This is a genomic window from Pseudomonas frederiksbergensis (genome assembly GCF_003732275.1).
Taxonomy (GTDB): Bacteria; Pseudomonadota; Gammaproteobacteria; order Pseudomonadales; family Pseudomonadaceae; genus Aquipseudomonas; species Aquipseudomonas frederiksbergensis_H.
Genome location: NZ_MOBM01000012.1, coordinates 632091 through 689761 on the forward strand (window position 1 = coordinate 632091; position 57671 = coordinate 689761).

Consider the following 57671-nt stretch of genomic DNA (forward strand, 5'->3'; position numbering starts at 1 on the left):
CCTGCTGACACAGCGCAACCACCACCTCGTCCGGCCAGTGAATCAACTGCCCACCCAGGCCCATCACCAGCAACAACGCAGGGTCCGAGGCACGGCCAATGCTCTGGTACGCCAGGCTCACCTGATCCAGATCGACCCGTTCGGTCGGAACATTGACATCGCAACGAGACGCCGCAAGAGACGGAAAGCCGAATAACACAGCGGCCAGAAAGACCGCTGTGGATAAAAATCGTGCACGCATGAAAAACACCGAAACGCAGAACTCCAGTAGAGCGCGAGTCTGATGAAGTTTGTTCAAGCGCGCTGCCACAGTTACGTGACAGTTTGATGAAGAGTGCCGAGCGGTCATTTCCAAGACCGAGTTATCGTTCATCGCGAGCAGGCTCGCTCCCACATTTTTTGATGGATGTCGTACACAAAACCTGCGATCGACCTCAATCCAATGTGGGAGCGAGCCTGCTCGCGATGGCGTCCTTAAGCCAACTGACCACGCAACTGCCGCGCCGCCGCCACCATATTGACCAACGCCGCCTCAGTCTCCGCCCAGGCGCGAGTCTTCAACCCGCAATCCGGATTGACCCACAACCGCTCCGCCGGAATCCGCTTCACCGCTTTGCTCATCAACTTCACCATCTCGGCTGTGTCCGGCACCCGTGGTGAGTGGATGTCATAAACACCCGGGCCGATGTCGTTCGGGTAGTCAAACGCTTCGAAGGCCTCCAGCAATTCCATGTCCGAACGCGAGGTTTCGATGGTGATCACGTCGGCGTCCATCGCCGCGATGGACTGGATCACGTCGTTGAATTCGCTGTAGCACATGTGGGTGTGGATCTGGGTTTCGTCGCGCACGCCCGATGCACTCAGGCGAAAGGCTTCCACCGCCCAGTCGAGGTACTCCTGCCATTGCGCCCGGCGTAGCGGCAGCCCTTCGCGGAACGCGGCTTCGTCGATCTGCACGATTTTGATGCCGGCGTTTTCCAGGTCCACCACTTCATCGCGCAAGGCCAGGGCCAGTTGCTGCGCCTGAATTTTGCGCGAGACGTCTTCGCGCGGGAACGACCACATCAGCATGGTCACAGGGCCGGTGAGCATGCCTTTCATGACCTTGTCGGTCAGGCTCTGGGCATAGGTGATCCAGTCGACTGTCATCGGCTTCGGACGGCTCAGGTCGCCATAAATGATCGCCGGTTTGACGCAGCGCGAACCGTAGCTCTGGACCCAGCCGAACCGGGTGAACAAGTAACCGTCCAGTTGTTCGGCGAAGTACTCGACCATGTCGTTGCGCTCGGCTTCACCATGCACCAGCACGTCCAGGCCCAGGCGCTCCTGGATTTGCACGGCGTGGCGGATTTCGCTGTGCATGGCATCGGTGTAATCGTTGGCCGACAGCTTTCCTTGCTTGAAGGCCTGGCGCGCCAGACGGATCGAACCAGTCTGTGGGAACGAGCCGATGGTGGTGGTCGGGAACGCCGGCAGTTTCAGCCGTGCCTGTTGTTGTTCGATGCGTTTGGCAAACGGCGAGTGACGTTGGCTGTCCGCTGCGCCGATGGCGTTGATTCGGGCCTGAACATCCGTTTTGTGGATACGCGGAGATTGAGCGCGACTGGCTGCAATGGCGCGGCTTTCGGCCAGTGCGGCTTGCACCTTCGGCGCTTGCGGATCATTCAGGGCATCACGCAGCACGGCGATTTCACCGCACTTCTGCACGGCAAACGCCAGCCAGCTTTTCAGTTCCGGATCGAGTTTGTCTTCACGTTCCAGGTCCACCGGGCTGTGCAGCAACGAGCAGGAACTGCTGACCCACAAGTTATCGCCAAAACGCTCCAGGGCCGGTTGCAGTTGCGCGAGGACTTGCTCCAGTTCGCAACGCCAGACGTTGCGGCCGTTGACCAGGCCTACCGAGAGAATCTTGTAGGTCGGCAGGCGATCCAGCACTTGGCCGAGTTGATCCGGTGCGCGCACGGCGTCGATGTGCAAGCCTTGCACCGGCAGGCCGACAGCCAGGCCGAGGTTGTCTTCCAGGCCACTGAAGTAAGTCGCCACGAGCTTTTTCAGCGGCGAGTATTGAAGGATGTGATAGGCGCGTTCGAAGGCGCTTTTCCAGGCCTGTGGCAGGTCGAGGGTCAGGATCGGTTCGTCGATCTGCACCCACTCCACGCCTTGGGCAGCGAGGCGACCGAGGATTTCACCGTAGATCGGCAGCAGGCGCTCCAGCAGATCCAGCCTATCGAAGTCGCTGCCTTTCGCCTTGCCCAGCCATAGGTAAGTCAACGGGCCGATGATTACCGGTTTGACGTTGTGGCCCAGGGCTTTGGCTTCATCGACTTCGTCGAACAGCTGTTCCCAGCTCAGTTTGAATTGTTGGTCTGCGCTGAACTCCGGGACCAGGTAGTGGTAGTTGGTGTCGAACCACTTGGTCAGTTCCTGAGCATATTGCGCCTTGCCATGTTCACCGCCGCAGCAGGCCGCGCTAGCGCCACGGGCCATGGCGAACAGGGTGTCGAGTGTCGGCAGGCCGCGGGAATCTTTGGCACTGTCGAAGCGCTCGGGAATCACGCCAAAGGTCAGGGAGTGAGTCAGTACCTGGTCGTACCAGGCGAAGTCGCCTACGGGCAGCAGGTCGATGCCGGCGTCTTTCTGCAATTGCCAGTGGGTGGCGCGCAATTGGCGGCCCACACTTTTCAATGCGTTCTGGTCAAGATCGCCCTTCCAGTAGGATTCGAGGGCTTTTTTCAATTCGCGGTCGGCGCCGATGCGCGGAAAACCGAGTGTGTGGGCCAAGGCCATGGTAAGAGTTCTCTCTATAAAGGACGCTATAAAACATGGTGCTATTGTCGACAGCCCACCCAACATGAGACAAACTCAACCTTTTCGTGTTGATCACAAGTTTTCCTCATGGAGCCCCCGGTGCTTGAAATCCGTCACCTGAAAACCCTGCACGCCTTGCGCGAAGCCGACAGCCTGGTGGATGCGGCCGACCGCTTGCACCTGACCCAATCGGCGCTGTCCCATCAGTTCAAGGAGCTGGAAGAGCGCATGGGCATGCAGCTGTTCGTGCGCAAGACCAAACCGGTGCGTTTCACCAGTGCCGGCTTGCGCCTGCTGCAACTGGCCGACGCCACCCTGCCATTGCTGCGCGGCGCCGAGCGTGACATTGCACGGCTGGCCGGTGGCACTGCGGGGCGTTTGCACATGGCGATCGAGTGCCACAGTTGCTTTCAGTGGCTAATGCCGACCATCGACCAGTTCCGCGATGCCTGGCCGGAAGTCGAGCTGGACCTGGCCTCGGGGTTCTCCTTCGCCCCGCTGCCGGCGCTGGCCCGAGGCGACCTGGACCTGGTGGTGACCTCCGACCCATTGGAATTGGTCGGGATCACTTACGTGCCGTTGTTCACCTATGAGGCCATGCTCGCGGTGGCTAATCAGCACCGCTTGGCGAGCAAGCCGTACATCGTGCCCGAGGATCTGCTGACGGAAACCTTGATCACTTACCCGGTGGAGCGTGATCGGCTGGACATCTTCACCCGCTTCCTTGAGCCAGCCGACATCGAACCGGCCCAGGTCCGCACCTCGGAACTGACGGTGATGATGATGCAACTGGTGGCCAGCGGTCGCGGCGTCTGCGGCATGCCCCATTGGGCGCTGCATGAATACAGCTCACGGGGTTATGTGAAGGCCAAGCGACTGGGGGAGAAAGGTTTGTTCGCGACGCTGTATGCCGGGATTCGCGCCGACATGCTGGACGCACCGTACATGCGCGACTTTTTGCTGACGGCCAAGGACACGTCGTTCTCGACGCTGGATGGGGTTAGTGCAGTTCGCTGAAATCCTGTCGATTCTGATCAAAGTTGAAGGGTGATTGTTCAGGCCTCATCGCGGGCAAGCCCGCTCACACATTGGATCTGCGGGGATTCACAAAAAATGGGGTCACAGCAGATCTCCTATGTGTGGGAGCGAGCAGCGACAGGTCTGGGTGTTTCGGAATCGTGGCGAGGGAGCTTGCTCCCGTTCGGCTGCGAAGCAGTCGTAAACCAGGGGTATGCGGAGTGTCTGAAAACATGCGATTGCAGGTTTTTGGGGCTGCTACGCAACCCAGCGGGAGCAAGCTCCCTCGCCACAACAGCCCTTATGCCAAAGATTCAGCGGTGAGCTCACGCCACATATGGATCTTGTCGAAGTAGTCTTCGCCGACTCGCACCGCCAATGGTTCCAGGCCGAACTGCACGAAGCCGCAACGCTGATACAGCTTGAAGGCAGCTTCATTGCCGGCGGTGACGGTCAACTGGATCAGCCGCAGCCCCTGATGGGACTGCGCTTCAGCCAACGCAGCCTGAACCAGTTGATAACCGAGCCCGCGCTGCCGCACCGTGCTTGTCACGTACATGCCAAACAACGTCGCCTTGTGCCGGGCCTTCTCCCGGGCTTCGAACGCCAGGCCGACGATGCCCGCCAACTTGCCCTCCTCGAATGCACCAAGTACCCGGTCCAGCTTGCTGGTCAGGCGCGATTCCCACCAACTCAGGGGCATCACCGCGCGCTCGCGCACGCTGGAAGTGAATGCCTGGGGATACAAGTCATAGGCCTCAAGCATCAGCGCCCGATACTCCAGGGCATGGCTGGCATCAAGCCGTTGAATCCACATCTTCAGGCCGCTCGCCGCTGCTCAAGCATCAAGCGCACCGCCAACCCGGACAGCACGAAACCCATGAAGTAACGCTGCATCGCCAGCCAGTTCGGGTTGTTGACGAACCAGGACGCGATGCCTGCGGCGAACAGCGCGATCAGCAGGTTGACGCTGAAGCTCACGCTGATCTGGGTCAGCCCGAGGATGATGCTCTGGGTGAACACCGAACCGTGCTCAGGGGTAATGAACTGCGGAAACACCGACAGGTAGAACACCGCGATCTTCGGGTTCAGGGCGCTGGTGAGAAAGCCCATGGTGATCAACTTGCGCGACGAGTCCGCCGGCAACTGCTGCGCCTCGAACGGCGAGCGCGCACCGGGCTTGATCGCCTGCCAGGCCAGCCACAACAGGTACAGCGCACCGGCCCACTTCAGCACTTCGTAGGCAATCGGCACTGCCAGGAATACCGCGGTCAACCCCGCGGCGGCAGCGAACAGATGCACTAAAAACCCCGCGACCACGCCGAGCAACGAAGTCACTCCGGCCTTGCGGCCCTGGCAGATTGAACGAGAGATCAGGTAGATCATGTTCGGCCCGGGCGTGAGTACCATCAGCAGTGCCGCGGCGGCGAAAATCAGCAAGTCTTGAAGCGGGATCATGGGCATCCTCCGTCCTTGGACGATCAGGCAGTTTCGATCAGTGAGGCTCGATAAAACGGCAAGATCAGGTCCCGTGTCAATGGCGCCAGCGTAACATCGCCGTCGATGGCCGGATCGATCCAGCGCACTTCTTCGATCTCCGCCGCCGGGGAAACGTGCGAATCGATAGTCAGCTGAAAGAGTTCGGCCTGTACGACATAACCCGGCTCATTGGCGGCAGGCGCCGAGAATTGCCCCAGGTAGGCGGCTTGCGCCGGATCGATGACCAGGCCGAGTTCCTCCTCCAGTTCACGGGCGAGAGCATGGACCGGTTGCTCATGGGCCTCGATCTTGCCCCCCGGCTGCATGAACGCCTGGGTGCCGCGCTTGCGCACCAGCAAGGTGCGACCGTCGGGGCCGATCAGCAGGGCAGCGGCAATGCGAATGAGGCGGGGCGAAGCGGCGGATGAAAACGTCATGGATCAGGATTGGCCTTGGTTAAAAGCAGCAAGGATCACATGCGCACCGGTTCTTCGTCACGCCGAAAAAAGCATTTGCTGACCCCCTGTGGGAGCCCTGTGGCGAGGGGGCTTGCCCCCGTTGGGCTGCGAAGCGGCCCCAAAATCTCTGATGTACCAAAGACTTTGTGAGTGCTGCGCACTCAAACGGGGGCAAGCCCCCTCGCCACAGGGCCCTCGTCACAGGCTGAAAGCTCAACTCGTCTCCAGAAGCGCGCCCTCCACTTCCTCAGGTACTTTCACGAAAATGCTGTACTTGGCACCTTCCATCGCCTCGAAAGCGATCAACTTATCCACCAGCGGCCCATTCAGCACCTTGCCGGCATTGAGCAGCAGCATGCCGTTGTCGGCATTGAGATTGCGCGCCAGGATCATGCCTGCCACCAGATCCCGGGTGGTCAGCACCTTGACCGTCGGATCGGCCAGCGTCACGTCGCTCAGATAAGCCGCGCAGACCTGAATGAAATCCTCCACCAGTTCCGGGTCGTAGAGGCGACCGGCGTATTGGCGGATATACACCAGGGCTTCGTCACTGTTCATCTGTCGTTCGAGGATCAGCCCGCGCTGCAACTCGATGAAATCCACCGCCAGCTTCAGCAACCGCGAACCGAACGGAATCGCTTCGCCCTTGAGCCGATCGGGAAAACCGCTGCCGTCCCAACGCTCCTGGTGATGCAGGATCAGCCGAGCGGCATCCTTCATTGGGTCGAGCGTCATCAGTAGCGACTCACTCTGCTTCGGATAACCCCGATAGCGCTCACGGTCATTGTGATGCAGCAGGTCCGAGGGCGTGCTCATCATGCTGTCGGTCCAGCTCAACTTGCCGATGTTGTAGAGCGCCGCTGCCATGGTCAGGTCACGACTGGTGCCTTCGTCCAGGCCATGGAGTTTGCAGTACACCCGCACCAGCTCGATGATCTGCCGGTTGGTCTGTTTGGTGGGCGGCAGGCGCAGGTTGGCCAGCAACGAAAACACTTCGGTGCCAGTGACATAGCTGCGTTTGAGCTCTTCGTAGGCCAGATCCAGCATGTCGGCGGTCTGTTGCAGCTCGCTGGTGCGGGCCGCGACGTGCTTTTCCAGGGTGGCGTTGAGCAGCTTCAGCTTCTCGTTCTGATCCCATGTCTCCTGCACCAGACGCAAACGTTCACGCTCGGAATGCTGATAGGCAAGTGATTGTCGCAAGGTCAGCAGCATTTCCTCGTCGTGCCAGGGTTTGCTGATGTAACGGTGAATCTGCCCTTCATTGATGGCTTTGATAATGGCCGACGGATCGGCATAACCGGTCAGCATGATCCGGGTGGTGTCGGGATAGCGCTGGTGGACGTGAGCCAGCAGCGTGGCGCCGTCCATATTAGGCATGCGCGCATCAGTCATCACCAGATCGATCGGCTGCCGGGCCATGATCTCCAAGGCCTGGGCACCACTGGTAGCCAGCAGTACCTCGTAAGGCTGACCGCGCAGCAGGCGGCGCAGACTGTTGAGAATCGACTCCTCATCGTCGACCAGCAATAACTTGGGTTTATCGGTCACAGTCGTGGGGAGTTGCTCTTCCATGGCATTACCTCAAGTCAAACGGGTGTCTTTATCGCGCGCGTGGGGGCCAACATCCTGACGTTCCCCGAGCCTGACCTACAGGCTAGATGATTTTCAGCCCGACCCAGGAAATGATTCGTTTCAGTCAACCGGGCGAAGTGCCGGCCGGGCGACTATGCTCAGATCACTCGGATCCAGAACGATACTCGCGTTATCCAGCGATCAGGGAAGGGATACCCTCTATGAGCTCATTGCACCAACCTGCTGTCGGTACAGGCGCATGTCAGTGAATACGCTGCTTGCGCGCATTAATCGTCGGATTCTCATCGTCGATGACACCGCGTCGATCCATGAGGATTTCGCCAAGATTCTCAGCCCGCCATCGATCGAAGACGACAGTCTGATCAGCGCCGAAAACGCCCTGTTCGGTACCTCAGCGTCGGTATCGTTGCAAAGTTTCGTCATCGATTCCGCATTTCAGGGCCGCGAAGCGCTGGATAAGGTCGAGACTGCGCTGGCGAATGACTCGCCCTACGCGATGGCCTTCATCGATATGCGCATGCCGCCGGGCTGGGACGGCCTGGAAACCATCGAACGCTTGTGGCAGGTCGATCCCAAGCTGCAGGTGGCGCTCTGCACCGCGTATTCCGACTATTCCTGGGAAGACATCGCCGAGCGTCTGGAGCTGGGTGATCGCCTGCTTATCCTGAAAAAGCCTTTCGATGCCATCGAAATTCGCCAGATGGCCAGCGCATTGACCGCCAAATGGCAAATGACCGAAGACGCGGCGCTGAAAATGTCCTTGCTGGAGCTCGCGGTCGAAGAGCGCACCCGGGAGCTGTCCGACGCCAACATCATCGTGCAGAACAGCCCGACCATTCTGTATCGGCTGCGGGGCGAACCGTCGTTTCCGTTGATGTACATCTCCCACAACATCACCAAATACGGCCACGTTGCGGCGGCCCTGGTGGCTTCGTCCAACTGGGCGCAGGAGCTGATCCATCCCGACGATCAATCAAAAGTCGATACGGCCATGGCCAGGGTGCTGGATCGCCATGCGGCAGGTGCTTCCATCGAATTCCGGATGCGCACCGGCGACGGCGACTGGCGCTGGGTCGAAAACCGCTATATCCCGGTGCGCGACGATGAAGGCCGCTTGCTGGAAGTCGAAGGCATCATCATCGACGTCACCGAACGCAAACTGGCCGAGGAAAAAATCGCCCTGCTGGCCCGCACCGACGGGCTGACCGGGCTGGCCAACCGTGCGACGCTGATCGAGCGGCTGCATCAGGCATTCGCCGCCGCCCGGCGCGGGGCCACACCCTTCGCCATGTTTTACCTGGACCTGGATCACTTCAAACGCATCAACGACACCCTGGGCCACCCGGTGGGCGACCTATTGTTGCAGGAGGTCGCCAGGCGCATAAAAAACTGCGTGCGCGAAAACGACGTGGTTGCCCGCCTGGGTGGCGACGAGTTCGCGATACTGCAACTGGATGTCGGCGATCCGACCCAATCAGCGTCCCTGGCCGCCAAGGTCCGCGATGCACTGGTGCTGCCCTACTCCCTGGCCGGCAATGATGTACGGGTCTCGGTCAGCATCGGCATCAGCAGCTACGCGCCGGTCAGCCTCAGCGCCGACAGCCTGTTGACCCAGGCCGACATGGCGCTGTATCGCTCCAAGGAAAAGGGCCGCAACCAGTACCACTTCCATTCCGAGGAGATCAATCAGGAAGTGGTCGAGCGCATGACCATCGCCAACGACTTGAAAACGGCCATCGAACATGACGAACTCGAACTGCGTTACTGGCCGGAAGTAGACCTGAGCAGTGGCAAGATCCTCGGCATGGAAGCGCAGGTCAGCTGGAACCACCCTCAGCGCGGGTTGCTGGAAGCCCAGGCGTTTCTGCCCGCGGCGGAAAAAACCGGCACCATCGTCGCCCTCGGTCACTGGGTGCTGGAGCGCGCCTGTCGGCAAATGCGTCAGTGGCGCGACGAAGGCATGGCGCCACCGGTGGTGGCGATAAAACTGTCCCTGGCCCAGCTCAAGAGCGGTCCCGAGCTGATCTATGACGTGTTGCGCACCACCGCGCGTTGGGAACTGTGCCCGTGGGACCTGCGCTTCGACGTCACCGAAGCGACCCTGGCCCAGACCAAGTGGACGCACAACGATGTACTGCCGCGCCTGCGTGAGCTGGGGGTGAAAATCGCCATCGACGACTTCGGCACCGAATACTCCTCGTTCGATTACCTCAAGACTTACCAGGTCAATCACCTGAAACTCGCCCAGACCTTCATCGACATGGCCGCACGCGACCCGGCCAGTGCAACCACCTTGCGGGCCATCATCAACTTCGCCCGCGAAGTAGGGATCGGCATTATCGCCGAGGGCGTCGAAACCCAGGAGCAACGCAGTTCGCTGATGGCCACCGGCTCACCGATGAACGCCCAGGGTCACTACTTCAGCCAAGCGGTCAGCAGTCAACAGGCCGCCGAGTTACTGAAGGCCGGGAGCATCGTGCATGCCAACCACGGAACCGGAGCGACGCCCAACGACCCGCGGCGTGCCACGGAGGACAAGGAATGAAAACTTCGTTCGCCCAGGCTAACCGGCGCATTCTGATCATCGACGACACGCCTTCGATCCATCAGGACTTTCGCAAGATTCTCGGCCCGGATACCGACGACGAACAAACCATCGCCGGCACTGAAGCAGCGCTGTTCGGCAGCCAGCAATCTACTCGGTTGATATTCCAGCTCGACTCCGCCTATCAGGGCCAGGAAGCGCTCGAACTGGTCAAGCGCGCCCAAGCTCAAGGTCGCCCTTACGCCATGGCATTCACCGACATGCGCATGCCCCCGGGCTGGGACGGTCTGGAAACCATCGAACAGCTCTGGAAGGCTGATCCTCACCTGCAAATCGCGTTGTGTACGGCCTTTTCCGATTACACCTGGGAAGCCATGGCCGAACGACTGGAGTTCGGCGATCAGTTGCTGGTGCTGAAAAAACCTTTCGACAGCCTGGAAATCCGCCAGATGGCCAGCGCCCTGACCTGGAAGTGGCAGATGGCGCAGGACGCGGCCATGAAAGTGCAAACCCTGGAGCAAACCATCGAGGCCCGGGTCCATGAACTGCTCAAGGTATCGCACTTGTTGCAGTACGACGTATTGACCGAGTTGCCCAACAGCACCTTGTTGGGCGACCGGCTGAACCAGTCACTGGCCCTGTCCAGACGCCATGACAAACAACTGGCCGTGATGTTTCTGGGGCTCGATCGCTTCAAGCGCATCAACAATGCCTTGGGTCACCCGACCGGCGACGAGATGCTCAAACGTGTCGGGCACAATCTTGTGGCCTGCGTGCGCGCGTCCGACTCGGTGTTTCGCTACGGCTCCGATGAGTTTGTGGTGATCCTGGCTGACATCCACCACCCCCAACAAACCAAGGGCATCGCCGAAAAGCTCTTGAACGCCATACGCGCGCCTCAACACATCGCCGGCCACGACCTGAGCGTGACAGCCAGCCTGGGCATCAGCATCTATCCCGAGGACGGTTTCGATGCCATCGCACTGATCAAAAAAGCCGAAACCGCCATGCGCAACGTCAAGGAAAGCGGCCCGAACGATTTCAGCTTTTTCATCGATGAGATGAACCAGCGCGCCCGGGAACAGCAGAGTATCGAATCGGGTATTCGCCTGGCGCTGGATCGCAACGAATTTGTCCTGCACTACCAGCCCAAACTCGACCTGGGCAGCGGCAAGGTGGTCGGCGCCGAGGCATTGATCCGCTGGCAAAAGCCGGGGCAAGGCTGGATTTACCCGACAGATTTCATCGGTGTGGCCGAGGACAGCGGCTTGATCGTACCGTTGAGCAAATGGGTGCTGGCCCAGGCCTGTCGACAAGCCCGCGCCTGGCAGGCGAAAGGCCTGCCCAAGCTCTGCATGTCGGTGAACGTGTCGGCCATCGATTTCCGCCAGCGGGATTTTGTCGAAGGTATCGAACAGATACTCCAGCAAACCGGTATGGACCCCACCTTGCTGGAGCTGGAAATTACCGAAGGCGTATTGATGCAGAACGTCGACGCCACGATGCTCGCGCTGAATCGGCTCAAGGCATTGGGTGTACGGCTGGCCATCGATGACTTCGGCACCGGCTATTCCAGCCTGAGTTACCTGCAACGGTTTCCCATCGATGTGCTGAAAATCGACCAGTCATTCATTCGTGGCCTGAGCCGTGACAGCAATGACGCGGCCTTGGTCAGCGCCATCATCAGCTTGGGCAAGAGCCTCAAACTGACCGTCATTGCCGAAGGGGTGGAAACCCTCGAGCAGTTGAATTTTCTCAAGGCCCTCCAGTGCGAGGAAGGCCAGGGTTATTACTTCAGCAAAGCCGTGGAGCCGGATGCCTTCGAGCAATACCTGACGTCTGTGCAGTCCGCTCCGTCCAGCACCAAATGAATGATGTGCAACGACACCCAGGGCCCTGCGCCAAGGAGTAATAAGATGTCGCGCTCCTTCTACTACCTGCTTCTTGCGCCTCTACTCGGATGTTGCCTGATAGCCAACGGCGCACCTCTGGACGAGCCACTCAAACCCTTGCCCCCAGTGCCCCAGCAGAATCCCTTGCAAGTTGAACTTGGTCGTCGGTTGTTCAACGAGCCACGCCTGTCGGTCAACAACAGCCTGTCCTGCGCCAGTTGTCATCGCCTGGAAAGCGGGGGCGCCGATGTCCTGGCGTTTTCCATTGGCTTCAACGGCGCCCCCTTGACGATCAATACCCCCAGCGTATTCAACGCAAGTCTGAATTTCCGGCAGTTCTGGAACGGCCGCGCCGATACCCTGGAAACGCAGGCCCACGAAGTGGTGCAGAGCCCCAGCGAAATGGGCAGTCATTGGGAGCATGTCGTTCAGACACTGACCGCCGACCCGGCTTACAAAAGCGCTTTCGCCACGGCCTACCCGGACGGCGTGACCATGAGCAATGTACAAAATGCCCTGGCCACCTATGAGCGCACGCTGATCAGCGCCAACTCGCGTTTCGACCAATACCTGCTGGGCAATACCGAGATTCTGACGATCGAGGAGAAGTACGGTTACCAACGCTTCAAGGACTACGGCTGCATCGCCTGCCATCAAGGGATAAACATCGGCGGCAACATGTTCCAGAAGTTCGGGGTCATGGGCGATTACTTCCAGGTTCGAGGCAACCCCACCGAAGCCGATCTGGGCCGCTATCTGATCACCAAAGATGAAGAAGACCGCAACGTGTTCAAGGTTCCGAGCCTGCGCAACGTCGCCGTGACTGCGCCGTACTTTCACGACGGCTCGGCCAAGACCCTCGAAGACGCGGTAGACGTGATGTTCAAGTTCCAGCTTGGTCGCGTGCCCTCTGACCAGGACAAAACCTTGATCATCAAATTCCTCAAGACACTGACCGGTGAGTGGGGAGGCAAATCTTTATGAAAACGGGCCACCGTCGCAACCTCTTGTTGCTCAGTGGCGTGGCCTTGTTGCTGGCCTCGACGCTGCTGTTTCTGTACCTCAAATCAAGCTCCGACCAGACCGCGACGTACGCCGAGTCCCGGGACCTGATCGGCCGGATCAAACAGTTCAACGCGCAGTGGGAAACCGAGATTCTCAAGTCCCGAATTGCCATCAGCCACAATTACGATCCGCTGGTGGCACCGCTGACCGAGATAACACACCTGTGGGAGCGGTTCGAGACCATGGAGTCCAATCATGGCCGCAATGACTCGCCGACCTGGCGTGCCAGCCATGATGCTTACCACGTCGCCATTCAGGAAAAAACCCGGCTGGTGGAGCAGTTCAAATCCCATAATGCGGTGCTGCGCAACTCTCTGGCGTTCTTGCCCACTGCCGAAGACGACATCCAGGAACCGCTTACCCAACTGCTCGACGAAGACAAACTGCAACTCCAGAACATTGCCACCGACACCTACGACTTGCTGCTCAGCAGCCTGGAGTTCGCCCAGGTCACCTCCGACGACAAAGCAGCCGATATCCTGGTCGGGCTGAACAAACTGGGGGTGAACAAGGAGCGATTACCGGAGCAGTTTCATAGCCCGATCGATGTGTTGAGCAATCACATCGCGCTGATCCTGCGCGAACAACCCGTGGTCAATCGGCTGCTGGAAAACATCGAAGCCGTTCCTGTGGCCGCACGGCTGGACGACATCACCAGTCTGCTGAACCAGGATCAGCAGCAAACCGATGAAGCCAACCGGCGCTACCACTTCTACATGCTGGTGTTTTCGACGCTGCTGGTATTGGTGCTGGTGTACCTGGCAATCCGCTTGATGCGCAGCTTCGGGGAGACCAACCGGGTCAACAAGGAGCTGCAAACCGCCAACGAGGTCCTCGAACAACGGGTCGAAGAGCGCACCCGCGAACTCAAGGATACCCAAAGCGAACTGCTCGACACCGCGCGTCAGGCCGGCATGGCTGAAATCGCCACTAACGTGCTGCACAACGTCGGCAATGTGCTCAACAGCGTGAACATCTCGGCCGACCTGGTCACCCGCAAGCTGCGTGGCAGCAAGGCCCAGGGCTTGGGCAAGGCGATGCAGCTGATCAACGCGCATCAAGACGACCTGGGAGTCTTCCTGACCGAGGATGAGAAGGGAAAACTGCTGCCCGGCTACTTGAATCAACTGGTGGATGCCATTGCCCTTGAACAACAAGGCATGACCGATGAACTCGCGCAACTGAGCAAAAGCGTCGACCACATCAAGGACATCGTCGCCACTCAGCAGTCCTATGCAGGCGCCAACAGCCTGATGGAACCGCTGCACATCAGCGAATTGCTGGAAGACGCCTTGCGGATGAACGCCGGAGCCCTGACCCGCCATCACGTCACGGTGGTCAAGGAGTATGGCGATGTACCGCAAATCATGGGCGACAAACACCGGTTGTTGCTGATCCTGATCAACCTGATCAGCAACGCCAAATACGCCATGACCGACCTCAGTAACCGCCCGCGGCAAATGATACTTGGGGTGAAAGTCGTCGAAGACACGATTCTGCAAATCAGCGTCAAGGATGACGGCGAAGGCATCGAGCCGGAGAACATGACGCGGATCTTTGCCCACGGTTTTACCACCCGCAAGGAAGGACACGGCTTCGGCCTGCACAGCTGTGCCCTGGCCGCCATCGAGATGAACGGCCATCTCACCGCCCACAGCGATGGACCGGGCAAAGGTGCACTGTTCACGCTGCAGATCCCGTTGAAACCCGTCATGGAGGAAGCATGAGCGATCTTTCGAACCGACGCATTCTGCTGATCGACGACACGCCATCCATCCATGAAGACTTCCGCAAGATCCTCACCCCGACATCAGCGCAGCATGCAGAGCTGGACGAAATGGAGACTGCGTTGTTCGGCAGCGAAGTGAAATCCACCAGCCTGCTGTTCGAGCTGGATTCGGCCTATGGCGGCCAGGAGGGTCTGGGCAAACTCATCCAGGCATTACAGGAAAACCGCCCCTACGCGCTGGCCTTCGTCGACATGCGCATGCCCGAGGGTTGGGACGGCGCGCAGACCATCGAACACCTGTGGCAGCAAGACCCGCAGCTGCAAGTTGTAGTGTGTACCGCCTATTCCGACTATTCCTGGGATGAACTGCTGGAACGCTTGCACGCCCACGACCGCCTGCTGATTCTGAAAAAGCCGTTCGACAACATTGAAGTCCAGCAAATGGCCAACACCCTGCTCACCAAATGGGAAATGACCGAGCGGGCGTCTATTCAGTTGAGCCATCTGGAGCATCTGGTGGATCAGCGCACGGACCAGTTCAAGCAGGCCAGCGAGGCGTTGCAGCGGGAAATCGACGAGCGCAAACAACTGGAAAGCCAACTGGTGCAGTCGGAAAAACTCGCCTCGCTGGGGCAACTGGCGGCGGGCGTCGCCCATGAAATCAATAACCCCATCGGCTTTATTTCCTCCAACCTCGGCGCCCTCGATGGCTACTTCAAGCAACTGCAGGAAATGCTCGATGCCTATCGGGAGGCGGAAAACGCCATTGGTTCAAGCGAGGTCATCGACCGTCTCGGTCAATTACGTGAACGGGTGGAACTGGACTTTCTGCGCGAAGACATTCCGCTGCTGATCAAGGAGTCCAAGGAAGGCATCGGCCGGGTCGGGCAGATCGTCAAAGACCTGAAGGACTTCTCCCGCGTGGACTCCAATCAGGAATGGCAGTGGACCAATCTGCAACAAGGCATCGAGTCGACCCTGAACATCGTCGCCAATGAACTCAAGTACAAGGCCGATGTGGTGAAGGAGTTTCAAAAGCTGCCCGACATTGAATGCCTGCCGTCGCAAATCAATCAGGTGATCATGAACCTGATCGTCAACGCGTCTCAGGCAATGGGGCCGGAACGGGGCACCATCACGCTACGCACCGGACTTGAAGGTGAAACGGTATCAATCGAGGTCGCGGACACGGGAATAGGCATCGAGCCGGACAACCTGCAGAAAATATTCGACCCGTTCTACACCACCAAACCGGTGGGCCAGGGGACAGGACTCGGGCTGTCCCTGTCCTATGGCATCGTGAAAAAACATCAGGGCGATATTTCGGTACGTAGCGAAGTCGGAGTTGGCAGCACATTCCGGGTCGAGTTGCCGGTGCGGCAATCCTGAGCAACATAAACATGCTCGCGTAGGAGCTGCCGAAGGCTGCGATCTTTTGATCTTCAGATTTTCGGCGTACCTTCTGACTTCAAAATCAAAAAATCAAAATCAAAAGATCGTAGCCTTCGGCAGCTCCTACGCGCCTTCGGGTGCTGCCGAAGTCTGCGATCTTTAAACAACAGAGTCCGAACCCAAGGAAACCGTATGAGCCTGTCCCTCCTGAGCCGCTACGCCTTCTTTGCCGTGTGCGTGATATTCACCCTCGCCAGCCTGCCCTTTCTGGAGCACGACTGGCTCTGGCCGATCACCGCCGTCACCGGCGTCCTCAGCCTCGTAGGGCTGTTCGATCTGCTGCAAAGCCCACACGCCGTGCGCCGCAATTATCCGATCCTGGGCAATATTCGTTATCTGGTGGAGGGCATCCGCCCGGAAATCCGCCAGTACCTGCTCGAATCCGACAGCGACGCCCTGCCTTTCTCCCGGGCCCAGCGCTCGCTGGTCTATTCACGAGCCAAGAATGAAAGTGCCGACAAACCCTTCGGCACGCTGATCGACGTCTATCAGTCGGGCTTCGAATTCATCGGCCACTCCATGCGCCCGGCGCCGTTGAGCGACCCGAGCAGTTTCCGGGTGACGGTCGGCGGCCCGCAATGCACCCAGCCGTACTCGGCATCGGTGTTCAACATCTCAGCCATGAGCTTCGGCTCCCTCAGCGCCAACGCCATTCGCGCGTTGAACCAGGGCGCCAAACTCGGCAACTTCGCCCATGACACTGGTGAAGGCAGCATCAGCGCCTATCACCGGGAAAACGGCGGCGACCTGACCTGGGAACTGGGCAGCGGCTACTTCGGCTGCCGCACTGCTGATGGTCGCTTTGACCCGGAACGCTTCGCCGCCCAAGCGCGGACCCCGCAAGTGCGGATGATTGAAATCAAAATGAGCCAAGGTGCCAAACCCGGCCACGGCGGCATTCTGCCCAAGCACAAGGTGACGCAGGAAATCGCCGAAACCCGCGGCATCCTGATGGGCCAAGACTGCATCTCGCCCTCGCGCCACAGCGCGTTTTCCACACCGATCGAACTGATGCACTTCATCGCGCAACTGCGTGAACTGTCCGGCGGCAAACCGGTGGGCTTCAAGTTTTGCCTGGGCCACCCGTGGGAATTCATGGGCATCGCCAAGGCCATGCTGGAAACCGGCATCCTCCCGGACTTCATCGTTGTCGACGGCAAGGAAGGTGGCACCGGCGCCGCGCCTGTGGAGTTCACCGACCACATCGGCGTGCCAATGCGCGAAGGTCTGCTGTTCGTGCATAACACGCTGGTGGGCCTGAACCTGCGGGACAAAATCAAGCTCGGCGCCAGCGGCAAGATCGTCAGCGCCTTCGACATCGCCAGCGTCCTGGCCATCGGTGCCGACTGGGCCAACTCGGCGCGCGGCTTCATGTTCGCCATCGGCTGCATCCAGTCGCAAAGCTGCCACACCAACAAATGCCCGACCGGCGTCGCCACCCAGGACACCCTGCGCCAACGCGCCCTCGTGGTTCCGGACAAGGCCCAACGCGTGTTCAACTTCCACCGCAATACGCTCAAAGCCCTGGCCGAAATGCTTGCCGCCGCGGGCCTCGATCATCCTTCACAGCTGTCGGCCAAGCATCTGGTGCGACGCATGTCGGCGACCGAGATCAAGCTGTTCTCGCAGTTGCATGTATTCCTGAAACCGGGGGAATTGCTGACCGGTGAAGTGAATGGCGAGTTTTATTCGCGGATGTGGCAGATGGCGCGGGCGGATAGTTTTGAGCCTAATGAAGCGGCTGCTGCATAGGCCGTGTTTGCGCGCCAACCTCCGGGGTTGGCGCTTCCCCCCGGATGAACAAACGGGCTTCGCTGTCCCCTTCCTTTAGCATCTGCACCTGTTTCCAGTGTTTGGGAAACAATGCGTCATGTTCAGGACGGGCGTAGCCCGTTACCCACCAGATCCGCCTGGCATTCAGTTTCAAGGTTGAAAAATCGTCGAAGAGAATCGAACGCAAATCACGGGGAATGAGTGCCCAACCACCGTATTCGGCGGTTCCCCAAAGGGTGCCTGTCGGTGGTTTAAAGACGTATAACTTTGGCTGAACGCCTGTCGAGTTGTAGTACGTGAACGGCAAGTACCAATACAGGTTATCCACGATGATTTCGTCCCCCGGACGGACTTCGCGACCAAGACCTGCGACCACGGCGTCCAGTCTTGCGTCCTTACGAATGCTTGTCCCGTTCATCTCATCCGTTTGCGCGTAGACCGCCGAAAGCCCGTGTACTTCTGCCAATAAAACCAAAGCCATGGCGACAGCGGCAAGAACGGCGTGGCGCTGGCTCCATGCGTCCAGCGCGAGCGCAACGATAAGGGGCAACGCGGCGGCCGCGAACACCAGGTATCTGGCATTGAAAACCGGCACGATCAGCGACACCAGAAAAACGCTCAGCACCGGCACAAAGAAATAGCCCACCAGCAAGACGCTGAAAGGTCGCTCATGGCGTGCCTTGAGCAGCACCGCGGCGGCACAAACAACGATCAACGCCGAGGGCAACACCCGCCATAAGGATGAATGACTGGTCGAATCCCCCATCATCACCAGTTGCCAAACAAAGGTCAGCACTGTTTGCCAGGTGAGCGGCGGTATCCACTCGAGCCCGTCCATTCGCAGCAATTGATCGATGAAATGAGGTATCCACGGCAGGTACAACACAACGATTGCGCTGTTGGCCAAGACCCACACACGAATCGATATCGCCGTGGACCGACCTTCATCTCGCACTCGCCACCCACAAAGCCAATGCACCAAAACGCACAGCGCGGCGAAGTAATGCGTGTAGAAAGCAGCCGTCATCAGCAGCACGTAAAAAACCGGATGACGCTTTTGATCCGGTACCTTGATCCAGCAGACCAGCGCCACGGTCGCGCCCATCAGCCAGAAGCCGAGCAAGGTGTACATTCGCACTTCCTGGCTGTAACGCACCGATATCGGTAGCAATGCCAACAACACTGCCGCTATCCAGGTCGCCTTTCGCGTCGTCACCAGACTCATCAATTTAATGCACAGCAACAGCGTGCCGACATCGGCCAGTGTACTCAGGGATCGCGCAGCCAACACGCCATTGCCGAACAGCAACATCCAGAAATGCAGCAAGACGTAGTAAAGCGGCGGATGAACATCCCGAGCTGTCGTGGCCCAGATATACGCTGGCGAGCCCTCGGCCAGCAGCAGGCTGTAGGCTTCGTCGTACCAGATGACCGGCACGGTGATGGAGTGAAACCTTGCGAACAACGCGATGGCTATCACCGCCACCAGACCCGCCCTGTCGGCCATCCGGGATGGAAAACTTTCGGGAGGGATCGAAGAGGTAATCACCAGGCTCACCACTGCAGCGTGGTGATCGGGGTCGGCTCTTTCATGACGATGAAACCGTAATCGCCCAGCAGATAGAGGCGGTAGAACTTGCTCTCCACCAGCGGCGGATAACCCTGGTAACCCATCAGGGTCGCGTTACGCCGCTCCCTCTCCACCTCCACGTTGGTGATGCCCGCCTTCGGCAGGTTTTCGGCCAGCATGAAGAAGTTGATGTTCAGCAGATAATGCAAGACCGGCATTTGCTTGAACGAGCCCGCAGCCCCCACCAGCCAGTGATCGGAATAACTCACCGCCAGGTAAATGCGCTTGGCCTCGTGCAGTTGCCGATGGGCCGCAATGTCATGCCCCAAGGAAAACAATGCGCTGGACGCAAAGGTGTTCTGCACCGTCAGCACGCGGCCATAGGCGTAGGACAACGAAAGCATGGCCAGCAGAGGCACCGCCAACAGCAGCGGCAGGCGCTCATGAATCGACGCCAGCGCCAGATGGCTCAAATAGAACAACAGCACCAGCAACACCGCGAAACCCATCAAGGTTCTGGCGCCTTCATTGAAGTCGCGAAAAAACAGCGCGGCTCCCGACACCAGCAAGGTCACGACCGGCAGCGTCAGCACGCACACCAGGCCCATCACGATTTTTCTCAGCCCGGTGTCGTGGCGTTCAATCACGTTCCGGGCTAACTGTGCGCCACCCACAAGGGCACACAACAGCAGCACGGCAAACACCCAAGTGAATCCACCGTGAAACAGCAGCGCGACTTTTTCCAGCACCCGGCCGATGTTGATTTCAAGTTGCAGCAAAGGCTCCGCTGCCCAGTTCAGCAATAAGGCGCGATCGTGATTCATGTACGGATACGCCGTAACGCTATAGATCAGCCCCCCAAGCCCCACCTGCGCGAGTTTCCAGCCGATCAATTCGTACCACTGCCGCCAGGCCCACTTGTCATTCGCGCCCCTGAGCAGTTCCAGGCAACACAGGCCCACAAACACATTCAGGCTCAACTGATAGAGCCCCAGCGCCAGCGCAATCAGAAAGGCCGGCACCAGCCATTGCAGAATGCGCGAGGGATGACGAAAAGTGATCGCGTAGATCACGGCCACCAGACTCAACGCGTTGGCCGGCCCGTCGTATTGATAAGACAAATTCTGCAAAAAAAACGGGTTGTACCAGAGCGGTAACAGCACCAGGCAGCGAGATATCGTCGGCTGCGGGTAGTAATGGAATGTCAGGCTGGTCAACGCCGAGGCCATGGCGAGCGTGGCGATCAACAGCGGCAATGGAAAGATGTTCGGCGCGGCATTGCTGAAGGTCAGCAGGTTGTAGAACAGCTCGGTGAATAACCGACCCTGCCCCGCCCAGGCAGTACCCGCCGATAGCGAGCGCCAGTTGTCATCGATGTAGGGATAGTCCGCGAGGATCAGCGGAATGACATAAATCAGGGTCGCAATCAGGAAAAACCGCCAGACCCGATGGCGCCCGAGTTCTCTGCTGAAAAAGTCGCTCAGTCTGCCCATGCTAAAGCCCGACCCGGTCTTTGCCGCCAATGACGTCTTTGACCACATAACGGGGCCGGTGCTTGGCTTCGATATAGATACGGCCGATGTACTCACCGAGGATGCCGATGCCGATCAATTGGACACCGCCAAGAAACAGAATGGCCGTCATCAGCGAGGGGTAACCGGGGACGCTGTTGCCGAAGAAAATCTTGTCCAGCACCATGTACACCGCATACAGCACCGCAAAGATCGAAATGCCGCCACCGATGTAAGTCCACAACCGCAATGGCACAGTGCTGAACGAGGTAATGCCTTCCAGCGCCAGGTTCCACAGTTTCCAGCCATTGAACTTGCTGCTTCCTGCCACTCGCCGGGCCCGCTCGTACTCCACCACCGCCGTGGTGAACCCGGCCCAGGAGAGAACGCCTTTCATGAACAACTGATGCTCGGGAAGCGCACGAATCACATTGACCACCTTGCGGTCCATGAGCCGGAAATCCCCGACGTTTTCTTCGATCCGGGTGTAGGAAATTCTGTTCAGCAAATGATAGAAGAGCGATGCGCTGTGGCGTTTCAAATAAGTATCAGTGTCACGATTTCGGCGTTTGGCGAGCACCACGTCGGCGCCCTTTTGCCACTCGGCAATCAACCGCGGGATGACGCTGATCGGATCCTGCAGGTCCACGTCCATGGGGATCACTGCATCGCCGGTGGCATATTCCAGCCCGGCAAATAACGCCGGTTCCTTGCCGAAGTTGCGCGAGAAGTTGATCAGCAATACCTGTTCATCGACCTGTGCCAGCGCCTTGGCCTGCTCAGCTGTCTGGTCGGTACTGCCGTCGTTGATGAACACGATCTCGACCTCACACGGGTCAAGTTTCAATTCGCGACGCACCGCCTGATAAAACAGGTGGATCGCCTGCTCTTCATTGAATACCGGGACAATCAGCGAAACTTTCACGTTTCACACTCCTGAAAATCGAAGTGTAGATGTTCGACAGACGCCCATCAGGGGCCGTTCTGGTGCGCGAACTGCCCGGCAGACCGACGGACATGGGCTCAATTCGTTCGCTATAGGCAGCTGAGACATTCGGTAATATCCAGCCTTTTGCAATTACCCGCGAATCACGCCACCCTGCGCGCCGCACCGCTCGCTCCTACCCGACAACCCCGTTCAAGAGCTCGCCGTCATGACGTTTGAACGCGATCACCGAATCGACTTTTTTCGTGGCCTGGCCCTGATCTTCATCTTCTGGGATCACGTGCCGCAAAACCCGCTCGCGCAGTTCACGGTGCGCAATTTCGGTTTCAGCGATGCTGCGGAGATTTTCGTGTTCCTGGCCGGGTACGCGGCCGTGCTGGCCTACGGCAAAATCGCCCGGCGCGACGGCTTCATGGTCGCCACGGTGAAAATCCTGCGACGCGCCTGGGTGCTTTATGTGGTGCATATCTTTTTGCTGGCGCTGCTGATGGGCATCGTGTTTTTCGCCAACAGCCACGTGGAAACACGTGATCTGGTGCAGGAAATGGGCTTGCAGTATTTCCTCAGCAATCCGCAGCAGGCGTTGATGGATGAGTTGTTGCTGCGCTTCAAGCCGAACCTGATGGACCCGTTGCCGCTGTATATTTTTTTGCTGCTCGGCCTGCCGCTGGTGCTACCGATGCTGCTGCGCAAGGCTGAATACGTGGTGGGGTTGTCGGTGGTCTTGTACCTGCTGGCGCCATGGCTCCAGTGGAACCTGGCGGGCACCGACGGTGGCGTGTGGTTTTTCAATCCGATGGCCTGGCAGCTGCTGTTTATTCTCGGTGGCGCGGCGGCGATTCACGGGCAAAGGCCTCGGGTGCCGCAACCTCGACCGCTGACTCGGCAGCCGGTTTTTATCGTAGCGCTGACCTATTTGCTGCTGACCGGGCTGATCGCAGCGTCGTGGAAATGGCCCACCGTGCATGACGCCTTCATGCCCCAACGGCTCGGCGAATGGCTCTATCCGATCAGCAAGACCAACCTCTCGCCGGCGCGCCTGCTGCACTTCCTCGCCCTCGCCTACGTCACCGCCAGGTTGTTGCCGGACACGGGCTGGACGCAGCATTGGCTGGCGCAACAAAGCTGTCGCATGGGCCGTTATTCGTTGGAAGTGTTCTGCTTTGGCGTGTTGCTCGCGCCATTGGCAGACATGCTCAACGCCTTGGGCGGGAACACACTGGCAATGCAGATATTCAGTGCATTGCTGGGAGTCGGGTTGATGGCGTTGCTGGGCGCCTGGCTGGATTTCAACAAGCGATTGAATCGGCCGATTGTGGTGACGGCTGCTTAAGATCAAAAGATCGCAGCCTTCGGCAGCTCCTACACTGACCGCGTTCTCCCGATTATTCGCGCACATATGCCGAACGCGCTCTCCCGTAGGAGCTGCCGAAGGCTGCGATCTTTTGATCTTCCATAACGCAAAAGCCCCGATCATCCAGACCGGGGCCTTTGCGTTTCTGGCGTTACGACTTACGAAGCCGAACGCACCGCACCTTGCGACACATTGGTCGGTTGCAGCTTGAACACGTAGAACAACACCGTCAGCAGCACCAGGAAAGCAGGCCCGACGTACAGTGCCACGCGAGTGTCCGGGAAGTACGCCATCAGGCCGACCACCAGCACCAAAAAGGCCAGCGCCAGGTAAGAGCTGACCGGGTACAGCCACATGCGGTATTTCAGGCCGGCACGTTCACTGCGCTCAGGCCTTTGCGGAACTTGAGCTGTGCCAGCAGGATCATCACCCAGGTCCAGATCGCGCCGAAGGTGGCAATCGCGGTGACCCAGACGAAGACCTTCTCCGGCACCAGATAGTTAAGCAACACGCCCAGCAGCAAGGCACCGATCGACAGCAGCAGCGCACGGCGGGGCACGCCGTTGTTCGAGGTCTTGGCGAAACCGGCCGGGGCCTGGCCGTTCTGCGCCAGGCTGTAGAGCATGCGCCCGGTGCTGAAGATGCCGCCGTTGCAGGACGACAGCGCAGCGGTAATCACCACGAAGTTGATGATGCCGGCGGCAGTCTTGATGCCCAGACGCTCGAAGGTCATCACGAACGGGCTGCCCTGGGTGCCGATTTCGTTCCACGGGTAGATCGACAGGATCACGAACAGCGCGCCGACGTAGAACAGCAGAATCCGCCAGAACACCGAGCCGATCGCATTGGGGATGGTCTTCTGCGGGTTCTTGGCTTCACCGGCGGTCAGGCCGATCATCTCGACGCCGAGGTAAGCGAACATCACCATTTGCAGAGACATCAACACGCCTTGCACGCCATTGGGCATGAAGCCGCCGTGGGCCCAGAGATTGGAAATCCCCAGCGCCACACCGTCGTTACCGAAACCGAATGCGATCACGCCGATGCCGCCGACCACCATCGCAATGATGGTGACGATCTTGATCAGGGCGAACCAGAATTCGAACTCACCGAAAGCTTTCACTGCGATCAAGTTGATCGAGCCCATGCTTATCAACGCCGCCAGTGCCCAGATCCAGCGCGGCACGTCGGGGAACCAGACGCCCATGTACACCGCCACCGCGGTGATTTCAGCGACGCAGGTCACCAGCCACAGGAACCAGTAGTTCCAGCCGGTCAGAAAGCCTGCCAATGGGCCGAGGTAGTCTTGCGCATAACGGCTGAACGAGCCGGCGACCGGGTTGTGAACGGCCATCTCGCCGAGGGCGCGCATGATCACCAGGATCGCCAGACCGCCAATGATGTAGGAGAGCATGATGGCCGGGCCGGCCATTTCGATGGCCTTGGCCGAACCCAGGAACAGGCCGACGCCGATACAGGCACCGAGCGCCATCAACCGAATATGCCGTTCGCCGAGTTCGCGTTTAAGCGGGCCGCCCTGAGCGGTCTCGCCGTGAGGCAGGTGATTGCCGACTGGCATAGGTACAACCTCGTCTTGTTATTGGATGTGACCACCGAGTGTCGAAGCACCGACCGATATGCCAGCGCTTCTGCGAAACCGGGCCTGCTTCATGGGCAGACACGTCTTGCAGGACCAAAACCTGCAAGATCAGCGGGTATGCAGTATAAAAAGCTTCAAGCAGGGTTTTTCACTCTATAAACCACAACATTCAGCCATAACTCTCGGCAAAAGCCCGGTTTTCGGAGTGGCATTAACTGGCTTTCGTAGGATTATTCACCGCCGAAACGGCGCCGGGCATTGCACGGCAATAGGGCATCGTCATGCCTCTACCTAGGCAGCATTGACCTCTTTGATGCATCTAGCTCGGCCGTTACAGACGCCCCCCCTGTGGCGAGGGAGCTTGCTCCCGCTCGGCTGCGCAGCAGTCGCAACCCCAACACACCAGTTTTATCTGGCAGATCACGATTGCAGGGAGTGGGGCCGCTTCGCCGCCCAGCGGGAGCAAGCTCCCTCGCCACAAAAGCGCCTGGATCCTTCATGGATTTCGGAAATTTCAGTCAGAAGTTGCAGCTTCAGCTGAATAAATAGGGAGCTAAGGTCAAATGAGGATCACTACAAAAGGACGCAAGGAATGCATCCACATCCCAATTCCCATTTGCTACGCCATGGACGCTGTTCAGAACAGGGGCGGGCCTATCTCATCACTGCGGTTGTGCATCAACGCCGCCAAATATTCACTGATTGGCGGTTGGGGCGCCTGTTAGTCGCCGAGTTCAAGCGAGCCCACGACCAAAAGTGGGTCAACTCAATAGCTTGGGTCGTCATGCCAGATCACTTCCATTGGTTGGTACAACTCGAACAACACTCCCTGGCTCAACTCATGCAAGCCACCAAGTCGCACCCTCACCATCAACCGAGCGTCAAGCAATGAAGGGGCTTTCTGGCAGACCGGCTATCACGATCGGGCAATACGCGATGGCGAAGAGCTTCTGCCTTTTGCTCGTTACATTGTTGCCAATCCGTTACGGGCAGGATTGGTGGAAAAAATTGGCGATTACCCGCTGTGGGATGCCTGCTGGCTTTGAACCTTGTGGCGAGGGAGCTTGCTCCCGTTCGGCTGCGCAGCAGTCGCAGAACCGGCGAATGGTATCAATCAGACAAACCGTGATGGTAAGGATTGGGGCCGCTTCGCAGCCCAGCGGGAGCAAGCTCCCTCGCCACAGGTCACAGACCACACAAGCCACACAAGCCACACAAGCCACACAAGCCACAAGGAATGATGCGTACCCGATATTTGGTTATTCACAATTTTTTCACCAACGCCAACCACCGTCTAAGCTTCAAACAAGTCCGATCAATCTGCGTGAATGGATCAGTCGACTATGGGCGCTTTGTGGCAAACCGATTCGAGTAAAACTGTGGTTCCGACTGAACGTGTGGATGAAGCGCCTTTACCTGAGAAACCCCGTCGTTCCCGACACGGCTGGGGGGCGTTCTGGTTGTTGCTGCTGATTATCCTGATTGTCCTGGGCCTCGCCGCGGCCAAGGAAATGCGCACCTCCAAGTTTCAGGCCCGGGAAATCAGCAAATATGCCGCCTCGCTGAAGTACGAGCTGCAGCCCGGCCCCAGCGATGCGATTCGCTATCCTGGCGCAGGCCCGTTCGATCAGCGCTTGGGTTACAGCGCCCTGGATGAATTTCTACCGCGCCTGCTCAAGCGCAATTACGTGGTGTCAGCACAAACCCGCTTTTCCCCGGCGCTGATGAAGTACAGCGACAAGGGCTTTTTCGTGCCCTATGCAGAGAAAATCCAGGCCGGGCTGTCGATCACCGATTGCCGCGCGGCACCGCTGTACCAGTTCAAATATCCACAACAACTCTATTCGAGCTTTGCGGCGATCCCTCCGGTAGTGGTCAACAGCTTGCTGTTCATCGAAAACCGCTTTCTGCTCGATCCCCGCCAGCCCCTGGCCAACCCCGCCGTGGACTGGCCACGGTTCGGCATGGCGGCGTGGTCCCAGGTGGCCAAGTTGTTGCGCCTGCCCGGTCAGTCGGCGGGCGGCAGTACGCTGGCAACGCAGCTGGAGAAATATCGACACTCGCCTGATGGCTTGACGATGTCCGGCGCGGAAAAGATCCGGCAAATGATTTCCGCCAGCGTGCGGGCCTACCAGGCGGGGCCGGAGACTCTCCAGGCCCGGCAAAATGTAGTTCGTGACTACCTCAATAGTGTTCCGCTGTCGGCGGTACCGGGCCACGGTGAAGTACATGGCATGGCCGAAGGTTTGCGCGTCTGGTATGGCGCCGATTTCAACAAGGCCAATGAACGGCTGGCCAGCCCCGACACGGATCCGAAAAGCCTGTCGGAAAAAGGCCTGGCCCTACGTGAAATGTTGTCACTCATGATCGCTCAGCGTCGCCCTTCCCATTATTTGACCAAGGGCCGTGATGAACTGGCCAGCCTCACCGATAGCCACATTCGCCTGCTGGCACAAAATGGCGTGATTGATGCGCCACTCGCGGCGGCGGCATTGGCCAGCCAAGTGACTTACCGCGACTGGGCCACCCAGCCCACCATTCAGCCGATAGAAACCAATAAAGGCATCAGTGTGGCGCGCAGCCGTCTGGGTGGTTTGCTCAACCGTCCGCTGTATGACCTCGACCGCCTCGACCTGTCCGCCACCAGCACCCTGCAAGGCGAACTGCAAAGCCAGGCCACCGCCTATCTCAAGCATCTGGCGGACCCAACCTATGCAGCGCAAATCGGCCTGATCGGCGAACGCCTGCTCACACCCACCAGCACCACGCAGGTGCGCTACAGCTTCACCCTGTTCGAACTGACCCCGGACGGCTCGCGGGTTCGGGTGCAGACCGACAGCACCGACCAGCCGTTCGACATCAATGAAGGCAGCAAGCTGGAACTGGGCTCCACGGCAAAAATGCGCGTGCTCACCACCTACTTGCAGATCATCGCCGAGCTGCACGACAAATACGGGGCAATGACCGTCCCCGAACTGAAAAAAGTCGACATCCCGGACCAGGATCGCCTGAGCCGTTGGGCCGTCGATTACCTGATTCAGAACACCGACCGCGACCTGCCGAAAATGCTCGGTGCCGCGCTGGATCGCAAATACTCCGCCAGCCCCGGCGAAGCCTTCTTCACCGGTGGCGGACTGCATACATTCGTCAACTTCCGCAAGGAAGACAACGGCCGCATGCCCACCCTGCGCGATGCCCTGCGGGAGTCGATCAACCTGCCGTTCATTCGGCTGATGCGCGACCTGGTGCGCTACAGCACCTATTCGGGCCCTAACAGCAGTGCCGAATTACTCAAGGACGACCACGACCCACGCCGTCAGGAATACCTGGCTCAGTTCGCCGACCGCGAAGGCACTTCGTTCCTGCTGAAGTTCTGGAAGAAATACCGCAACAAGGACACGCAGGCGCGGCTCGAGACCTTTCTCGACGGCATGCGCCCGACGCCGATTCGCATGTCCGCCGTGCATCGTTATTTATTTCCCCAAGCCGACCAGGAAAGCTTCAACACCTTCGTGCGCTCGCACCTCAAAGGCGTCAAGCTCAATGAAAAACTGACCGACGAGCGCCTCGAACGCCTCTACCTCAGCTACGGCCCAGGCAGCTACGACCTGCCGGATCAGGGCTTCATCGCCAAGGTTCACCCGCTGGATCTGTGGCTGATCGGCTATCTGTTGAACAACCCGGACGCCAAGTTCAGCCAGATCGTCAAAGCCAGCCAGTTCGAACGTCAGGAAGTTTACAGCTGGCTGTTCAAAAGCCGCCACAAGGGCGCCCGCGACAGCCGGATCCGCACCATGCTGGAGATCGAAGCGTTCCTCGACATTCACCAGCGCTGGCAAAAAGTCGGTTATCCGTTCGATCACCTGGTGCCCTCACTGGCTACCGCCATCGGCAGTTCCGGCGACCGTCCGGCGGCGTTGGCGGAACTGATCGGTACCATCCTCAATGACGGTATACGCATGCCGACGCTGCGTATCGACAGTCTGCACTTTGCGGAAAATACACCGTATGAAACCAAACTGATCAATGATCCGGACGTTGGCAAACGGGTCATGCCATCCGAAGTCGCCACCGCCATGCGCGAAGCCTTGTCACAGGTGGTGGATGCTGGCACGGCCAAACGTGTGTCCGGCAGTTTTGTAACGCCGGATGGCAAACCGTTGGCGATGGGCGGCAAAACGGGCACCGGGGACAACCGCATTGAAGCCGTTGGGTCGGGCGGGCGGATTCTCAGCTCGAAATCGATCAACCGCACCGCCACCTTCGTGTTCTTCATCGGCAATACTCACTTCGGCACCATGACCGCTTTCGTGCCCGGGCGCTCTGCCGAAACCTTCAAATTCACATCGGCATTGCCGGTGCAGGTGCTCAAGGGCATGGCGCCGATACTGACGCCGTATCTGCAACCCGGCAGCACGTCTCAATGCCACCCGGTGGAAGGTACGACTGTGGCGGCAGTCCAATCCATATCGCAACACTGATGCACATCACAGCGGGTGGTATTTAGTTATTTTTCAGATTTGAATATTCGACGGTTTGCCGGCGAAAACCACCGATTGAGCACCGATGATTCGACTTTTTTTTTGAGCACTCACCCGTAGGCTGATCATTCTTAAATCAATCAAGGATGATTGCCATGTATGACACCTCCGTGTCCGCCGATAACACCTATAAGGGCCGGCACTACGAGTTCATCAAGAACACCCTCAGCCAACCGTTCAAAACCGCGACCGTCAGCCGCGGCCTGGCGTTGGCTGGCACCGGTTTGAAGCCAGAACCCTGGTACGCCACGGCCACCGACGCCCAGCACGCCGAACTCAAGGCCGCCAACCTCACAGCGTGGACCTCGCAGAACCAGATCGATAAACATCTGAAAGACCTGCAAGACGTCTATTCGTTTGCTGCCCCGCTGCTGCAGCAAAAACTGAAAGAGCAATACGGCATCGGGCATGACGTCAAGACGACCTGCCTGCGTCTGTACATGCCCAAAGACTTGCCCTGGTACACGATCGATGTCCTGAAAGGCTTCACTTCCCGAACCGTCTCGCTGCTCGATGCCGCCCTGCATAACTTCGCGACGAGCGAAGAGGCCGATGTCACTTCGGATTACATTACCCGCCCTGACGCGCACGGACACTTCGATGTCTTGCCGATCAAATCCACAATGAGCATCAAGCAATTCCAGCAACTTTGCCGGGAACTGGATATCGGCGCGCGTTACCAGGAACACCTTGAAACCTATTTGCTTCCCACTGAGCCCGTATCGAAAGCGCTACTGGAAATCAGAGTCACTGCGAGCCAGAAAGACGCGCTCAGTGTCGCCGCGCAGCTGGCATTGATGACCGGCAATATTCAGGAAGACGCTTACGCGTTGTTGCTGGCGCTGATTGAAGGCGAAACCGAGCTGCTGCTCGATGGACAAGCCATGGGCTGCGGGGGCCTCTGCATGATGGGAACAGGTTTGAGCGGCATCATGCTGATCACGCCCACGGAACCGGACAGCAAAGGTATTGGCCGAATTGTTGTGTATGTCCCGCATGACCCTGATCACCCGTTAAAGGAATACAAGTCTCCAGACGCGTTCATGACCGAATTGGCGCGACAGTTGCGCGAAGATAACGTCAGCCCGTCGACGCAGCACAGTTACCGCCAGTTCTTCAGCCAGTATGTCGATCACCAGGAGCGTGGGCACTTTTTTGCAGAGCTGGAGGAACGTCTGTTTGAGGTCATACACCATACGAACAACGACCCGACCGATCAGCGTCCGGCATGGCGCAAAGAACCCCGCTCCCGCCCTTATCTGCAATTCGAGCGCCTACCCGTTCAAAGGGATTATTGGGAAAGCGCCTACCAGCAAAAACTCAACAAGATCCTCAACGATGCACGTGTCATCGCCGTGTCCACCGCCGATACGGATACCCAACAGCGTTGGGCTTGGTGGGACAACTTCAAGAAAATCGTTTCGGATATTTTCAACGTCGCCCTGTTAGTCGCCGCGCCGTTCGTCCCGGGGCTGGGTGAGCTGATGATGGCCTATACCGCGTACCAATTGACCAATGACGTCATTGAGGGCGTCGTCGATCTGGCTGAAGGCCTCGGGGTAGAAGCCGCCAGACATGTGGTCAGCGTGGTGACGGATGTCATTCAACTCGCGGCGCTCGGGGTGGGCGCTGAAATTGCCCACGCATTGCGGGTCAAATTGTCGCCAGTGGTCGATGGCATGAAGCCGGTCACACTGGCCAATGGCAAACAAACGCTGTGGCATCCAGACCTTGAACCCTACGCCCGAAAAAACCTGCGCCTGTCGGCTGATTCGAAGCCCGACGACCACGGCCTGCATCGACATTCCGGGCAGGACCTCCTGCCGCTGGAAGGAAAGCTCTACCGCGTCGACAAAGCCTCAACGGAGCCAGGTTCCACGACGCACCGTATCAAACATCCAACTCGCCCAAACGCCTACGCCCCCAAAGTGGAACATAACGGTCATGGCGCGTGGGTCCACGAAGGGGAGAACCCGGGCGACTGGGAAGGTGAAATATTGATGCGTCGACTCGGGCACAGCGTTGAGCGATTTTCACCGACCGAACGTGAGCAGATCCGCATCAGTAGCGGCACGGAGGAAGACGCCCTACGCCGGATGTATGTCGACAATGCTGCGCCACCACCGGTGCTGGCCGACACGATCAAGCGCTTCAGCGCCCATGAGGATGTCAATACAGCGGGTGCGAATGTCCGTAGCGGAAAACCGATCGATCCGATGTCGGTCTGGTTGGAACCGATGGTGACAGGGCTACCCGGTTGGCCGGCCAAACGAGCGTTGAAGGTGTATGAAAATGCCGACCTGAGCGGACCGTCGCGCCAGTACGGAAATGCCGTTGCCACGGACGCCGATACGTTGAACGTGGGACTCATCGAGGTCACGTCCGGCCAACTGCCCGAGCGAGTCGTGGATTTTCTGAGCGAGACGGAGCTCGGCGCACTGTTGGGTCGTGATGTTCCGGTTGCAGGTCGTACTCAGGCATTGCGCGAGCAATTGGCGGATGCTGTCGACGCCCGCAAAGGCGAGGTCTCCAGATACGTCTACCAGACGAGAGAACGGTCAAACAAGGCAGAGGTCCGCTTGCTGAGACGATCGTTTCCGAACATGCCACTTGCGCTGACTGAAACAGTTATCGCTGATGCCAAAGCTGCCGAGCGTCAACGAATGGCGGATGAAAACCGCTTGCCCCTGCGCATTAAAACCCAGGCGCGCGAATTCAATTTCGAAGCCGGCATCGCTCGAGCCTACGATGGTTTTTATCACGAGGAACTGTTGATACCTGATACCGAACGGCTGGCGCTTAATACAGTGAAACTTCATACCGACAGCTTTGGCGACCTGCGTATCGAGGTGCGTGACGGTACCCGTGACGGCACGCTGCGCTGCAGCGCAGGCCCGGAGGATGCATCGACGGTTCGGCGACTGGTCAGGAATGAATTCGGACAGTACGAGGTGCTTGATGGAGCTGACAGAGAACTCTACGAAGCCGCCGACTTCTATACGTCGATTCTGCGTGCCCTGCCCGAAAACAAGCGCGCGACATTGGGCTACCTGCCCAGTCAAGGCCGACAGTTCAAACTGTGGGTCATGGCAAAAAGCCAATCCCCTGCCGAACGCCGGACATTGCTGGCACAGCGTCCCATTCGCCCGGTGGCCGACCTTGAAACCGTCAACCTGGTACGTGGCCCGACGCTGTCCAAAGGAGCAAAGACTGCGCACGACAGGGTCGCAAACCTGTATCCGGTACTGAGCGAACAGCAGGTGCAGTCCTTCGTCGAAGGGTTGCGCGCCAAAGGTGATCCCGACAAGGCTATTGACCTTCTCCAGGACGAACTCGAAGCCTTGCGTGGAACGTTGGAAAAGTGGCGTCAGGATCAGCTTCCCATCAACGACAGCACGGACGTACCGGAATCCTACAATACCCTTCAAGACTTCCACTACCAAGGCGGGCGGCACATCTACGACCGGCTTCTTCAATGCTTTGAACGCAGAAGCGAAGCCTTTGGTGAACGCAGTGTCCACCCGCAAGGCGGCTATACGCTGAATCTGTCGTTCGAGCTCATGGGGTCGAATCTGGATCGTTGGTGGATGGCTCTGCGCAAGTTACCCGACATCAAAAAATACCTTGATCAGGTGACCGTGCTGACTCTGGACAATGCGCGTTTTTCTGCCGATGCGGATGGCCTGTTAAGCGATTTTTCCAACGTTCGGCACTTGAGCGCACGCTATAGCGAACTGACCCAGCTACCGCACGGTATCGGCAAGATGCGATATCTTGAAACCTTGCGGCTGACCAACAACAGCATCCGATTGACGCCTGACTCAGCCGGGCAGTTAAGAGATCTCACGCGCCTGGAAACGCTGAGGCTGGACGGCAATCCGCTGATGCAGCCGCTGGATGTCGGACGCATGCCCAGATTGAAAATACTGAGTTTGAGAAGAACCGGTATCAACGCCTGGCCGGAACGGCTTTTCAAGGATGGGATTAATGCGAAACATCGCCCTCGCGGTTTTTATCTTGATCTGCGCGGCAGTCCGATCACAACCCTCCCTGAGGTGGTGCCTGGCTCCGATCATGCGTTCATCGTGGCGCGCACGCGTCTCGACACCGTAAAGCTTTCCGATAGCAATCGCATCCGTCTTGAACATTACCGCCAGTCCGTCGGTTTTGCGCCTCAACAAGCCTATGCAAAGGTTGCCTCTGACGAAATAACCTATTGGAGGGCGTTACCGGACGATTCGCAAATGTATAGCCCCTCGGCGGGGGTCGGTACGTACAGGGAAGAGTCTTGGCACGACGTGGCCTCGGAACCCGAGTCCGCCGATTTTTTCAAAGTCATCCGCAAACAGAGAGACAGTGCGGACTATCGTAACCCTCGCTCGCGCGCACAGCTTGCCAGGCGGGTCTGGCAGATGATCGATGCCATCGCCATAGACAGCGATTTGCGCGAGGAGCTGTTCAAACAGGCCAGTCACCCCGAGACCTGCGCGGATGCCGGCTCACAGCTGTTCAACAACATGGGAATCAGAGTGCTGGTATCGAAGGCGCGCGCAGAGTCGACGTCTGCACAGGACCTTGAAAACAACCTGGTCAAACTGGCCAAAAGTGCTGCACGTCTGGAACAGGTCGGGGAGATTGCCAGAGTCGAAATTCGTTCCCAGCTTGAGAAAAGCCGTAGCGAACCGGACTATGACGCCCCGGATGAAGTGGAAGTGCATTTGGCCTATGAGACGGGGCTGGCCGAGCAGTTGGAATTACCCTGGCAGTCCGAAGGCATGCTGTACCAGCGCACATCCCGGGTGGATCAGAAAATGATCGACGCCGCCTACGATACGGTTATCGGGATGGAACAAGGCGACGGATTGGTTAACGGGATGATTGATCCCTTCGAAAATCCCTTCTGGGAAAAATACTTGAAGGACACTCACCCAGCCAGGTTCGAGGCGAATGATCGCCTTTTCGAGTCGAAACAAGAACGGGTCGAAGATCTACACATCGCCCAGAAAGACTGGGCGAACGCCGAAGATTCCAGGGAAAAGGCCTCGCGCAAACGAACGCTGGAAAAACTGGCCCGGCAGCTGAACATTGCCGAGGCCGACGTTTTTATCGATGAAGAAAAGAGCCAGCAGTTGTATGAGCGGCTGCTGTCGGAGTTGAACTATGAACGCAAGGCGTTGGCCAGAAAGCTGACCCGTGAAGCGATGGTAAGAGCCGGCATTTAACAGTGCTCCCTGAAAGCTGGCGCTCGCGCCGCTTTCAGGGACTATTCGCAGGCCTCGGACGCTCAAACTTCCGAGTCCCAGATAACGGTGATGTTGCCGCTGAATGTGTCACTGAAACCGGGACGGAACAGGAAGTCGATGGAGTCCTGGGTCATCTCGAAACGCAGCGAACCCGCTTTTCGATCCACATAAAATCCAGGCTGGAAGGGTCCCAGCCAGCTGTTGGGCCTCAGCACAAGTTCCTTGACCGGCCCGTTGTGGCCGTCAATCCCTGGGGGCAGGCTGAGTTTCGTTTGCACGACGGCGCGTTTTGTATAATCGGGATTCCACAAAGAGCATGTGTCCCCGCCCGCCACATTGCACCGCAACATGACTCTGAAGCGCGATGACGCCGACATGTAAAACAGTTGGTCGCGGTAGATACGGCTCGGCTTGCGACCACTCTCGATCCAGCGCTGCCAACCGCCTTCGGGTTCCAGCGCCACCTTGCTTCCACCGGGTGGCAAGTCAACCTTGAGGGTATGTTGCACATCCAGCACGAAATCGAGCGTGAGCAGGTAATCATCCGGCGTCATCATCGGCCCCATGCTGAAGTCACCACCTGGCCCAACGAAATAAGACAAACTCCCGTTATAAAGCCCGGACGACATGCCCAAGGGGTTCGGGGTTCGCAGCTCATAGGCAAAATCCAGGTGGTCCAGTGTCATGCTCGGGATGGTGTATTGGGCAAGCTTGGTACATGCGGCTTCCACTGGCGCCTTCCAGAAAAAAGTATAGTTTGCCGGGGTGTATCCTCCAATGCCGCTGTACAGACAAGGCGACGGTGCATAGACCCAACTGCCGCCGGACCATAACTTCTGATGGCCTTCAAGGAGATCGGTCACCCCGACCAGATTTGCCGCGGAGTCGGACAACATATACCTGGAACCAATGCCGATGATGCGAACTTCGACGGTTTCCGTTTCCTGCGTATCCTGATGGGTAACGGTCAGTTTCCGCCAGTTGGCCGGCACTTTCACTGCCACACCTTCACCGGGCCTGATAGCACGAAAGGACTGGAATTGAATCGGAACCCGGATACTGAACATCCGGTTATCGGCGCATTCGCTCGGGTAGTTAACGCAGTAACCGCTGTTAGGCGTCTTGTTGATAAACTCGTTCTTGTTCGGCTGCGCCGGATCCGGCTGGAACAATGCACGGATTTCCCGATTCATCGCCTCCACCGACGGCACGCACAGCGCCGCCAGCACGCCCAGTGTCCAACAAAAATTTTTCATGACTTCAACTCTCGCCTGGTGCTCATGGAAGTGACGCTATCGGTCTTCATTCCCCAGGTGCCCTCGCGTTGAACAGCACCATCACGTTGCCCGCATACTCCCCTGCCCGATAGCCGCCGACCGGCTTCACAGGCTCTATTTCCAGCAAAACCCGTTTTCCCGCCGAGGCTTCAGCCCTGGACACCACCTCTCGCGGGCTGGGCTCGGAACTCAGCTCGACGCCGTTGAAACGGACCCGCAACACAATGTCATCGTCCGGCCTGCCGTTTGACAGGTAGGGCGCGCTTTCCAGACGCGCTTCAATCGCGCTGGTGTCATGTCGCACATCGAAATTCTTGCGCAAGCTACCCAAGGATGATGTGGGGTAGTCCCAAGCCAGTTTCTGGGGCCGGTGGATCCAGCCCGGTTCGGTCGGAATGATATAAAACGCCCGACTCGGGACCGTCAGCGACACTTCGAATGTGTGTTCTTCGCGAGCGGCCCAACCGAGGGTGCTCATCAGCCCGGTGATTGCCATCAGTACGACGACGACGCATTGCTTGTTCATACTCGTTACCTACCGCGTCAATGGAGGCAGCCGTTAGCGGCTCACCACCCTCATGTCCTGTTTGCGTTCGCCTTCGATCAGCTTGAAACGGTATTCACGGCCCTTTTCCTTATCGAAGCTGTATGACTTGCCTGCCATGACATGGTGCTTGGTGGTCGCGCCACAGTCGGTCTCCTTGCTCAATGAGCAGCTTTTGAATTCATCGAGAACGAGCACCGTGTTGCCGTTGTTGCGCAACTCGTAGCGGCTGTCGGTCTCATGGATGGCCGTCTCGAAACGGGCATCTTTGGGCCGCACGAAGAAAATCGTGCCGAAGCCGGTCATCACGTTGACCCCGGCGCTCAATGTCTTTTTGTAGTCTTCGCGTTCCTCGTTGCCGACCACGAATTCATCTTCCTTCTCCGGTACCACCGGCACAAAGCGCACACGGAAATAGCGCTCGCGGTCACGCTCGCCCATGTACAGCAGACGAGTGCCCTGCATGCCCTGGGCCGGCACGATCAACCGCGCGGGACTCGCCATCAGGCCATCACGCGACGCTTTATCAGCAGAGGTTTCGATCGGAATTTCCCTCGGCGTGCCGTCAGCGTCATAGACAATTTCCAGCACATTGACTTTGACGAAAGCGGTGCTGTCGCCGCTGTTGAAGACCCGCTTCAGGTAAGTACTCTTGTCGCCATCCAGGTAGTCATAAACAGTGCCTACATTGATTTGCGGCCCGGCATGCGCCGCCACGCAAAACACACTGAGCACCGTCAGCAAAAGCAAACGTGTCATCGTCTTAACCCCACAAAAAAGAAAATGGATGGTTCGGAGTCAAACTTCCGAGTCCCAGATAATCGTGATATTGCCCTTGAGGGTGCCCTTGAATTCCCATCCGGGACGCAACAGAAAGTCGATGGCATCGCGGGGCATCTCGAAACGCAACGAACCCGGTTTCCGGTCGAGATAATGGCCCGGTTGAAACGGGCCCATCCAACGGCCGTTATCCAGCAAGAGAAGATTGACCGCCCCGCCACCCGACCCCACGATCCCGGCCGGCAGGCTGAGTTTTACTTCCACTTGGGTGCTATCGCCGCGGTCACCGCGCAAATAGCAGCGAGTACCGCCCAGGGAATCGCATTGCATCCTCACGCTGAAGCGCGAAGACGCAGAGATGTAGAACAGTTGATCGCGGTAGATTCTGGTCGGCTGGCGACCGCTCTCGACCCAGCGATTCCAACCGCCTTCGGGCTCCAGCGCGACCTTGTTTCCACCCGGTGGCAGGTCGACTTTAAGGGTGTGTTCGACATCCAGGTTGAAATTGAGCGTCAAGACCGAGTCGTCGGGCCGCATGATGTCCCCCATGTCAAAGTCCATTCCGGGCCCCACGGTGTAAGTCAAATCACCGTAATACTGGCCAGACGACATTTGCAGTGGGTTGGGCGTGCGCAATTCGTAACCGATCTGCATCCGCTCATAGGTCAAACCCGGGATGCGGTAATTGGCCTGAACAGCGCACACGCTCGTCCCGGACGTGAGCCAGAAAAACGTTCTGGCGTTTGGCCACGCATACATGCCTCCAGTACTTCTGCACGGCGCCGGCGGTGCCCAGGTCCAGTCGCCCCACAGGCGTGTATGCCAACCAGGCCATGTCGTGGGCTCACCTTCGCCGACAAGGTTTTCCGCCGTATCGGACAGAATGTAACGCCCGCCAATGGAGACAATCCTGACCTCGACTTCAGCCTCTTCCTGCGTGTCTGCATGCCGGACGCTGAGCCTTCGCCAGTCCCCCGGTACCCGAAACATCGCGCCCCTGCGCTGATCGGCTTGCCCTGCTTCGATCGATGCAACCGATTGAAAGCCGATCGGTATCAGCAGAGAAAACAGTTCTCTCTCTTTGCAAAACGCAGGTTGATTCTCGCAATGCCCCGTGACCGGGGTCACGTTGATAAATTCGTTGTGCATCGGTTTTGCCGGGTCGAGGCGAAATACCGCGCGGATATCCATCGTTGCGCCCTCGGCCGGTTCGCCCAAGAGGCTGAGGAACAGCACGGGAATCGTCAGCCACCCGGGATAACGCGTAGACCTTTTCATGCTTTCAGCCTGCCTTCTGTTCGGAAGCGTTGATATCGGCCAGCGTGTCCGGGGTGCAGCGCAAATCACCGATCATCAATACGTTGTTTTCGCTGCGATGGCGGTCGGCCTCGAGACGGAACTGGCACAGCAACTGGTTGCCCTGACGCACTTCCAGGGTCGGCGAACCGGCGTTCATTTCCATCGAGAAAAAACCATCGACCTCTGTCACGCCACGACTGGCGTGGTTGATTACGTGGTGGCCCTTGAGCGGCTGCCCTCGCGAATCGACCAGCCGGCCAAGCACGGTCAGGGTTTTCATCACCCGCACCTTGCGGTACTCGACCCCACCCTTGTTCAGGTGATAACGGGTGCGGGCCGGTTCGATGGTGGCCGCCGGCACATGGTTGCCTTCGAAATCGAAACTCACCGAGCTGTTCTGGTACGCGGTGATCGGAATGAAGTTGCGTCCCGGCTTCAGCGCCGCACTGCCGCCGCTGTAGTCGTCGGCGCGCAGGGCAATGTCGTCGATGTCCGACTCCACATCGACAATCAATCCAGCACCGCGCATCTCATGCTGGCTGGTCAACACCATCTGCTGACCGCCGAGGACCAGGGTACTGTCCAGGTTGAGGCCACCGGTGAAATTGCCGTTGTAGGACGAACGCTGAACGAAGCCATCACCATTGATCGCGTCGGTGCGAAAGTTGGCGAGGCTGGAAACGCCGACGCCATAGGTGTCGGTGAGCGCCGTCACCGAGACGTTTTGCAGCACGTGATCTTTCAGGTCTTTGCGCCAGCCAATGGAGGCGTTGTTGTCGCGACTGCCGTCCCGGGCCGTACGCGAACCGATGCTGCCGGTGATCTGCTGTCCAGGCGTGCCAAGTGCCAGGTTGACGCTCAGGTCGATACCACGATTGCGTGCGTTGCCGCTGCTGAAACTGCCCGGTCGATCAAACAGCGAGAGCCGCCAGTTGCCATCGCTGCCAAACAGTTTGGTGCGCTGATTCCAGCCCAGATCGAGGCCGACGCCTTCGACGTTGCCCTCGCTGTGGGACACCCTGGCATTGAGGGTGCTTTTGCTGTTGAGCCGATGATTGAGTGCCAGCGAGGAGTTGCTGGTTTCACCGACAAACACATTGCGTTGGCGCACCCGAGTGCCATCCGGCAGGGTTTCGTAAAGGTTGGTGGTGTCCAGCCAGCTGCGGTTGTGGCTGATCACCACGCTGCCGGCGCCATAGTTATAAAGACTTTGCAGGTCCAGACCGGTGCCGTGGTCCTGCGTCTGGTAGACATTGGCGTACAGGCTAAGGTGATTGGCCAGGGTCCAGTCGACGGAACTGCCGTATTGCAGTTTTTCGCGAACCTGGCGCGCCGACAGCCCCAGAATGACCCGTGGGTGCGCCAGGTAGTTGACCGAAGCCCCGGCCGTGGCGCCGCCGTTGGCCTGCTGATCCCAGTTGCTCAACAGTTTGCTTTCTTCCCCGGCAAACAGGTTGTAGCGCCAGCGCTCGTCGAGATTTCGCCAGTTGTTGGGCTTGTACACCAGCTCCTGAGTGCTCGAGGTGATCTGGCCATCTTCGACCAGTCGTACTTCGACTTCATAGATGCCACCAGGCAGCGGTCGGGTATCGAGGGTCTGCAACCCGGCGGGCACTGACTGGGTATTGATCAACAGACCGTCACGGTAAATCTCCACCGATCCTTGGCGGTTGGCCGTGACGTAGATGGGGTAAACGCTGGGCATCGCGCTGTTGATGGCCAGGCTGTCGGAGCTGCCATACATGACGCCGACAGCCGTGTCGGGACTGGTGCCGAACGTGCGCGGCTGGCGGGTCAGTCCTTCGGAATTGGGGGTGAAATAGCCCAGACGAAAGAAGCTGCCTTGCAATTCGCGCTGGGTGTAAAGCTCATGGACCGCGTGATAAAGCTTGTCATCCGGACCGCCAAGACGGGCCAGTTGCATGTTGAATGTCTGGCTCCAGTTGCCCAGGCTGGCGCTGGCTTCAAGACCAAAGCGACCGCCCAGATCCTGTTGCTGGCCACCGTTGAGATTGAGCTGGTTGCGCACCATCAGACCGCTGCTGCCGCCATCGGGTTGCTCGTAATAACGCTTGGCCTCTACGTCGCGTTCAGCGTTTTCGGTGAGGATTGAGACGAGGGAGTTTTCCAGGTTGTAATGCACCGCCAGCACCTGATCCGGACACGAACCGGTACATGTGCCCAGCGGTACGCCTGGCTTGAGATAACTGGCCCACTTTTCCCGCTCGGCGGGGCCGAAGCGGTTTTCGCTGGTGTCGGTAAATTCAAGCAACGTGATGCGATCATCGCGAGACAACACCACCATGGCCTCCCCCAGCGGTTGCTGATCGAGTTCCACCCGAACAGCCAGAGGCACATCAAAGAAATGCTCCTCGAAGTCTGCCGGCAGACCTTTGGCCTGGGCCAACAGACTTCGCGGTGTCGTACCGGCGGAAGAAACGGGAGCCGCTGCTGCACTGGCACAAAACAACAGCGCAAGCGCAGCCGCGATGGGTGTCATCGGGAACATGAACTCTTACTCTGGTTACGAATGGGTTGGAATCCGGCGGACGGGCCGGTTGGGTTGTCCGCCGGTTAACGCCACTTGAGCAGTTAGCGTTTGTTGCCTTGAAGCTCGATCAACGCGTGACGACCGGAGCAACGGCGTCGAAGGTCATTGCGACCACACCAGTGTAATCGCCCGGCAGGAACGTGGTGCCCTTAGCGGTGATTTTCAGCGGCGCGCGATAGTTTGCGTCGGACTCGGCTTCACCCACGACCAGTTGTGGGGTGAGCGTCAGTTCCTTGTTATTGAACTCGACTTTCAAATCAATCGACTGAGCACCGGAGATCAATTTAGGTGCACTTTCCAGACTGGCGTGAACCGAGCCGTTATTGTTGCGCACGTCGAAGAAACCATTGACTTCTCCCATCTTGCCAGTGGCTGGCTGGAAGCTCATGTCCTGATCCTTGTTGACCAGATCAGGGTCGGTTGGCACCACATAGAAGCCATTGGTTGGCACGTGAGCGATAAGATTGATTGAGTGAGCAGCCTCGCCTGCGGCGAAAGCCATGGAGGAATGGAGAGCCAGAACAGCCAGTGGGGCAGCAATTGCGAATTTCTTGAACATCATTCAGTACCTGTTTTCTTTTAAAGGATCGGTTCATTGAAAGCTCAGACATCACATACCCGTAAAGGCCGCTTGCTGTGCTCTTTCAACGCCGGGGCATGATCGACTTATCGCTCCGGGAAGTAAGCAGGCAACTTCCTATGAGCTCGTAGTTCAACGACCTCATGACAAGAAAGACAAAACTGCAAAAAATCAAAATCCAAAACAGTGACTGTAAGTTACGACCTACATACAGTTTTATTGAAAAAACCAAACAGCAGTTCCAGCTGTTTAACACGGGACTTTTAAGCCTTTTAAAATATAAGACCCAAAAATTTTAGAGTAATAACTTCAAGATTCTTCAAAGGCTGGCTGTTCAAAGAAAAGAGAGGCGAGCGGCAGACTTTTTCGATGGATTTCAACCATTGCTCTTCATCACCGCTCGTCGGCATACGGTCGCTTCGCACGAAAAGTGCCTTGATCAAGACTTAAGATATATCTTAAGTTGTATCTAAACACGACGAGAGCAAGCAAAAATGAGAGACCATCATTCCCCCCACCGCGAACACGGCGATGGCCGCGACGGCTTCGAGAAACGCCCGGGACCCGGCCGCGAGCGCGGTGGACGTGGGCCACGGGTGTTCGCCCCCGGTGACCTGAAATTACTGTTGCTGGCGCTGATCGCCGAGCAGCCGTGTCATGGCTATGACCTGATCCGCCAGATCGAAAGCATGTTCGACGGTGCCTACAGCCCCAGCCCCGGCGTGATCTACCCGACCCTGACCTTCCTTGAAGAAAGCGAAATGATCCTGGGCGATGCCGAGGGCGGGAAAAAGCGCTACAGCATCACCGACGCCGGACGTCTGTCTTTAAGTGAGCAAGCGATTGCCCTGGACGGCGTGCGCATGCGCATCGAAGTCAGCAAGCGCTCGTTGCGCGGCCATGACCGCCCGGCCGAAATCCACGAAGCGGTGCACAACCTGCGCCATGCCTTGCAAATGCACCATGGTCGCTGGAGCCCGGAAGAAATCCTGCGGGTACGCGACCTGCTCAACAACACGGCCAAAGCCATCGTCGATGGCCCCGCCGTTCAACCCGTTCAGGAGAACGCCGAATGACCGACGTTATCGTGCTATCCCAATCCATTCACCGTGTCAGCCACGAGATCAAGCGCCGTCGTCTGCAAGTGCTGCGAGTGGTCGACCTTACTCCGCGTATGCGCAGGATTACCCTGGGTGGCCCAGAGCTGGCTGGCTTCGTCAGCCTTGGAACGGACGACCACGTCAAACTGCTGTTCCCCCAAAACGCTGCGGAGCAAGCGGCGCTGGAAACGCTGGTTCTTGGGGCTGGCAAAGACAACGGGCCGATGCCCGCGATGCGCGACTACACTCCTCGTCGTTATGATTTGGACACGCTGGAGCTGGACATCGACTTCGTGCTGCACGGCGATGGCCCTGCCTCGACTTGGGCCGAGCAGGCCAAACCCGGCCAGTTCCTGCACATCGGCGGACCGCGGGGCTCGATGATCGTGCCGGACATCTTCGACAGCTATCTGCTTATCGGCGACGAAACCGCCCTGCCCGCCATCGCCCGCCGCCTCGAAGGCCTGGCCGCCAACCGCCATGCACTGGTGATCGTGGAAGTGGAAAACGGCGCCGAACAACAACGCCTGGAAAGCGCAGCGCAGGTCGATGTGATTTGGGTACTGCGTGAAGGTGGCAGGAATAACCTGCTGACCACCGTGCAACAGATCAAGGTGCCCGATGGCAATCTGTATGCGTGGGTGGCGACTGAGTCCAAAGTGTCGCGGCAGGTCCGCCGGGTATTGCTCGATGAGCATGGCCTGAATGAGCAGTTTGTGAAGGCTGTCGGTTACTGGCGACTGGATGACAGTGACGAGGAATGACAACCTCTTGGGCCTCTTCGCGAGCAAGCCCGCTCCCACATTTGATCTCCAGTGGACCCATTTTTTGTGTTCAACTCGATTCAGTGTGGGAGCGGGCTTGCTCGCGAAAGCGATTTCAGTCTCGCTACCGGTCCGAGCCTGTGCCAAGTCGCCCCTGCCACCGATCCAATCCAATCACCAGCAGCGCAATCAGCACAAACCCCGCCAACAATCCCCCTGCATTCACAAACACCTGTGGATAACCCAGCTTGTCCACATCAATGAACGGATAGGGATAAGCCGCCAGCAGATGCCCGCGCCATAACGCATAGCCGAAGTACACCAGCGGATAGATCACCCATACCGCAATGTACTTCAGCCGTAACGTCCCTTTGGGCACACAGAACCACCAATAAGCCAGAAACAGCAGCGGCATGACGTCATGCATCAACTCATCGGCCAGCCATTGCCAGCCTTCGGGATGCCACAAATGGCGTAATAACAGGCTGTACGCCACACCGACCACGGCGATGCTCACCGCAATTCCACTGCTCACCCACGGCTGCAAAAACCAGCGCCGCGCCGCCGATTCCCGGGACGTCAGTTCACAGGTCAGCACCACCGCCACCAGCGTGTTGGTCAGCACGGTGAAAAAACTGAAAAAACTCACCAGCCCACCCAGCAGACTGGCCGCAATACTCCAGCGTGAGTAAAGAATCAGGTACATCTGAATGCTTAATCCCGCCCAACCCAGAATCGCCGCCACAGCAACATAACGACGCCTCGCGGCAGAACCTGGCGTCGAGGGTATGACCATGCTCAGACCGGTCGCTTGGTGCGCATCAACTTCACGTACAGGCGTTCGACCTTCTCCCGCGCCCATGGGGTTTTGCGCAGGAATGTCAGGCTCGACTTGATGCTCGGGTCACTCTTGAAGCAGCGGATATCGATACGCTCGGCCAGCCCCGACCATTCGTAGTGTTCAACCAGGGCGTTGAGAATTTGTTCCAGCGTCACGCCGTGCAGCGGGTTGGTGTTCTGTTCGATCATGCCGGGCCTTCGAGCGAAGTGGGAATTGGAAGCCGCGCACCTTAGCCGAGGGCTTCGTTGGGGGGAAGCTATCTGTTTGCTCTCTGTTAAATGTAGGTGACCTTGGAAAGATCGCAGCCTTCGGCAGCGCCCACAGGCGCGTAGGAGCTGCCGAAGGCTGCGATCTTTTGATTTTGCTTTGTTCAATGGACTATTACCAAATCCGAAATGATCCATGTCAGTAAAAGCCCTTTCTCTATGTGTAACAGAACATTATCCTTACGCCCGTCCAGCTGAAACGCTTCTCCCCTGCTTCATTCCTGCTGCGTTCAGTTCACCCCCTTTAGAAAAAGACCAAGAATTACTTCTCTATGCCTGATTTTCAAACTCCGCGAGACAGCGCTGTCTTACTCCCTGTGGCCAATCGAAAAGCCCTCAACCTGATCGGCGGTTTCACCGCGTTGAGCCTCGCCACCTGCACCCAGGCTGCGCCGGCCTTCGATAGCGATTCGCCGTGGATGCTCGGCGACTGGAACGGCACGCGCACCGAACTTTCGGAAAAAGGCTACGACTTCAAGGTCGATTACACCGGTGAAATGGGCAGCAACCTGCACGGCGGCTACGACCATGACCGCACCGCTCGCTACAGCGACCAGTTTGGCTTGGGCACCCACCTGGACCTGCAGAAGATTCTCGGCTGGGACGATGCTGAATTTCAGCTGACCATCACCGAGCGCAATGGCAACAACATCAGCAACGACCGGATCAACGATCCGCGGGTCGGCGGTTTCACCTCGGCTCAGGAAGTCTGGGGCCGCGGCCAGACCTGGCGCCTGACGCAGATGTGGTATCAGCAGAAATTCTTCGATCAGAAGCTCGACATCAAAGTCGGCCGCTTCGGCGAGGGCGAAGACTTCAACAGCTTCCCCTGCGACTTCCAGAACCTGGCGTTCTGCGGCTCCCAGGTCGGCAACTGGGTTGGCGACATCTGGTACAACTGGCCGGTCAGCCAGTGGGCGATGCGCGTCAAATATCACCTGACGCCGGAGCTCTACGCGCAAGTCGGGGCTTACGAGCAAAACCCGTCCAACCTTGATCGCGACAACGGCTTCAAGCTCAGCGGCAGCGGCACGCAGGGCGCGATTCTGCCGGTGGAACTGGTCTGGACTCCAAAATTCAATGGCCTGCCGGGTGAATACCGCGCCGGTTACTACTACAGCAACGCCAAGGCCACCGACGTCTACAAGGACAGCAACGGCCAGCCTGCAGCCCTGAGTGGCGAGGCTTATCGCAGCGCATCGAGCAAGCATGGCGTGTGGCTGGGCGTGCAGCAGCAGCTGACCAGCCGCGCCAGTGACAACTCTCGGGGCCTGAGCGTGTTCGCCAACGGCACGATGCACGACAAGAAGACCAACGCCATCGACAACTACGTCCAGGCCGGCGTCGTCTACAAAGGCTTGTTCGATGCCCGCGCCAGGGACGACATCGGTTTTGCCCTGGCCCGTGTGCATGTCAACCCGGCCTATCGCAAGAACGCCGAGGCCACCAATCAGGCCCGCGCCGTCTTCGACTACGACGACCCATCGTTCCTGCCGCCGCAAGACACCGAATATAGCGCCGAACTCTATTACGGCGTGCACGTCACGAACTGGCTGACCGTGCGCCCGAACCTGCAATACATCCGCCACCCCGGTGGCGTGGACAAGGTCGATGACGCGCTGATTGGCGGGATCAAGATCCAGTCGTCGTTCTAGGATTCATGCAAAACCTGTGGGAGCGAGCCTGCTCGCGATATCGGTATGTCAGTCGACATCAATGCTGAATGTTAAGCCGCCATCGCGAGCAGGCTCGCTCCCACAAGGACCGCATCAACTAAACAGTTTTTCTATGAACCATGCCCGCGCCAGATCGTCATCTACAGTGAACTTGCGCGGGACTACTTAAAACGTCACGGAGAACCACACTATGAGCGCTGATGGTGCTTTCAGTCGAAGCCGTCTGCTACCGAGCCTGCTCGGTATCGTGCTTCTACTAATGGGCCTGGCCTTGCTGGCCGGGGGGATCAAGCTGAGCATGCTCGGCGGCTCGCTGTATTACCTGCTGGCCGGTATCGGCCTGATGCTGACCGGGGGGCTGCTGCTGGCCGACCGTTACGCGGCGCTGAGCCTGTACGCGGTGGTGCTGTTCGCCAGTACCGTCTGGGCACTGTGGGAAGTCGGCCTGGACTGGTGGCAACTGGTGCCACGTCTGGCGCTGCTCTTCACCCTCGGCATCGTCATGCTGCTGCCATGGTTTCGTCGCCCATTGCGTACCGGCGAATTCAACCCGGTCGGCACCGGCGTGCTGAGCGCTGCCGTGGTCATCGCCGGTATCGCCGCGCTGGCCAGCCTGTTCACCCACCCGGGTGAAATCAAGGGCGAACTGGATCGCGACGCCGTGCCTGGCATGACCAACACCGCCCCGGCCATGCCCGACGGCGACTGGAACTCCTACGGCCGCAGCGCCCATGGCGATCGTTACTCGCCACTGGCGCAGATCACGCCGCAGAACGTCAGCAAACTGGTGCCCGCCTGGACCTACCGCACCGGCGACCTGCCTGGCCCGAACGATCCGGGCGAAACCACCGCCGAAAACACCCCGCTCAAGGCCAACGGCATGCTCTATGTCTGCACGCCGCACAGCCAGGTGATCGCGCTGGACCCGGACACCGGCAAGGAACTCTGGCGTTTCGATCCGAAGCTCTCCACGCAAAACGCGGCGAACTTCAAGGGTTGGGCGCACATGACCTGCCGTGGCGTGACCTATCACGATGACGCCGCCTACGCGTCCGAGCAGAGCCCGACCGGCACGGCCAACGCGCCAGTGACCAGCGCCTGCCCGCGCCGGATCTTCCTGCCGACTGCCGACACCCGTCTGATCGCCCTGAACGCCGACACCGGCAAAATGTGCGAAGACTTCGGCAACGGTGGCCAGGTTGACCTGACAGCCAACATCGGCGGCTTCACCGCCGGCGGTTACTACTCCACTTCGCCACCGGCGGTCACCAAAGACCTGGTGGTGATTGGCGGCCACGTGACCGACAACGTTTCCACCGACGAGCCAAGCGGCGTGATCCGCGCGTTCGACGTGCATACCGGCAAACTGGTGTGGAACTGGGACAGCGGCAACCCGGACGACACCACGCCGATTGCCGAAGGCAAAACCTACACTCGCAACTCGCCGAACATGTGGTCCATGTTCAGCGTCGACGAAAAACTCGGCATGCTCTACCTGCCGATGGGCAACCAGACCCCGGATCAATTCGGTGGCGCGCGTACCCCTGAATCGGAACTGCACGCCGCCGGCCTGACCGCGCTGGACATCGCCACCGGCAAGGTGCGCTGGCACTTCCAGTTCACCCACCATGACCTGTGGGACATGGACGTCGGCGGCCAGCCAACCCTGATGGACCTGAAAACCGCAGACGGTGTGAAACCGGCGGTGCTCGCGTCCACCAAACAAGGCAGCATCTACGTGCTGGACCGCAGCAATGGTCAGCCGATCGTGCCGATCAAGGAAATTCCGGTGCCGCAAGGCGCGGTGGAAGGCGACCACACTTCGCCGACCCAACCGATGTCCGACCTGAACTTCGTGCCGCCGACCCTCAAGGAACGCGACATGTGGGGCGTGACCCCGTTCGATCAGATGCTGTGCCGGATCGACTTCAAATCCCTGCGTTACGACGGCATGTTCACCCCGCCGTCGCTGCAAGGCTCGATCGTTTATCCCGGTAACTTCGGCGTGTTCGACTGGGGCGGCATGTCGGTTGACCCGGTTCGTCAGATCGCTTTCGTGAACCCGAGCTACATGGCGTTCAAATCGAAACTGATCCCGGCCGCCGAAATCGCCAAACAAGGCCCTCGCGTCAGCGAAACCGAAGGCGTGCAGCCAAACAAAGGCGCACCTTACGGCGTGATCCTCGAAGCGCTGCTGTCGCCAATGGGCCTGCCGTGCCAGGCACCGGCCTGGGGTTACGTGGCGGCGGTCGATTTGACCACCAACAAAACCATCTGGAAGCACAAGAACGGCACCGTGCGCGACAGCTCGCCGGTTCCGATCCCTCTGAGCATGGGCGTACCCAGCCTGGGCGGCACCTTCACCACCGCAGGTGGCGTGGCCTTCCTGAGCGGCACCCTCGACCAGTACCTGCGCGCCTACGACGTGAAAAACGGCAAGCAACTGTGGGAAGGCCGCCTGCCAGCAGGCGCGCAAACCACACCGATGACCTACACCGGTAAAGACGGCAAGCAATACGTGCTCGTTGTTGCGGGCGGTCACGGATCGCTGGGCACCAAGCAGGGTGACTATGTGATTGCATACAAACTGTCGGAATAAGCGGTAGCGGCAGTTAAAGCAAAGGCGACTCCTGTGAGGGGGTCGCCTTTTTTTGTGCTCGATTGTTTCAAGTCACCCATCCCTGTAGGAGCTGCCGAAGGCTGCGATCTTTTGATCTTGTGTTCTTGAAGACGCCGGAAGATCAAAAGATCGCAGCCTTCGGCAGCTCCTACGCGCCTGTGGGCGCTGTCAAACCCCTGAACACACACGCTGAAATATCCAGAGCCATTGAAACCACCCCCCACCTGCCCCATCTAAGACCCATACCCTATTGCGCAGGTGCCCCATGACCGACCAGCAAGAATTCCCCGAAGACACGAGCGAATACGCCGAAACAGACAACGTCGAACACCACTCCACCGGCAAAGGCCTCGCCCTGCCTGGCCAGAACCTGCCGGACAAGGTCTACATCATCCCGATCCACAACCGGCCCTTCTTCCCGGCGCAAGTACTGCCGGTGATCGTCAACGAAGAGCCGTGGGCCGAAACCCTCGAACTGGTCAGCCAATCCGATCATCACTCCCTGGCCCTGTTCTTCATGGACGCTCCCCAGGAAGACCCGCGCCACTTCGATACCAAAGCCCTGCCGGAATACGGCACCCTGGTCAAAGTCCACCACGCCAGTCGCGAAAACGGCAAACTGCAATTCGTCGCCCAGGGCCTGACCCGGGTGCGCATCAAAACCTGGCTCAAACACCATCGCCCGCCGTACCTGGTGGAAGTCGAATACCCGCACCAGCCCACTGAGCCGACCGATGAGGTCAAGGCCTACGGCATGGCGCTGATCAACGCGATCAAGGAACTGCTGCCGCTCAACCCCCTGTACAGCGAAGAGCTGAAGAACTACCTCAACCGCTTCAGCCCCAACGACCCGTCGCCGCTGACCGACTTCGCCGCCGCGCTGACCTCGGCCACCGGCAGCGAGCTGCAAGAAGTGCTCGACTGCGTGCCAATGCTCAAGCGCATGGAAAAAGTCCTGCCGATGCTGCGCAAGGAAGTCGAAGTCGCGCGCCTGCAGAAAGAAATCTCTGCCGAAGTTAACCGCAAGATCGGCGAGCATCAGCGCGAGTTCTTCCTCAAGGAACAACTCAAGGTCATCCAGCAAGAGCTGGGCCTGACCAAGGACGATCGCAGCGCCGACATCGAGCAGTTCGAGCAACGCCTGACGGGCAAGGTGTTGCCGCCCCAGGCGCAGAAACGCATCGAAGAGGAAATGAATAAACTGTCGGTCCTCGAGACCGGTTCACCTGAATACGCGGTGACCCGCAACTACCTAGACTGGGCGACCTCGGTGCCTTGGGGCGTGTACGGCGAGGACAAACTCGACCTCAAACACGCACGCAAGGTGCTGGACAAACACCACGCCGGCCTCGACGACATCAAGGACCGCATCCTCGAATTCCTCGCGGTCGGTGCCTATAAAGGCGAGATCAGCGGCTCCATCGTCTTGCTGGTGGGCCCACCGGGCGTGGGCAAGACCAGTGTCGGCAAATCCATCGCCGAAACCCTGGGCCGGCCGTTCTATCGCTTCAGCGTCGGCGGCATGCGCGACGAAGCCGAGATCAAGGGCCATCGCCGCACTTACATCGGCGCGCAACCGGGCAAACTCGTCCACGCGTTGAAAGACGTCGAAGTGATGAACCCGGTGATCATGCTCGACGAGATCGACAAAATGGGCCAGAGCTACCAGGGCGACCCCGCTTCGGCGTTGCTGGAAACCCTCGATCCTGAACAGAACGTCGAATTCCTCGATCACTATCTGGATTTGCGTCTGGACCTGTCGAAAGTATTGTTCGTCTGCACCGCCAACACCCTGGACTCGATTCCCGGCCCGTTGCTGGACCGGATGGAAGTGATTCGTCTGTCGGGTTATATCACCGAAGAGAAAGTCGCCATTGCCAAGCGTCACCTGTGGCCGAAACAGCTTGAGAAAGCCGGCGTGTCCAAGGGTAGCCTGAGCATCAGCGACAACGCATTGAAAGCCTTGATCGACGGCTACGCCCGTGAAGCCGGGGTGCGGCAGCTGGAAAAAAACCTCGGCAAACTGGTGCGAAAAGCCGTGATGAAGCTGCTCGACGAACCGAAAGCAGTGATCAAACTCGGCCCGAAAGACCTGGAAGCCTCCCTCGGCCGACCGGTATTCCGCAACGAGCAAGTGCTGTCCGGCATCGGCGTGATCACCGGGCTGGCCTGGACCAGCATGGGCGGCGCCACACTGCCGATCGAAGCCACGCGCATTCACACCCTCAACCGTGGCTTCAAACTCACTGGCCAACTGGGGGAAGTGATGAAAGAGTCGGCAGAAATTGCCTATAGCTACGTCAGCTCCAATCTGAAGCAATTTGGCGGCGATCCGACGTTCTTCGACGAAGCCTTCGTCCACCTCCACGTACCGGAAGGCGCCACGCCGAAAGACGGCCCGAGCGCCGGCGTGACCATGGCCAGCGCCCTGCTCTCGCTCGCCCGCAATCAGTCGCCGAAAAAAGGCGTGGCCATGACCGGTGAATTGACGCTGACCGGGCATGTACTGCCGATTGGTGGCGTGCGCGAGAAGGTGATTGCAGCGCGGCGGCAGAAGATTTTCGAGTTGATCCTGCCGGAGCCCAACCGTGGAAGCTTTGAAGAGTTGCCGGATTATCTGAAGGAAGGGATTACCGTGCATTTTGCCAAGCGCTTTGCGGATGTGGCGAAGATTCTCTTCTGAACATCATGTAGCGCCAACAAAACCGCCATCGCGAGCAGGCTCGCTCCCACAGGTTTATGCAATCCTTGTGGGAGCGAGCCTGCTCGCGATGACGTCGGCACTCACGACGCCAAACTCTCGTTACCTCAGGTCTGGCTGTCACACTTTGTCTCATCTTCAGTTATGCTCGCCGTTCGTCGTGAATGCCGGAGCCACTGATCTTATGTCCCCCACCCGCCTGTTGATCCCCCTCGCCCTCGCCCTGCTGAGCGCTTGCGCCACGCAATCGAAACAGAACGTGACCGTGGAAAAACAAAGCGAATGCCCGGTGCAACTGAACAACGGGCAGAACCTGATCCTGACCCTGCCAAGCAACCCGACCACGGGTTACCGCTGGGCGATCCAGGATTCGGCCGGTGGCGTGTTGCATGCGCTCAGCCCCGAGGTCTATAGCAACCCGGAAGATGCCGGAATTGTCGGCAGCGCCGGCCTCTCGACCTGGCGCTTCCAGGCCTTTGCCAGCGGCACTGGCCGCTTGCGGCTGACTTATTCACAGCCGTGGGCACCCGAAGTACCGGCGGTAAAAACCTTCGACTGCGCCATCGCGGTTAACTGATTGTGGGCTGGCTGATTCTGGCGCTGATGGGCGCGGTGACCTTTCTGTATGGCCTGAGCGTGCATGCCGCGTTGCTGTGCCTGCTGGTCAAACCGTTGCCAGTGTTGGCCCTGCTCGGCTGGTTGCACGATGCACCGCCCAGTGACTATCGACGCTGGATCAGCCTGGGTTTGATTTTCTCCCTGGTCGGCGACGTGCTGCTGGCATGGCCGCAAGATTTGTTCGTGTTTGGCCTTGGGGCATTTTTGGTCGCGCATCTGGCGTATCTGAAGGCTTATTTGAGCGATTGTCGGCGTCTGGCGCTGCTGCCGTTGATCCTCGCGTTAAGCGTGGGCGCGGTGCTGCTGGGGATTCTGATTTCCAATGGCTTGGGACCGCTGCTGATCCCGGTGATCGTCTACGGGCTGGCCATCAGCGCCATGCTCTGGCGCGCTCTGGCCCGACTCGGCACCGACGTGCCCAAACGCTCGGCGCTGCTGGCGGCGGCGGGCGCGGTGGTGTTTGTGTTTTCTGACAGCGTGATTGGCATTAACCGGTTTGTGATGCCATTCCATGCCGCGCCTTACCTGATCATCCTCAGCTACTGGCTGGGGCAATGGGGGATTGCGGCGTCGGCGTTCACCCAGAAACCACGTTCAACCGGTTAAAAGATCGCAGCCTTCGGCAGCTCCTACTTTGGAATGCAATCCCTTGTAGGAGCTGCCGAAGGCTGCGATCTTTTGATTTGCGCTTTATCAGACAACCCGCGCATCCCCCCGTCAATTTGGCTAAAATGCCAGCCTTTTCCACCTACGCCGCTGGAACCGCCGTGAGCAAAGAATCCGATCGCCTTTTCGCCCAGCCTTTGACCCAGGTGCCTGACTTCGCCTTTAACGAGGACGTGGTTCGGGTATTCCCGGACATGATCAAGCGCTCGGTGCCGGGTTATCCGACCATCGTGGAAAACCTCGGCGTGCTCGCCGCGCAATTTGCCCAGCCCAACAGCGTGCTCTACGACCTGGGCTCGTCCCTCGGCGCGGTGACTCAGGCCCTGCGCCGCCATGTGCGCACCGACGGTTGCCGCGTCATCGCTGTGGATAACTCCGCCGCCATGGTCGAGCGTTGCCGCGAGTACCTCAATGGCCAGGACTCGATGTTCCAGGAGTTGCTGCCGGTGGAAGTAATCGAAGGCGACATCCTTGCCCTGGAATTCCAGCCGGCCTCGGTGGTGGCGCTGAACTTCACCCTGCAATTCATTGCCCCGGACCAGCGCACCGCGCTGCTCTCACGCATCCGCCAATCGTTGTTGCCCGGTGGCGCGCTGATCCTCTCGGAGAAGCTGCGCTTCAACGACCCTGAAGAACACGCGCTGCTCACCGACCTGCACGTGGCCTTCAAACGCGCCAACGGCTACAGCGAACTGGAAATCGCCCAGAAGCGCAGCGCCATCGAAAACGTCATGAAGCCCGACAGCCTCGAAGAACACCGCGAGCGCCTTCTGGCCGCCGGGTTCTCGAAAGTCGTGCCGTGGTTCCAGTGTCTTAACTTTGCCTCGTTGATTGCCTTGCCATGATTGATCTGTCTCCCCTCGCCCGCCGCCTGGCCGGTACCCCGCTGGCCGAATGGGCCAACACCCTGCAAGCGCAACTCGACAAGAAAATGGAAAAAGGTCACGGCGACCTGGAACGCTGGCAGAGCGCGCTGGACGCGCTACCGAAGATTCAGCCAAGCGAAGTCGACTTGTTGAACGGTCTGACACTGGACACCGATTGCGACGACCAAACCCGCGCCCAAATGCGCACCGCGCTGATGGGTTTGTCGCCATGGCGCAAAGGCCCGTTCGACCTGTTCGGCGTGCATGTCGACACTGAATGGCGTTCGGACTGGAAGTGGTCCCGGGTAGCTCCGCACCTGGACCTGAAAGGCAAACGCATCCTCGATGTCGGCTGCGGCAACGGTTATTACATGTGGCGCATGCTCGGCGCCGGTGCCGACAGTGTGATCGGCGTCGACCCCAACTGGCTGTTCTTCTGCCAGTTCCAGGCCGTGCAGCGTTACCTGTCCGAGCCCAATGCCTGGCACTTGCCGTTTCCCTTTGAGGATCTCCCTCCCAATCTGGAAGGCTTCGACACGGTGTTTTCCATGGGCGTGTTCTACCACCGCCGCTCGCCGATCGAGCATTTGCTGGCGCTGAAGGATTGCCTGGTCAAGGGCGGTGAACTGGTGCTGGAGACGCTGGTGATCGAAGGCGATCAGCAGCAGGTGTTGGTGCCCGAAGACCGTTACGCGCAGATGCGTAACGTGTGGTTCCTGCCATCGGTGCCGGCGCTGGAACTGTGGCTGCGTAGGGCTGGGTTCAGCGACGTGCGTTGCGTGGATGTGAGCGTGACCACGGTCGAGGAACAACGCGGGACGGAGTGGATGAAGTATCAGTCGTTGAGCGACTTCCTTGATCCGGAAGATCACAGCAAAACGGTTGAAGGACTGCCGGCGCCGATGCGGGCCGTCATCGTCGCCCGCAAGTAACCCCCCATCTTCCAGACACCAGATAAACCTGTGGGAGCGGGCTTGCTCGCGAATACGGACTAACATTCAACAAAGATGTTGACTGATCCACCGCTTTCGCGAGCAAGCCCGCTCCCACATTTGATTTGTGTTCTAGTCTGCTGGCTTGGCTCTTCGGGCCTTGAAGAACTCGCTCAACACCGCGCCACACTCCTCCGCCAACACCCCACCCTCATACAACACCCGGTGATTCAAAAAGCCCTGGGTAAAGAACTGTCCCTGACTCTGCACAATCCCGGCCTTGGGTTCCAGCGCGCCATACACCACCCGCGCGATCCGCGAATGCACGATCAGCCCGGCGCACATGCTGCACGGCTCCAGCGTCACGTAAAGCGTACTGCCCGGCAGGCGATAGTTGCTGGCGGCCTGAGCCGCGGCGCGGATCGCGACCATCTCGGCGTGGGCGCTGGGGTCGTTGCCGCTGATCGGGCAATTGAACCCGCGCCCGATGATTTCACCGTCCTGCACCAGCACCGCGCCCACCGGCACTTCACCCAGCGCCGCGCCTTGTGCGGCCAGGGCCAGGGCTTCGCGCATGAAATCGCGATCACGGCTGCGGTCGATAATCGCTGCGGGGCGAATCTGACGCATCACGCCACCTCGATGGCGGCCATCAGGCCGGTTTCCATGTGGTCGATCACATGGCAGTGGAACATCCAGACCCCGGGGTTATCCGCCACCAGCGCCACTTGCGCACGCTCGTTCTTGCCCAACAGGTACGTGTCGGTGAAGTACGGGATGACCTTGTGCCGGTTCGAGGCAATGACCTTGAAGCTCATGCCATGCAGGTGGATCGGGTGTTGATACTGAGTCATGTTCTTCAATTCGAAAATATAGCTTTTGCCCTTTTCGAGCTTGGCAATCGGTCGATCGGCGCAGGTCTTGTCGGTGATGTCCCAGGCCTTGCCGTTGATCTGCCACAGGCTTGGCGGCTTGCCGTTTTCGACATTGACCGACACCGAGCCTACCCATTCAAAATTGAAGTTGAGTTTCTCGGCATTGGCCAGGTCCGGCTCGGCCACCGGGTTGGCGGGCAGTGCTGGCGGCCACTCGGTTGGCGCATCGGTGTTCGCCACTGAACGGAAGGTGCCCAGGCGTACCGGGCCATTGCGCAGGGATAACTCTTCGCCAGCCGGCGGTGCCTTGATCGCCAGGCAAATGCGCATGCCAGGACCCAGCCAGTATTCCTTGCCCAGTGGGCGCGGTTCAATCGGATTACCATCCAGCGCGTAGATCTGCGCTTCGACGCCGGGGATGTTGAGGCGGTACGTCAGCGTATTGTCGAGATTGAGCAACCGTACGCGAGTGATCTGCCCGGCGGGCAAGTCGATCACCGCTTGCGAGACGCCGTTGATGGTCGACAAGCCCCCCGCCGTGCCGCCACGGGCCGCTTCGCGAGGAATGCTGAACGCTACGAAGGCGCCCTCTTCATCGACGTGCCAGCTCTTGAGGCTCAAGGTCTTTTCGTATTTGAAACCGGTGGGCTCGCGCTCTTCGATAATCAACGGGCCGACCAATCCGCGACCGAGCTCTTCGCTGCTATTCACGTGCGGGTGATACCAGTAGCTGCCGGCGTCCGGCACACGGAATTTGTAGTCGAAGTACTCGCCCGGCAGCACCGGCAACTGCGACACGTACGGCACGCCGTCCATTTCCAGCGGCAGGCGGATGCCGTGCCAGTGAATGGTGGTCGCCACCGGCAGGTGGTTGATGAAGCGCACCCGCAGCCATTCACCCTGACGCACGCGCAACTCAGTGCCCGGCGCCGACGGGCCGAACGCCCAGGCCTGGGTTGTGTGCCCAGCCACCAGTTCGACGTCCAACGGTGCGGCGATCAGCTCATAGTCGTGGCCGGCATCAGCGTCGGCCATTTTGCCCAGCCAGTAACGCGACGCGCCACCGGCTCCGACACCAACGACAACAAGACCGGCCAGGCCACCGAGGATTTGGCGACGGGTAAAGGACATGAACTCAACTACCTCACGTATCAACCACAGGCACGGGGCCTGCAAAAGGCGAATACGATACACCTGCGGTTGAGAAACAGTAAGGGCAGCGCGGCGGATGGTCACAGCCCGTGGCAAGGTCCTTTAAAAGATCGCAGCCTTCGGCAGCTCCTACATTTGATCGGCGTACACCTGTAGGAGCTGCCGAAGGCTGCGATCTTTTAGGGCTCGCACGACGTGTCAGATGCAATGCGATTACAGAATTTGGGGCCGTTTCGCTGAACGTTATTTAGTCGCTGTTAATCAGCGAATTACCCTACATCTATTTCCACCTTTCCCGACTTCTTTCCTGATCGATCCCCCGCAAAGTCCCCGCGCCTAATTTTCTGCCTACAGGATTGAAGTCTTCCCATATTTGGCGGTCTGCCTCGATTCCGTAGGAGCGAGACTTGCCCGCGAAGGCGGTCTTACAGACGGTGAAATTCTGGGCAAAGTCATCGGAAGTTTCCTTCAACTCGTAGCGGTTTCCATGAACTGGTGTGAAATGTTTTCCAACGATAGTCTCTGGTGGCCACTGAAATTTCAGTGGCAGGGTGTAGGAACCCTTCAAGACTAGAGAAAGCGCTTTGGCGTCATTACCTGAATTGCGGCGATCAACGTGCGTCCGTAAGATCAGTTGCGGCGGCTATGCGCGGGCACGCTTCGGCGTGGTCGAGTTTGTCCTCTGGTCTCGATATTCCTACCCCGCGCATAGCTGCCACCCAAGCCTGTAGGAAGGCCGATGGTAGCGACCATTTACTACCAGAGGTTTCAATAATGAAAAGTCTTCACCCTGATCCACCCTACGAAAAACCAATTCCCCACCCCGACAACCGCTTCATGGCACTCACCGGCAACTGCAATGACATGCCCACCTTGTTCGTCGATACCCACGCGCCGCTCGATGTTTTGACCGACGCCGCCAGCTATCGAATTCGTGCAGTCACTCAGGTGCTTGAGAACCTGTCCATGCGCGGCTCAGTCGAGTGC

39 protein-coding genes and 2 pseudogenes (2 of these 41 cut by a window edge) are annotated in these 57671 nt (G+C 58.8%); 21 read left to right on the forward strand and 20 right to left on the reverse strand.

Annotated features, from left to right (window positions below):
- Both BK662_RS10985 and metE read right to left on the reverse strand, forming a co-directional pair.
- Window positions 1–241, reverse strand: the 5' portion of a protein-coding gene (locus BK662_RS10985) for an alpha/beta fold hydrolase (protein ID WP_123358057.1). The gene continues 794 nt to the left of window position 1, outside the view; the window shows 241 of its 1035 coding nt (coding positions 1–241); its start codon is at window positions 239–241; its stop codon lies off the left edge, out of view.
- A 233-nt stretch (window positions 242–474) separates the two neighbouring features.
- Entirely contained in the window at window positions 475–2787 is a 2313-nt protein-coding gene (metE, locus tag BK662_RS10990) for a 5-methyltetrahydropteroyltriglutamate--homocysteine S-methyltransferase (RefSeq protein WP_123358058.1), read from the reverse strand.
- Between the two features lie 120 nt (window positions 2788–2907).
- Between metE and metR the strand changes: the two genes are divergently transcribed.
- Window positions 2908–3825: a transcriptional regulator MetR gene (gene metR, locus BK662_RS10995; RefSeq protein WP_048395534.1), complete on the forward strand. Its 918-nt coding sequence runs from the start codon at window positions 2908–2910 to the stop codon at window positions 3823–3825.
- 301 nt (window positions 3826–4126) lie between these two features.
- On the opposite strand, the gene BK662_RS11005 is transcribed toward metR, so the two are convergent.
- The 4 genes from BK662_RS11005 to nosR form a co-directional block, all read right to left on the reverse strand.
- Window positions 4127–4642: a GNAT family N-acetyltransferase gene (locus tag BK662_RS11005; protein WP_123358060.1), complete on the reverse strand. Its 516-nt coding sequence runs from the start codon at window positions 4640–4642 to the stop codon at window positions 4127–4129.
- Between the two features lie 2 nt (window positions 4643–4644).
- Window positions 4645–5283: a LysE family translocator gene (locus tag BK662_RS11010; protein ID WP_123358061.1), complete on the reverse strand. Its 639-nt coding sequence runs from the start codon at window positions 5281–5283 to the stop codon at window positions 4645–4647.
- Window positions 5284–5306: 23 nt separating this feature from the next.
- On the reverse strand, window positions 5307–5741 hold the full coding sequence (locus tag BK662_RS11015) for an NUDIX hydrolase (RefSeq protein WP_123358062.1): 435 nt from the start codon (window positions 5739–5741) through the stop codon (window positions 5307–5309).
- Between the two features lie 234 nt (window positions 5742–5975).
- Entirely contained in the window at window positions 5976–7334 is a 1359-nt protein-coding gene (gene nosR, locus BK662_RS11025; RefSeq protein WP_123358064.1) for a response regulator c-di-GMP phosphodiesterase, NosR family, read from the reverse strand.
- Between the two features lie 259 nt (window positions 7335–7593).
- Here nosR and BK662_RS11030 point away from each other — a divergent pair, with 259 nt between their 5' ends.
- From BK662_RS11030 to BK662_RS11055, 6 genes are all read left to right on the forward strand, one after another.
- Entirely contained in the window at window positions 7594–9900 is a 2307-nt protein-coding gene (locus tag BK662_RS11030; RefSeq protein WP_123358065.1) for a GGDEF/EAL domain-containing response regulator, read from the forward strand.
- A complete protein-coding gene (locus tag BK662_RS11035) occupies window positions 9897–11771 on the forward strand; it encodes a putative bifunctional diguanylate cyclase/phosphodiesterase (RefSeq protein ID WP_123358066.1) in 1875 nt (624 codons plus the stop codon). The genes BK662_RS11030 and BK662_RS11035 overlap by 4 nt, the downstream gene beginning before the upstream one ends.
- A 45-nt stretch (window positions 11772–11816) precedes the next feature.
- Window positions 11817–12776 (forward strand): cytochrome-c peroxidase, encoded by a 960-nt coding sequence (locus BK662_RS11040; RefSeq protein ID WP_123358067.1) that lies wholly within the window; start codon window positions 11817–11819, stop codon window positions 12774–12776.
- The gene (locus BK662_RS11045) at window positions 12773–14584 is read left to right on the forward strand and encodes a DAHL domain-containing sensor histidine kinase (RefSeq protein ID WP_123358068.1); all 1812 of its coding nucleotides are present in this window, start codon (window positions 12773–12775) and stop codon (window positions 14582–14584) included. The genes BK662_RS11040 and BK662_RS11045 overlap by 4 nt, the downstream gene beginning before the upstream one ends.
- A complete protein-coding gene (locus BK662_RS11050; protein ID WP_123358069.1) occupies window positions 14581–15975 on the forward strand; it encodes an ATP-binding protein in 1395 nt (464 codons plus the stop codon). The genes BK662_RS11045 and BK662_RS11050 overlap by 4 nt, the downstream gene beginning before the upstream one ends.
- 195 nt (window positions 15976–16170) lie before the next feature.
- On the forward strand, window positions 16171–17790 hold the full coding sequence (locus tag BK662_RS11055; protein ID WP_123358070.1) for an FMN-binding glutamate synthase family protein: 1620 nt from the start codon (window positions 16171–16173) through the stop codon (window positions 17788–17790).
- Here the strand turns inward: BK662_RS11055 and BK662_RS11060 are convergent.
- Genes BK662_RS11060 through BK662_RS11070 form a run of 3 tightly spaced genes read right to left on the reverse strand, consistent with a single transcriptional unit; the run spans window position 17768 to window position 21817 of the window.
- Window positions 17768–19318 carry a glycosyltransferase family 39 protein gene (locus tag BK662_RS11060; RefSeq protein WP_123358143.1) on the reverse strand — a complete coding sequence of 517 codons (1551 nt, stop codon included), beginning with the start codon at window positions 19316–19318 and terminating at the stop codon, window positions 17768–17770. The two genes, BK662_RS11055 and BK662_RS11060, sit on opposite strands and share 23 nt — an antisense overlap.
- Before the next feature lie 47 nt (window positions 19319–19365).
- On the reverse strand, window positions 19366–20874 hold the full coding sequence (locus tag BK662_RS11065) for a glucosyltransferase domain-containing protein (protein WP_123358071.1): 1509 nt from the start codon (window positions 20872–20874) through the stop codon (window positions 19366–19368).
- A 1-nt stretch (window position 20875) separates the two neighbouring features.
- Window positions 20876–21817 (reverse strand): glycosyltransferase family 2 protein, encoded by a 942-nt coding sequence (locus tag BK662_RS11070; protein WP_123358072.1) that lies wholly within the window; start codon window positions 21815–21817, stop codon window positions 20876–20878.
- 229 nt (window positions 21818–22046) lie between these two features.
- Here BK662_RS11070 and BK662_RS11075 point away from each other — a divergent pair, with 229 nt between their 5' ends.
- Window positions 22047–23171: an OpgC family protein gene (locus BK662_RS11075; RefSeq protein WP_123358073.1), complete on the forward strand. Its 1125-nt coding sequence runs from the start codon at window positions 22047–22049 to the stop codon at window positions 23169–23171.
- Window positions 23172–23350: 179 nt separating this feature from the next.
- Here the strand turns inward: BK662_RS11075 and BK662_RS11080 are convergent.
- A pseudogene (locus BK662_RS11080) lies at window positions 23351–24771 on the reverse strand (amino acid permease).
- Between the two features lie 613 nt (window positions 24772–25384).
- Between BK662_RS11080 and BK662_RS11085 the strand changes: the two are divergent.
- From BK662_RS11085 to BK662_RS11095, 3 genes and pseudogenes are all read left to right on the forward strand, one after another.
- Window positions 25385–25838, forward strand: a pseudogene (locus BK662_RS11085) (REP-associated tyrosine transposase).
- Between the two features lie 297 nt (window positions 25839–26135).
- Entirely contained in the window at window positions 26136–29273 is a 3138-nt protein-coding gene (locus BK662_RS11090) for a transglycosylase domain-containing protein (protein ID WP_123358074.1), read from the forward strand.
- A gap of 155 nt (window positions 29274–29428) precedes the next feature.
- Window positions 29429–34555, forward strand: coding sequence for an NEL-type E3 ubiquitin ligase domain-containing protein (locus tag BK662_RS11095; RefSeq protein WP_123358075.1), 5127 nt, complete (start codon window positions 29429–29431; stop codon window positions 34553–34555).
- 62 nt (window positions 34556–34617) lie between these two features.
- Here the strand turns inward: BK662_RS11095 and BK662_RS11100 are convergent, their stop codons facing one another.
- The 6 genes from BK662_RS11100 to BK662_RS11125 all read right to left on the reverse strand — a co-directional run bounded on the left by BK662_RS11100 (window position 34618) and on the right by BK662_RS11125 (window position 41589).
- The gene (locus BK662_RS11100) at window positions 34618–35832 is read right to left on the reverse strand and encodes a hypothetical protein (RefSeq protein ID WP_123358076.1); all 1215 of its coding nucleotides are present in this window, start codon (window positions 35830–35832) and stop codon (window positions 34618–34620) included.
- 46 nt (window positions 35833–35878) lie between these two features.
- A complete protein-coding gene (locus BK662_RS11105) occupies window positions 35879–36379 on the reverse strand; it encodes a CS1 type fimbrial major subunit (protein WP_123358077.1) in 501 nt (166 codons plus the stop codon).
- Between the two features lie 33 nt (window positions 36380–36412).
- Window positions 36413–37156 (reverse strand): molecular chaperone, encoded by a 744-nt coding sequence (locus BK662_RS11110; protein ID WP_123358078.1) that lies wholly within the window; start codon window positions 37154–37156, stop codon window positions 36413–36415.
- Between the two features lie 39 nt (window positions 37157–37195).
- On the reverse strand, window positions 37196–38455 hold the full coding sequence (locus BK662_RS11115) for a hypothetical protein (RefSeq protein ID WP_123358079.1): 1260 nt from the start codon (window positions 38453–38455) through the stop codon (window positions 37196–37198).
- Window positions 38456–38459: 4 nt separating this feature from the next.
- Window positions 38460–40985: a CS1-pili formation C-terminal domain-containing protein gene (locus BK662_RS11120; protein WP_123358080.1), complete on the reverse strand. Its 2526-nt coding sequence runs from the start codon at window positions 40983–40985 to the stop codon at window positions 38460–38462.
- A gap of 109 nt (window positions 40986–41094) precedes the next feature.
- Window positions 41095–41589, reverse strand: a complete 495-nt coding sequence (locus BK662_RS11125; RefSeq protein ID WP_259695898.1) for a CS1 type fimbrial major subunit — start codon at window positions 41587–41589, stop codon at window positions 41095–41097.
- A 512-nt stretch (window positions 41590–42101) separates the two neighbouring features.
- On the opposite strand from BK662_RS11125, the gene BK662_RS11130 reads away from it, so the two are divergent.
- Both BK662_RS11130 and BK662_RS11135 read left to right on the forward strand, forming a co-directional pair.
- The gene (locus BK662_RS11130; protein WP_052966203.1) at window positions 42102–42683 is read left to right on the forward strand and encodes a PadR family transcriptional regulator; all 582 of its coding nucleotides are present in this window, start codon (window positions 42102–42104) and stop codon (window positions 42681–42683) included.
- Window positions 42680–43471, forward strand: coding sequence for a siderophore-interacting protein (locus BK662_RS11135; RefSeq protein ID WP_123358081.1), 792 nt, complete (start codon window positions 42680–42682; stop codon window positions 43469–43471). The genes BK662_RS11130 and BK662_RS11135 overlap by 4 nt, the downstream gene beginning before the upstream one ends.
- Before the next feature lie 124 nt (window positions 43472–43595).
- On the opposite strand, the gene BK662_RS11140 is transcribed toward BK662_RS11135, so the two are convergent.
- On the reverse strand, window positions 43596–44267 hold the full coding sequence (locus tag BK662_RS11140) for a Pr6Pr family membrane protein (protein WP_123358082.1): 672 nt from the start codon (window positions 44265–44267) through the stop codon (window positions 43596–43598).
- A 2-nt stretch (window positions 44268–44269) separates the two neighbouring features.
- Complete coding sequence (locus BK662_RS11145; protein ID WP_123358083.1) at window positions 44270–44500, reverse strand: VF530 family protein; 231 nt, start codon at window positions 44498–44500, stop codon at window positions 44270–44272.
- A gap of 350 nt (window positions 44501–44850) precedes the next feature.
- Between BK662_RS11145 and BK662_RS11150 the strand changes: the two genes are divergently transcribed.
- From BK662_RS11150 to cmoB, 7 genes are all read left to right on the forward strand, one after another.
- Window positions 44851–46233, forward strand: coding sequence for a carbohydrate porin (locus BK662_RS11150; protein WP_123358084.1), 1383 nt, complete (start codon window positions 44851–44853; stop codon window positions 46231–46233).
- 211 nt (window positions 46234–46444) lie between these two features.
- Window positions 46445–48853 carry a glucose/quinate/shikimate family membrane-bound PQQ-dependent dehydrogenase gene (locus BK662_RS11155; protein WP_123358085.1) on the forward strand — a complete coding sequence of 803 codons (2409 nt, stop codon included), beginning with the start codon at window positions 46445–46447 and terminating at the stop codon, window positions 48851–48853.
- A gap of 286 nt (window positions 48854–49139) precedes the next feature.
- Window positions 49140–51557, forward strand: coding sequence for an endopeptidase La (gene lon, locus BK662_RS11165; RefSeq protein ID WP_123358087.1), 2418 nt, complete (start codon window positions 49140–49142; stop codon window positions 51555–51557).
- Window positions 51558–51759: 202 nt separating this feature from the next.
- Complete coding sequence (locus BK662_RS11170; RefSeq protein WP_123358088.1) at window positions 51760–52152, forward strand: protease inhibitor I42 family protein; 393 nt, start codon at window positions 51760–51762, stop codon at window positions 52150–52152.
- Window positions 52153–52154: 2 nt separating this feature from the next.
- Complete coding sequence (locus tag BK662_RS11175; RefSeq protein WP_123358089.1) at window positions 52155–52799, forward strand: lysoplasmalogenase; 645 nt, start codon at window positions 52155–52157, stop codon at window positions 52797–52799.
- A 125-nt stretch (window positions 52800–52924) separates the two neighbouring features.
- Window positions 52925–53704 (forward strand): carboxy-S-adenosyl-L-methionine synthase CmoA, encoded by a 780-nt coding sequence (gene cmoA, locus BK662_RS11180; RefSeq protein WP_177409423.1) that lies wholly within the window; start codon window positions 52925–52927, stop codon window positions 53702–53704.
- On the forward strand, window positions 53701–54657 hold the full coding sequence (gene cmoB / locus BK662_RS11185; protein WP_123358090.1) for a tRNA 5-methoxyuridine(34)/uridine 5-oxyacetic acid(34) synthase CmoB: 957 nt from the start codon (window positions 53701–53703) through the stop codon (window positions 54655–54657). The genes cmoA and cmoB overlap by 4 nt, the downstream gene beginning before the upstream one ends.
- 132 nt (window positions 54658–54789) lie before the next feature.
- Here the strand turns inward: cmoB and tadA are convergent, their stop codons facing one another.
- Entirely contained in the window at window positions 54790–55287 is a 498-nt protein-coding gene (tadA, locus tag BK662_RS11190) for a tRNA adenosine(34) deaminase TadA (protein ID WP_008014671.1), read from the reverse strand.
- A complete protein-coding gene (locus BK662_RS11195; RefSeq protein ID WP_123358091.1) occupies window positions 55287–56663 on the reverse strand; it encodes a multicopper oxidase family protein in 1377 nt (458 codons plus the stop codon). The genes tadA and BK662_RS11195 overlap by 1 nt, the downstream gene beginning before the upstream one ends.
- A 795-nt stretch (window positions 56664–57458) precedes the next feature.
- Here BK662_RS11195 and BK662_RS11200 point away from each other — a divergent pair.
- On the forward strand, window positions 57459–57671 hold the 5' portion of the coding sequence (locus BK662_RS11200; protein ID WP_123358092.1) for a hypothetical protein. The gene runs 111 nt beyond the window's last position; only the first 213 of its 324 coding nucleotides appear in the window; the start codon lies at window positions 57459–57461; its stop codon lies off the right edge, out of view.

Excerpts from the sequence above, each read along its gene's own strand:
- metE (WP_123358058.1), bottom strand. The coding sequence starts at position 2,787 with ATGGCCTTGGCCCACACACTCGGTTTTCCGCGCATCGGCGCCGACCGC.
- BK662_RS11005 (WP_123358060.1), bottom strand. The coding sequence starts at position 4,642 with ATGTGGATTCAACGGCTTGATGCCAGCCATGCCCTGGAGTATCGGGCG.
- BK662_RS11010 (WP_123358061.1), bottom strand. The coding sequence starts at position 5,283 with ATGATCCCGCTTCAAGACTTGCTGATTTTCGCCGCCGCGGCACTGCTG.
- BK662_RS11015 (WP_123358062.1), bottom strand. The coding sequence starts at position 5,741 with ATGACGTTTTCATCCGCCGCTTCGCCCCGCCTCATTCGCATTGCCGCT.
- nosR (WP_123358064.1), bottom strand. The coding sequence starts at position 7,334 with ATGGAAGAGCAACTCCCCACGACTGTGACCGATAAACCCAAGTTATTG.
- BK662_RS11030 (WP_123358065.1), top strand. The coding sequence starts at position 7,594 with ATGTCAGTGAATACGCTGCTTGCGCGCATTAATCGTCGGATTCTCATC.
- BK662_RS11035 (WP_123358066.1), top strand. The coding sequence starts at position 9,897 with ATGAAAACTTCGTTCGCCCAGGCTAACCGGCGCATTCTGATCATCGAC.
- BK662_RS11040 (WP_123358067.1), top strand. The coding sequence starts at position 11,817 with ATGTCGCGCTCCTTCTACTACCTGCTTCTTGCGCCTCTACTCGGATGT.
- BK662_RS11045 (WP_123358068.1), top strand. The coding sequence starts at position 12,773 with ATGAAAACGGGCCACCGTCGCAACCTCTTGTTGCTCAGTGGCGTGGCC.
- BK662_RS11050 (WP_123358069.1), top strand. The coding sequence starts at position 14,581 with ATGAGCGATCTTTCGAACCGACGCATTCTGCTGATCGACGACACGCCA.
- BK662_RS11055 (WP_123358070.1), top strand. The coding sequence starts at position 16,171 with ATGAGCCTGTCCCTCCTGAGCCGCTACGCCTTCTTTGCCGTGTGCGTG.
- BK662_RS11060 (WP_123358143.1), bottom strand. The coding sequence starts at position 19,318 with ATGGCCGACAGGGCGGGTCTGGTGGCGGTGATAGCCATCGCGTTGTTC.
- BK662_RS11065 (WP_123358071.1), bottom strand. The coding sequence starts at position 20,874 with ATGGGCAGACTGAGCGACTTTTTCAGCAGAGAACTCGGGCGCCATCGG.
- BK662_RS11075 (WP_123358073.1), top strand. The coding sequence starts at position 22,047 with ATGACGTTTGAACGCGATCACCGAATCGACTTTTTTCGTGGCCTGGCC.
- BK662_RS11090 (WP_123358074.1), top strand. The coding sequence starts at position 26,136 with ATGGGCGCTTTGTGGCAAACCGATTCGAGTAAAACTGTGGTTCCGACT.
- BK662_RS11095 (WP_123358075.1), top strand. The coding sequence starts at position 29,429 with ATGTATGACACCTCCGTGTCCGCCGATAACACCTATAAGGGCCGGCAC.
- BK662_RS11100 (WP_123358076.1), bottom strand. The coding sequence starts at position 35,832 with ATGAAAAATTTTTGTTGGACACTGGGCGTGCTGGCGGCGCTGTGCGTG.
- BK662_RS11105 (WP_123358077.1), bottom strand. The coding sequence starts at position 36,379 with ATGAACAAGCAATGCGTCGTCGTCGTACTGATGGCAATCACCGGGCTG.
- BK662_RS11110 (WP_123358078.1), bottom strand. The coding sequence starts at position 37,156 with ATGACACGTTTGCTTTTGCTGACGGTGCTCAGTGTGTTTTGCGTGGCG.
- BK662_RS11115 (WP_123358079.1), bottom strand. The coding sequence starts at position 38,455 with ATGAAAAGGTCTACGCGTTATCCCGGGTGGCTGACGATTCCCGTGCTG.
- BK662_RS11120 (WP_123358080.1), bottom strand. The coding sequence starts at position 40,985 with ATGTTCCCGATGACACCCATCGCGGCTGCGCTTGCGCTGTTGTTTTGT.
- BK662_RS11125 (WP_259695898.1), bottom strand. The coding sequence starts at position 41,589 with ATGATGTTCAAGAAATTCGCAATTGCTGCCCCACTGGCTGTTCTGGCT.
- BK662_RS11130 (WP_052966203.1), top strand. The coding sequence starts at position 42,102 with ATGAGAGACCATCATTCCCCCCACCGCGAACACGGCGATGGCCGCGAC.
- BK662_RS11135 (WP_123358081.1), top strand. The coding sequence starts at position 42,680 with ATGACCGACGTTATCGTGCTATCCCAATCCATTCACCGTGTCAGCCAC.
- BK662_RS11140 (WP_123358082.1), bottom strand. The coding sequence starts at position 44,267 with ATGGTCATACCCTCGACGCCAGGTTCTGCCGCGAGGCGTCGTTATGTT.
- BK662_RS11145 (WP_123358083.1), bottom strand. The coding sequence starts at position 44,500 with ATGATCGAACAGAACACCAACCCGCTGCACGGCGTGACGCTGGAACAA.
- BK662_RS11150 (WP_123358084.1), top strand. The coding sequence starts at position 44,851 with ATGCCTGATTTTCAAACTCCGCGAGACAGCGCTGTCTTACTCCCTGTG.
- BK662_RS11155 (WP_123358085.1), top strand. The coding sequence starts at position 46,445 with ATGAGCGCTGATGGTGCTTTCAGTCGAAGCCGTCTGCTACCGAGCCTG.
- lon (WP_123358087.1), top strand. The coding sequence starts at position 49,140 with ATGACCGACCAGCAAGAATTCCCCGAAGACACGAGCGAATACGCCGAA.
- BK662_RS11170 (WP_123358088.1), top strand. The coding sequence starts at position 51,760 with ATGTCCCCCACCCGCCTGTTGATCCCCCTCGCCCTCGCCCTGCTGAGC.
- cmoA (WP_177409423.1), top strand. The coding sequence starts at position 52,925 with ATGCCAGCCTTTTCCACCTACGCCGCTGGAACCGCCGTGAGCAAAGAA.
- cmoB (WP_123358090.1), top strand. The coding sequence starts at position 53,701 with ATGATTGATCTGTCTCCCCTCGCCCGCCGCCTGGCCGGTACCCCGCTG.
- tadA (WP_008014671.1), bottom strand. The coding sequence starts at position 55,287 with ATGCGTCAGATTCGCCCCGCAGCGATTATCGACCGCAGCCGTGATCGC.
- BK662_RS11195 (WP_123358091.1), bottom strand. The coding sequence starts at position 56,663 with ATGTCCTTTACCCGTCGCCAAATCCTCGGTGGCCTGGCCGGTCTTGTT.